Below are 54,235 nucleotides of genomic sequence, written 5' to 3'. Positions count from 1 at the left end.
AGCACAGGCTCAGTGAAATTGAATTCCCCGTGAAGATGCGGGGTTCCCGCGGTCAGACGGAAAGACCCTATGAACCTTTACTATAGCTTCGCCTTGGCGTTAGCGACCGTATGTGTAGGATAGGTGGGAGGCTATGAAACCGGGGCGCCAGCTCTGGTGGAGCCATCCTTGAAATACCACCCTTACTGTCGTTGACGTCTAACCGAGGGCCGTTATCCGGTCCCGGGACATGGCGTGGTGGGTAGTTTGACTGGGGCGGTCGCCTCCTAAAGTGTAACGGAGGCGCGCGATGGTGGGCTCAGACCGGTCGGAAATCGGTCGTCGAGTGCAATGGCATAAGCCCGCCTGACTGCGAGACTGACAAGTCGAGCAGAGACGAAAGTCGGCCATAGTGATCCGGTGGTCCCGCGTGGAAGGGCCATCGCTCAACGGATAAAAGGTACTCTAGGGATAACAGGCTGATTTTGCCCAAGAGTCCATATCGACGGCAAAGTTTGGCACCTCGATGTCGGCTCATCACATCCTGGGGCTGGAGCAGGTCCCAAGGGTATGGCTGTTCGCCATTTAAAGTGGTACGTGAGCTGGGTTCAGAACGTCGTGAGACAGTTTGGTCCCTATCTGCCGTGGGTGTTCGAAGCTTGAGAGGATCTGTCCCTAGTACGAGAGGACCGGGATGGACATACCTCTGGTGGACCTGTCGTGGCGCCAGCCGCGCAGCAGGGTAGCTATGTATGGAATAGATAACCGCTGAAAGCATCTAAGCGGGAAACTAACCTCAAAACAAGGCTTCGCTGAGGATCGTGGAAGACTACCACGTTGATAGGCCAGGTGTGGAAGCGCGGTGACGCGTGAAGCTTACTGGTACTAATAATCCGATCGGCTTGATCGTTTCTCAGCAAAACTCATTCGGTTCTACTTGCCGATAAATATCGCGACGATGTCTTCTCATTCTTATGTATCCGGTTGACCTGGTGGCTATGTCGGAGGTTCCCCACCCGATCCCATTTCGAACTCGGTCGTTAAGCCCTCCAGAGCCAATGGTACTTCGTCTCAAGGCGCGGGAGAGTAGGTCGCCGCCGGGTCTACCAGATACATAAGAATGTCTCCCTCGAACCCTCTTCCTTCACTTACTACCGTTTGCCGCGGGATGGAGCAGCCCGGTAGCTCGTCAGGCTCATAACCTGAAGGTCGCAGGTTCAAATCCTGCTCCCGCACCCACTATTCCCTCACACCCACCGGACGTGAGGACCAAAGATCTCAAAGCCCCGTCGCCACTGGCCTCGGGGCTTTGTGCTGTCTGGGCGTCGCCCAGGCGCAGAAGGGTGGCCGAGAAGGTGCCAAGGCCAATGGGACGGGCCTGATCGTGGGCTCCCGCAGACGGGCAGCTTGGGTCTCTCGCTTCAGCGACCGGGCAAACCGGCCGCGCGATAGTCTCGATGTCTGGATCAACAGCGCCGGACTCATGGTGCCGCCGCAGTTTGCTGAAATCGAGGATGAGCTTTCTGTTTCAGTCCGCCGATCGCGGCACCTTGCCGACCCAGGTCGCCGCGATGGCATCGAACGCGCGGCCCGGGGGCTACTATGGGCCGACGGCATGGGCGAGCTGCGGGACCGGCCTGGGCCGGCCCGCATTCCGCCCGCAGCCGAAGACCGGAAGACGGCCCGGCGTCTCTGGGAGGTGTCCGGGCAGTTGACGGGCCTCCGGATCGGCTAGGACGCCGACCGGCACCGCGCTGGCGGTGCTGATGGCCCGGCGCGACCGCTAGGCCGCGCTGACCCGCGCGCCGCCGAAGACCACGTGCTGGCGCATCTGATCGCTGAAGAGCCCGTAGAGCATGGGCAGGGCTGGTGTGGTCGCGGCGTCCAGTCTGGCCAACTGGTCATCCGTCAGCCGCAGATCGATAGCGGCGATGTTTTCCTGCAGCTGGGAAACACGGCTCACGCCGGTCAGGGTGGTGCAGACGGCCGGCCGCCCCAGTACCCAGGCGAGGGCGACCTTCGCGGGGGGTTCGCCGATCTCTGCAGCAAGGGCCTTCACGGCCTCGACGATCGACCAGTTGCGCTCGGTGAAGAGCATGTCGCCGAAGGGGTTGGCCCCGTCGAGGCGGTCGCCGCGCTCACCATCGTCGCCAGCGGCCTGATTGGGGAGACCACCGGCGCGGCTCGGCCCGGCCTCGACCGTTGCTCGGTCGTACTTGCCGCTCAGCAGGCCGTAGGCGAGCGGGCTCCATGGCACGACTCCAAGCCCGGTATCGAGCGCCAGCGGCACGTGCTCGGCCTCGATGTCGCGACTGGCCAGAGAGTAGAAGTTCTGCAGCGCGACCGGGCCCGGCAGGCCGCGCGCGGCCGCCAGAGTGACCACTCGGGCGGCATACCAGGCTGGTGTGTTCGACAGGCCCCAGTACCTGATCTTGCCCGACCTCACGAGGCCGGACATCGTTTCCAGCATCTCCTCAGGTGGTGTCACACTGTCCCAGACATGGGCCCAGTACAGGTCGATATGGTCGGTCCGCAGACGACGCAGCGATCCCTCGACGGCGTTATGCATCGCCTTGGCGCCGTTGCCGCCGGAGGATGGCCCCCGGCCCATGGCGAAGCCGGACTTGGTGGACACGACCCACCGATCCCGGTCGCCGCGCGTCGTCAGGATGTCGCCGATCATCCGCTCGCACTCACCCGAGGCGTAGACGTCGGCGGTATCGATGACGTTTCCGCCGGCCTGTGCATAGGCATCGACCACGGCCTCGGCCTCCGGCTGCGCTATACCCCAGCGCGCGACGCCAAAGGTCATGGTCCCCAGCGACAGCGGACTGACGAGCAGGCCTGAGCGGCCAAGGGGGCGGTAATGATCGAGCGGCATGACAGATCCTTTCGGGCAGATGTGCGACGAAGATGGACCAAAGCCGGGCTTCCAAGTATCGGGCTCGGCATCAGAGGCTATTGAGCAGGGCTCAACAATGGACCGGGAAACCTGGGCCGATATCGCGATCTTCGCAGGGATCGCAGAAGCAGGCAGCTTCACGCGGGCCGGCGTGCGCTTCGGGGTCTCCGCCTCGGCGCTGAGCCACAGGATGCGGGGAATGGAAGCGCGGCTCGGCGTTCGTCTGCTGAATCGCACGACGCGTAGCGTCAAGCCGACCGAGGCGGGGGAACGTCTGCTGGCCAGCCTTCGACCGGCGATCCGCGAGGTCGATGAGGCGATGACGGCCTTGGGCGCGGAGCGGGACCGACCGGCCGGGCGGGTGCGGATCACCACCCATCGCTCTGCGGCCTTCGACCTCATCCTGCCCCGGCTGGACGGTTTTGCCAGAGACTATCCCGACATCCGGGTCGAGGTGGTCGTCGACGACGGCCTGGCGGACATCGTGGCCCAGGGGTTCGACGCGGGCATCCGGCGCCGACCGTCCCTGGAGCAGGACATGATCTCGGTGCGGCTGGACGATGGCGTGCCGCTTCGGCTGGTGGCGTCGCCGGGCTACCTCGCGGCATTCGGAACGCCGCATAGGCCGCAGGACATACTCGCCCACCGCTGCCTCAGCTATCGTAGGCCGACGGCCGGGTCTCTGTACCCTTGGACCTTCGAGCGTGACGGCGAGACGTTCAGCCTGGAGCCGCCGCAGTCCTTCCTGACCAACGATATCGAGGTTCTATGCGACATGGCCCGCGCCGGTCTGGGGTTGGCCTGGATCACCGCCATCCAGGCCGCACCGCATCTGGCGTCCGGAAGTCTGGTCAGCGTGCTCGAGGACTGGGCTCCGCATCTGCCGCCGAACTACCTCTACTATGCCGGCCGGAGACACCTGCCTCCGGCTTTGCGTGTGTTTATCGACGCCATGAAAACGGCCTAGCCCCCCAAGGACATTTGGCGCGATGGCCCCAGTTTGAGTCTTGACTCTCGGCACCCTGAAAGCGGCATATAGGGGAACAGAACAGGAACATTTTGTGCCTTCGACCCCTCAGATCGCGCAGTTGAAAGCCCAGCTGGCCAGTCTGTCTCGTCCCGAGGCGGGGGGCGGGCCCGGGCGGTTCACGCTGGGATTGGACCGGGTCGATGCGTATCTGGACCCCGGACCTTGCCTCTTTTGCCTGCACGACATTCATGCCGAGACAACCGCCGATGCTGTGGTGGCCAATGCCTTTGCCTTGGGGTTGGCAAGCCGGGCGACGCGGGACAGACCGATGGCCTGGGTCGTTCAGAATCTGGGCAGCCAAGAAGCGGGGGCCCTGCATGGCCCAGGGCTTCACGAATGGGGCCTGTGCCCGGAACGCATTCTGATCGTGCGCGTCCGCGACGCCGCAGCCCTGCTGGCAGCGGGCGAGGAGGCCTTGAAGAGCGGTGCGTTGGGTGCGGTTCTGATGAGCGGATGGGGCGAGGCCAAGGCCATGACCCTGACCGCCAGCCGACGTCTGGCGCTGGCGGCACAGGCGGGGCGCAGCACAGCCTTTCTGGTTCGTGCGGCGGCAGCGGCAATGCCCAGCGCCGCCGAAACCCGCTGGTCGGTGCGCGCGGCAGTATCGAACGGGCTGGAAGCCGGTGCGCCAGGGCGACCGGCCTTCGTCGCCACCCTGACACGCAGTCGACAGGGCGCGGCACCGACCGAGTGGACGCTGGAGTGGGACCGTGAAACCCGCGCCTTCTGCGAGCCCGCGCCGGTATCTGGCCGTCTGGTTTCCGTTCCTGTCCGCCGACCGGGTCAAGAGGGAGGAGGCCAGGCAGAACTTCGCCGGGCCGGATGAGGATGAGGCCTCAAACCCCGGCATCGTGTTTGTCGAAAAGGTGCGAGGGGCCCTGAGGCTTGCGCCGATGAACGCCGAAGCCTGCGCCCTGGGGCTGACACGCGGCATGACACTGGCCGATGCCCAGGCGCGGACTTCCGGCCTGCGCACTCTGGTGCATCGCCCCGACGCCGACGCGGCGCTTCTGATCCAGGTGCTGGAGGATTTCGGGCGGTTCACCCCGATGGCCGCGACGGACGGGAACGATGGCGTGATCCTGGATGTCACAGGCTGTACCCATCTGTTCGGAGAAGAGGCGGGGATGATCCGGGCGGTAGAGGCGCGCGCGCGCCGCATCGGCCTGAACGTCCGCACCGCCTTGGCAGGCACGCCTCAGGCCGCACGCGCCGTGGTGCGCTTCGGGCGTGGTGGCGTCATCCCGACCGGGCAGGACCGCCAGGTCGTGCGGGCCCTTCCGATCGCGGCGCTTGAACGGGATGAAAAGGATCACCAGGCCCTGACGCGGGCGGGCCTGCGGACTCTGGGTGACCTGGACGACCGGCCGACCGCTCCCCTAGCCGCACGTTTCGGCACCGACCTGCCGGTCCAGCTGATGCGGATTCTGGGGCAGGAGGATGTGCGGATCACCCCCCTGCGCCCGCCCGCACCCTGTATCGTCGACCGCATCCTGTTCGAGCCCATCACCGAGACCACGGATGTTGAGGCCGTGATCAGCGACCTGCTGGCCGAGGCCGTGGTCTGGCTGGAACAGCGAAGCCTGGGCGGCCGGGCGTTCGAGGTGGCCTTTTTTCGTATCGACGGCGCGACGCGGCGGATCACGGTCCGAACGGGGCGGGCGACCCGTGATGCGTGCGCCGTGATCCGGCTGTTCAAGGAACGACTGGCGGCCCTGGCCACTCCGCTGGATCCCGGCTTCGGGTTCGATCAGCTGCGTCTGTCTGTGCCGGTGACCCAGGTCATCGCTCCGATTCAGTCGGGGTTCGAGGCCAAGCCCATCGGCAATGACGATCTCGATCGCCTGATCGACCGCCTGACCGCAAGGCTGGGTCCTGAGGCCGTGGGCCGGTTCGAGCCGGTGGAGTCGCATCTGCCCGAGCGTGCCACACGTCTGGTCTGGGCGGGGCGGCGTCGGGGGGAGGCGGCCTGGCCACCGCGGGACCCTGAGTCCCCTCCCTTGCGTCCGTTGCAGATGTTCAACCCGCCCCAACCCATCGAGACCGTCTCTCTGGCACCCGACGGCCCGCCCGCACGGTTTCGCTGGCGACGCGTCACGCACTCGATCGTGCGTGCCGAAGGGCCTGAACGGATCGGTGCCGAATGGTGGCGCAGTCCCGGTCACCGCGCCCGGGACTACTATCGCGTCGAGGACAACAAGGGGCACCGTTTCTGGGTCTTTCGCGCCGGCTTCTATGGCGAGGAGCCCGAGCCGCGGTGGTACATCCATGGCCTGTTCGCATGAGCGACATGGCCTATGCGGAGCTGGCGACAGCGAGCAATTTTTCGTTTCTGCGTGGTGCCTCGCATCCCAAGTCGCTGGTGTTGAGCGCGATCCTGCGCGGGCACACCGGTCTGGGCCTGGCGGACAGAAATACGGTGGCGGGTGTCGTTCGGGCCTGGAGTGCGCTGAAAACCCTGAGAGAAGAAGGATTGTCGCCACCGGAGAAAGTCCGCGACGGTGGTGGGCCAGGCGAGACCAGCTTCGTCGAGGATCCCATGAATGACCCGGCCTTGTCAGACATGGTCAAGGCCCGGGCACAGGGCTTTCGTCTGCTGACGGGAGCACGATTGGCCTTCAACGACGGGGCACCCGACATCATCGCCTATCCCGAAGACCGGGAGGGGTGGGGGCGGCTGACGCGGCTGCTGACCTTGGGCAACCGCAGGGCCGTGAAAGGCCAGTGCGAGATCGGCTTGGCGGACCTTCTGGCGGATCCGAAAGGGTTGCTGCTGATCGTCATGCCCGAGCGCCGGCTGGAGGATTTGCCGCCAGTCCTGAAGCGGCTGGAGGCGGCATCGCCCGGTTCGATCTGGCTGGCTGCGGCGATGTTGCGACAGGGCGATGATCGACGTCGTCTGGCGCGGTTGAGGACGATGGCCCAGGCCGCCGACGTCCCTCTGCTGGCGGTCAACGACGTGCTCTATCACGACCCGTCGGAGCGCGATCTTCAGGACTTGCTGACCTGTATCCGAGAGGGGGTGACGGTCGAGACAGCGGGGCGACGGCTGCTGGCCAATGCGGAACGGCACCTTAAAGACCCTGCCGAGATGGCCCGGCTGTTTGCGGACGCGCCCGAGGCCCTGGAACAGACGCAGATGCTGCTGGCCCGCGCCCGGTTCGACCTGAAGGACCTGAGCTACAACTATCCGCAGGAACCGACGCCGCCGGGATGGTCGTCGCAGGCCTGGCTTGAAGACCTGACCTGGCGGCACGCCCGCATCCGCTATCCCAACGGGGTGCCGGAAAAAGTCGAAGGGCTGCTGACCAAGGAGCTGGCCTTCATCGAGACCCAGAATTTCGCCCCCTATTTTCTGACCATCCACGACATCGTTCGTGTGGCGAACTCGAAGGGAATCCTGTGTCAGGGGCGGGGGTCAGCGGCCAATTCAGCCGTCTGCTATGTTCTGGGCATCACCTGCGTGGACCCGGCTGAAAACGACCTCTTGTTCGAACGCTTCCTGTCCGATCACCGGGGCGAGCCGCCCGACATCGACGTGGATTTCGAACACGAGCGGCGCGAGGAGATCATCCAGCACATCTACGCTCGCTATGGCCGTCATCGCGCCGGGATCGCCGCCACCGTAATCCGCTATCGCCCCAAGAGCGCCATCCGCGAGGTGGGCAAGGTGCTGGGTCTGACCGAGGACGTCACCGCCCGTCTTGCGGCCAGCCAATGGGGCAGCTGGGGTAGCGAAATCGGAGACAGACATGTCGAACAGGCCGGGTTGGACCCTGCCAATCCCATGATCGGGCGGGCGGTTGCGATGGCGACGCGACTACTGGGCTTTCCCCGGCACCTGTCCCAGCACGTCGGGGGTTTCATCCTGACCCAGGACCGACTGGACGAACTGGTCCCTATCGGAAATGCCGCCATGCCGGATCGGACGTTCATCGAATGGGACAAGGACGATATCGACGACCTGCGGCTGATGAAGGTCGATGTGCTGGCGCTGGGGATGCTGACCTGCATCCGAAAGGCGCTGGACCTGATGCGCGATCACGACGACGCGGACTATGAACTGCACACCATCCCGACCGAGCAGGCCGACGTGTACGACATGCTTTGCCGGGGCGACTCGATCGGCGTGTTCCAGGTCGAGAGCCGGGCACAGATCAATATGCTGCCCCGGCTGAAGCCGCGCACATTCTACGATCTGGTGATCCAGGTGGCGATTGTGCGGCCGGGCCCCATTCAGGGAGACATGGTCCATCCCTATCTGCGCCGCCGCGCGGGGGTCGAGCAGCCGGAGTATTCCAAGCCAAGCCCCGGCTATAACCAGAACGAACTACGCGAGGTCCTGCACAAGACCCTGGGCGTACCCCTTTTTCAGGAACAGGCGATGAAGGTCGCCATGGTCGCTGCCGAATTCACGCCCCGGGAAGCCAACGGTCTGCGCAAAGCCATGGGCACCTTCCGGGGCGATGGCACACTGTGGAAATACGAGGGGCGGATGGTCAACCGCATGGTCGAGCGCGGCTATGACCGCGACTTTGCCCAGCGGTGCTTCGACCAGATCAAGGGTTTTGGATCTTACGGCTTTCCCGAGAGCCATGCGGCCAGCTTCGGCAAGCTGGTCTACATCTCCTCCTTCATCAAGTGCCGCTATCCAGCCGCTTTCGCCTGCGCCCTGCTGAACTCCCAGCCGATGGGCTTCTATGCCCCGGCCCAGATCGTCAGAGACGCCCAGGAACACGGGGTCGAGATCCGGCCGATCGACGTGAATCTCAGCGACTGGGACAACACATTGGAGGGGGCTCCGGGGTCGCTGGCATTGCGGCTGGGATTTCGTCAGATCGACGGCTTTCGCGAAGACTGGGCCAGGGCCCTGATGGTCGGACGAGACAGGCCATTCGAGGGGGTCGAAACCCTGGCCCGGCGCGCGACCCTGCCTGGAGCGGCGATGCGCAAGCTGGCGGACGCGGATGCCTTCCGTTCCATCGGTCTGGAACGGCGCGAGGCCCTGTGGGCCGTGCGGCGACTGCCCGACGATGCACCCTTGCCCCTGTTTGCCGCCGCCGACGCGCGCGAACTGGGCGAGGAGGCCGATGCGCGCCTGCCCCGGATGCGACTGGGCGAACACGTCGCCGCCGATTACCAGACCACTCGCCTGTCGTTGAAGGCACACCCCATGGCGATCCTGCGGCCCATCTTTGCGGCGGAGGGGGTGCTGACCTGCGCCGAACTGGAAACCAAACGCAGCGGCACCCGGGTGCGGACAGCGGGCGTGGTTCTGGTCCGCCAGCGACCGGGCAAGGGCAATGCCATCTTCATTACCCTGGAGGACGAAACCGGTGTCACCAACCTGGTTCTGTGGGCGCGGATGTTCGAAGAGTATCGCGGCGTCGTCATGGCCGCCCGGTTGATGGGCGTCGAAGGCGTGGTCGAGAAAAGCCCGGAGGGCGTCGTGCATCTGATGGCGCACCGGGTCTTTGACCGATCGGCCGAGCTGGACCGGCTGTCCGACGGCCATAGTCCGGCAATCACGCTCAGCCGTGCCGACGAGATTCTTCGCCCCCAGTATCCCCGCCACCAGGGGCACACCCATCCCCGCAACGCCCGGATACTGCCGGGCTCGCGCGACTTCCATTGACTGGCGAACAGACGTCGCCCTCGCCGGTCATCCCTGAGTGGTCGGGATTGTGATGCCGTCCCGGCCGAAGCCGCGTCCGACGGATGCGGGACGGGCTGATCCTGCGCCAGACGAAAGCGCAACAGATGCCTGAATAATCGGATGGGAGCCGAAGATGGTGCGGGCGGTCGGAATCGAACCGACACTCCTTTCGGAACCGGATTTTGAGTCCGGCGCGTCTACCAGTTCCACCACGCCCGCACAGGCCTGTCGGCAGGGGCGCTAGGTAGCGTGGGGGTTGAGGGCAGGTCAATGCGGATTGTCCGCCCCTGCCTCTTGCGTTTCATCGCGGTGTAACGCATCTGCCAGCGGCATGACTGACCAGACTCTGCCCGACCTCGCCATCGTCTATGAACACCCGGAGTGGTTCGAACCGCTGTTCGCGGCCCTGGACCGGCACGGGGTGTCCTATGTGAAGGTGCCGCTGGCTGGGCACGGCTTCGATCCGGCGGCCAGTGCGGCACCGGCCCGGGTGGTGTTCAGCCGGGTCGCCATGTCGTCCTTCCTGCGCGATCCGGAACACCCGATCTTCTATGCCCAGAGCCTGTTCGAACACTGGCAGGGGCAGGGGACGCGGGTGGTCAATGCGTCGGCCCTGAACATCGACACCTCCAAGGCGCGGCAGATGTCGCTGATTGCGCGCCTGGGCCTGAAGGGACCGGCGACGCGGGTCGCCCACCGCCAGGCCGACATTCCGGCGGCGGCGCAGGGCCTGCGGTTCCCTGTGCTGGTCAAGGCCGACATCGGCGGGGCCGGCGCGGGCATCACCCGCTACGAGACACCCGAAAGCCTGGCCGAGGCGGCGGGCGAGAAATGGTGCCCGGTCGGCGTCAACGGCATCTCGCTGATCCAGGAGTACGCCCCGCGCCTGGGTGGAAAGATCACCCGGGTCGAGACGCTGAACGGCCGATACCTCTATGCCATCGATATCGAGAGTCCCGGCGACGCCTTCGACCTGTGCCCGGCCGATGCCTGTCTGGTGCGGCCCGGTGCGCCAACCCTGACGATGACACGGACCACGCCGTCCGATGAGATCATTGCCGCGGTCGAGCGTCTGGCCGTGGCAGCCCAGATCGAGGTCGGAGGGGTCGAATATCTGATCGACGATCGGGACGGCTCGGTGCTGTTCTACGATATCAACGGCCTGTCCAATTTCGTGGCCAATCCGGTGGCGGTCCTGGGCTTTGATCCGCACGACAACCTGGTGGAATGGCTGAAAGCCATAGTGGCTCAACAGAAGGCGAACCCGGCATGAGATACGGATACTGGGCCCCGGTCTTCGGCGGCTGGCTGCGCAATGTGCCGGACGAGCGCGAGGCGTCGTGGGAAAACATGTCGCGCCTGGTCCGCCGCTCCGAGCAGATCGGCTATGATCTGACGCTGATCGCTGAGCTGAACCTGAACGACATCAAGGGGATCGAGGCCCCGGCCCTGGACGCCTGGTCCACCACGGCGGCGCTGGCGGCGGTGACCGAGCGGATCGAGCTGATGACGGCGGTGCGGCCGAACTTTCATCAGCCCGCCCTGTTCGCCAAGGCGGCGGCCAATATCGACCGGATCTCGAACGGGCGGCTGGCGCTGAATGTCGTCTCGTCCTGGTGGGCCAAGGAGGCCGAAAGCTATGGCCTGCAGTTCGATCAGCACGACGACCGCTATGGCCGGACGCAGGAATGGCTGCAGGTTCTGTCGCGCCTGTGGACCGAGCCGCGCGTCGACTTCGAGGGGCGATACTATGCGTTGAAGGACGCTATCGTCGAACCCAAGCCGACCTCGACGCCCCAGCGCCCCCGCCCGGTCATCTATGCCGGGGGCGAGTCGGAGGCGGCCAAGACCCTGATCGCCCGCTACTGCGATGCCTATGTCATGCATGGCGATGAACCCGAGCACATTGCCGCCAAGGTCGCTGACATGAAGGCCCGGCGCGAGGCCTTTGGCCTGCCGCCCATGCAGTTCGGCATGGCAGGCTATGCCATCGTGCGCGACACCGAGAAGGAAGCGAAGGCCGAGCTGGAGCGGATTACCACCATCCCCGGCCTCGCCGACGGCAAGCCGCCTGCGGGCTTTGCCAATTTCGACCAGTGGCTGTCGGGCACCCAGCTGGAGCGGGAACTGAAGATCCGCGAATACAGCGTCTCCAACCGCGGCCTGCGCCCCGGCTTCGTCGGTACGCCCGAGACCGTCCGTGAACGGATCGAGGAATTCGAGGCGGCAGGCCTGGACCTGCTCCTGCTGCAGATGTCGCCCCAGGAGGAGGAGATGGAGCGGTTCTCGGCCCAGGTGATCCGGCCGAGCTGAGGCGCTCGGTCTAGACCGCCGCCACCGTCTGCTCGATCGCCCCGAAGATGGAGTGGTGTTTGTCGTCCAGCATCTCGATGCGGACGGTGTCACCGTGCTTCAGGAAGGGAGTCTTGGCGGCCCCGCCCAGGAGGGTCTCGACCGTGCGGATCTCGGCAATGCAGGAATAGCCCAGGCCGCCGTCGGCGACGGGCTTGCCCGGTCCTCCATCGGCATCACGGTTGGAGACGGTGCCCGAGCCGATGATGGTGCCGGCCCCCAATGGCCGGGTCTTGGCCAGATGGGCGATCAGGGTGCCGAAATCGAAGGTCATGTCGACACCGGCGTCGGCACGGCCGAAATCGGCCCCGTTCAACTGCACCGACAATGTGCCGCTCAGCTTGCCGTCCTTGAACCGGTCGCCCAGGGCGCGGGGCGTCACGAAGACGGGGGACAGAGCGCTGGATGGCTTGGACTGGACGAAGCCGAACCCCTTGGCCAGTTCGGCGGGGATCAGGTTGCGCAGGGACACGTCATTGACCAGGCCGACCAGGCGGATGTGATCCAGCGCCTCGGTCGCCGAGACGCCCTGGGGCACGTCTCCGGTCACGACCACCACCTCGGCCTCCAGGTCACAGCCCCAGGCCTCGTCGGCCAGAGGAATGGGGTCACGGGGGGCCAGGAAGCTGTCGGAGCCCCCCTGATACATCAGGGGATCGGTCCAGAAACTGGCAGGCATCTCAGCCCCGCGCGCCTTACGCACCAGTTCGACATGGTTCACATAGGCCGAGCCGTCCGCCCACTGATAGGCGCGGGGCAGGGGGCTGGCAGCCTCCCGCTCGTGGAAGCGTCCGCGGGGAACGGCACCATGTTCCAGGCTCTCCGACAGGGCCCTCAGATGCGGCTCGCATCGCTCCCAGTCGTCCAGGGCGGCCTGCAGCGTCGGGGCGATCAGGAAGGCGTCGGTGAACCAGTGCAGATCGGCCGACACGACGACCAGGCGACCGTCACGGCCATGTTTCAATGAGGCGAGTTTCATGCCGCTAGGCTAGCCCTTTCGCGGGCTGGTGCAACAGGGTGTCGGGGATCAGGGATTCCAGCCGGGCACATAGCCGGCCATGCGGAACATCATCTGGTCCAGCAGCAGCGGCAGGTCCGAGCCCGGTCCGCCGGTATTGGCCAGGGCCGCAAAGCAGAAGCCGCTTCGTGTTCGGCACATGAAGGCCGAGGTGCCGGGCAGGATGCCGGTGTGCCACCAGTTGTCGCGGTTGTTGACGGTCCAGCCATGGCCGAAGTCGGCGACGGGGAAGGGCCGGGTGGCCATGAACCGGCTGCTGTCGACCCGCAGGATGTCGGCCGTGGACTGATAGCCGTCGACCTTGACCAGAAAACGCACCAGCTCGGTCGGGCTGGCGATCCAGCCGCCGTTGGCGTCCAGCATGGGCATGTCGACGCCGTATGGGTCGCCGCCACTGGCGGCAATATAGGCGACTTCGCGGTTGCCCCGCTGGCCTGAGCCGATCCGCATGGCCTCGGCTCCACAGGGGCGCAGCACCTCGCGGCGGACCCAGGTTTCGTAGCTCTCGCCGGTCACCTGCTCGATCACCCGGCCCAGCAGGCAATAGCCGAAGTTGGAATACATCTGCCGACTGCCGGGGGCCGCGACCAGCGGGGCATAGGCCAGGGTGCGGGCAATCATCTCGTCCTGACTGACGCCGAAGTGGATCATCGTCGGATCGTTGCCGTCATTGATCCAGCCGCCACCGGTGTGGCTCATCAGATGGGCGACGGTGATGCCGTGCAGGGCCGGATACGTCGGGCCATAGCGACCTTCCAGCAATCCGCTGGGTCCGAACAGGCGCTGGCCGACGGACAACTGCCCACGATCAACCAGTCGCATGATGGCGGTGGCGGTGATCGGCTTGGACAGGCTGGCGATGCGGAACTGATGATCGGTCGTCATCCGCTGTCCGGTCAGATCAGAGATGCCGAAGGCCCCGGCATATTCCAGTCGACCGTCGCGGGCGATCGCCACCGACACGCCGGGCGCGCCGGTATTGCGCAGGAAGGCCAGCGCCTCCTGTTCGATCACATAGCGAGCGTGAGCGGGCACCTCGGCGACGGCAGCGCTGCCGGATCCCACCAGCCCCAGGGCCGTCCCGCCTCCGATCAAGGCGCGCCGGGTCGGGCTGGACACCATCAGTGGTGAGCCCCGCCGCCGTGGCTCAGATCGGGAGCACCATGTCCCTTGGGGCCCGCGGGAAGGCGCGACAGGGCGGCGCGGGCCGCCTTCAACTCCTCGATCCGCTTTCTGGGTTCCGGTGCCCAGTGGTCGTGGAAGGCGCGGACCGCCTTGGCCAGGGCCTGGGTCTGCTCATCCGCATCCATCTTGCGGGTCTTGGGGGCCTCGGGCGTGGGGGCAGGGGCGGGCGGCGTCGGGGTCGGCTGCGGAGCGGGCGACAGGCCGATCACCGTGACATGATTGAAGGCCAGGGCATTGGCCGCCGTGGCACCAGCGCTGCCTCCACAGATGCATTCGCCCGGGCGGCCTTCGTGGCCGCAAGAGCAGGCGGCCGGCGGTGCGACCGGCGCAGCAGTCGGCTTGGCGGGTGCGGGCTTGGCTTCCTCCTTGACCTCGCCCTTGATCGCCTCCTTCAGGCCCTTGACCGATCCGCCAAGGCCCGTGCCGACGATCAGGACCGGGCCCAGCAGGTCCTCGATCCGGTTCAACAAGGCCACCGCCTTGGATTTCAGTGTGTTGCTGTCGGCGCTCATGGCCGCCTGGGAGGCCGCCAGCAGGGCCTTGTGAATGGCCGCAGGCGCATCGTCGCCGTTCTGGGCGCGCCCTGCACGACGACCCTGCATATATCCGAGCGCGGCCACAGCCAGCAGTGCCAGCAGGAAGAGGACGATCAACAGGGGTTCGACGCCCAGGAAAACCGGCGGGTCGACCATTTCAAAGGCGGCCTCCGGGGCCTGAAAGTCCGATGGATAGTTGGCCACGCCCGGCTCCCCCCGAATGACAGGTCCCCATGATGGCCCAGCCGGGGGCCGGGGCCAATCAAAAGGTTAACGTCGATCGTCGAACGATAGGCTACAGCGGCGCACAGAGCACGGCGCGGGCCTCCGCCCCCTCGCGCGCTGCCGGGTCGCGAACCTCGATCTCGACCAGAATTCCGCCCGCTGGCTCATGTGCCCACAGATAGCGGCGCTCGATCTCGACCTGGCGACCGGACGGGGCGAACCCCTCGAAGGTGTCGCCCCAGGGCGTGATCCGCTTCATCTCGACCCAGGTCAGGGCGCAGGCGGCGTCCAACTCTTCGATCGCGAGGGCCGACAGCTCATCGCGCACGGATTCGGGCTTGGGGTCGGGGGTCACAGCCAACGCCGCACCCGCTGGCGATAGTCGGCATAGGCCGCTCCGAAACGGGCGGCCAGATAGCGTTCCTCGCGCGCGATCACCAGCCGGTCGACCACAAGGATGCAGGGGATCAGCAGGGCCAGGGCGAACAGGCTGTCCATGGCGACGGCAAAGCCGACATAGGCCAGGGCGAAGCCGAGATAGATCGGATTGCGGCTGAACCGGTAAAGGCCGTCGGTCGCCAGCACGGTCGACGGATGCCACGGCTCGACCCGCGTGCCCAGACGCCGGAAATGACCGGCCGCCGCACCGTCGATGACCAATCCGGCCACGATCAGCACCACCGCCACCCCTCGCCGCCACAGCGTCTCAAGCCCCAGGCCAGGATCAGGCAGCACCTGTCCCAGGCCCCAGCCGAGCAGCAGGAAGCCGAGATAGATCAGGGGAGGCGGGGCGATGACGCCGGGGACGTCCTTGGTCTGGGTCATGAGGCCGATCGCGAAAAAAGACGTGTGGTCCGGTCCTGCGGCGGGCGCAACATCACCGATGATGCGCCCGCTTCCACAGGCGATAGACGATGATCGGGGTGAAGCCGATGAACAGGGCGGCGATCAGCGACGGCCAGAAGCCGCCGCCGAGCAGATACCGCCCGGCCAGACCGGCGGCCACGCCCGCCAGTGGCGGGCCCAGCCAAGGCAGCCAGGCGGGGGGAGGCCGCCGGGACTGTCCCTCCGGTGCCTCAGGCATCGACCGTGATCACGCCGCGACGGATCTGGTCCAGTTCGATGGAATCGAACAGGGCCTGGAAGTTTCCTTCGCCGAACGCCTGGTTGCCCTTGCGCTGAATGATCTCGAAGAAGATCGGACCGAAGGTGTCCTGGGTGAAGATCTGCAGCAGCAGGCCGTCGGTGTCGGAGCCGTCGATCAGGATGCGGTTCTTGCGCATCCGCTCCACGTCGTGACCATGGCCAGGCAGGCGCTTGTCGATCAGTTCGAAATAGGTCTCGATCGTGTCCTGGAACGGAATGCCGCGACGACGCAGCTCTTCCACGGTCTCGAAGATGTCGTCGGTAGCCAGGGCGATGTGCTGGATGCCTTCGCCGTTGTACCGCTTGAGGAACTCTTCGATCTGGGAATTCTCGTCCTGGCTTTCGTTCAGCGGGATGCGGATGGCGCGGTCGGGGGCGATCATCGCCTGGCTGAACAGGCCGGTCGCCTTGCCCTTGATGTCGAAATACTTCTGTTCCTCAAAGGCGAAGACGTCGCCATAGAAGCCGGACCAGGTCCGCATCTGGCCCCGGCGGACGTTGTGGGTCAGGTGATCCAGGCAATACAGGCCGACGGCATTGGTGCGCTCGGCTTCTTCCCAGCCCTCGATCTCGTCCCAGGCCTCGTACAGCGACCCGGCCTCGCCATAGCGATCGACCAGATACAGCAGTGAGCCGCCGATCCCTTGCAGGATATAGGGATGGTCGCCCAGGGCCCCGCCATTGGCATCGCTTGCGGGACGGGCACCGCGCGCCACCGCCCCCTCGTAGGCCGCCTTGGCATCAGAGACGCGGAAGGCCATGCCATTGGCCGACGGACCGTGGTCGCGTGCGAAATCGGCGGCCTGTCCCTGCGGTGTGCGGTTGACCAGCAGGGTGATGTCTCCCTGCTTCAGGCGCACGGCGCCGGTCGTCGGATGCACATGGGTCTGGGTGAAGCCCATCAGCTCCAGTCGGCTCACCATGGCGACGGGATCCGGGCCGGTGAATTCGACGAACTCGAAGCCGTCGACGCCGAGGGGATTGTCTCGGTCCAGCTGTTGGGCGGCGGTGGGGTGGGTCGCGTCATCCATGGTCGCGTCTCCTGGAACGTGGGTGGCGGCCTGACGCCGCGCTGTGGCCCTTTACCTAGTCGGACGGCCCGCTTTCGCCAAGTCGTGGCACGGGAACGTGCATGGGCCGACGATGGAAGGCCTCGCCAAGACGGCTGGATTTGGCTAACGGCGGGGGGCCCTCCCGACGAGATGATCCATGACCACCGACCTGCACACTGACGACCATCGCCAGGGGTTCATCGCCCTGGTGGTCAGCCTGGCCGAGGCGGCGGGCCCGGACGGCATGACGCTGCGCGAAATCCGCGACCGGTTGGACGAGCGGGCCTTTGGTCTGATGATCCTGATCCTGGCCATCCCCTGCCTGGTGCCGGCGCTTTATGGCGTGCCTCAAATCGTCGGCATTCCTATCCTGTTGCTGGCGGGTCAGATGCTGGTGGGCCGCGAGGAGCCCTGGCTGCCCGAGGCGGTGCTGAAGCGCTCCGTCTCCAAGGCGTGGCTGGACCGGATGGCCGAATTCGCCGTCAAGCGCATGGGCTGGTTCGAGCGGCTGTCGCGTCCCCGGCTGGCCTTCTTTGCCCAGGGGTGGGCCGAGCGGGCGGCGGCGGCCTTCATGATCCTGGCCACCCTGACCATCGTCCTGCCCATGACCAATACGGTGCCGTCGGTGGCTCTGACTCTGCTTTCGGTCGGGCTGATCCAGCGCGACGGCCTGTTCGTGGCAGGCGGCGCCGCTGTCGCCGTCGGTTGGGCTGCGGCCTTGGCCACCGTAGCGATCGGGGTCTTCCTGGGCGCAGGATGGGCTGCGGGACTGCTGACGCACTTCACCGGTTGAGACGCATCGACGCCGGTCGCCGCGGCGGCTATGAAAGTCGTCCGATGAAACAGACCTATCGCCTCCTGACCCGCTGGTGGACCGCCTTTGCGCTGGCGATATCGCTGGCCATGCTGGGCGCGGCGCATGCCTTCGAGCGTTTTGGCGATCTGGCTCCCTGCAATCTGTGCCTCAAGCAGCGCGAGGTTTACTGGGGGGCGGTTGTCATCGCCCTGGCCGCCACGCTCTGGGCCCTGCTGAGCCGGGCCAGCCGGGGCACGCCCCGCATCGCCGCCTTCCTGCTGGCCGCCGTCTTCACCACCGGCACGATCACCGCTGTCTTCCATATGGGCGGGGAGCTGAAGTGGTGGGAACTGCCCGCGACCTGCATGGGTGGGGGCGACGTCAGCCTGGAGAGCCTGACCGCCCTGGCTTTCGGCACGGCCCCGGCAGCCAAGCCGGTCATGTGCGACGCGGTGACATGGCAATTTCTGGGGCTGTCCATGGCAGGATGGAATGCGCTGATCTCGGCTGGACTGGCCGTTTTCAGCCTGCTCGCCGCCAAACGCCCCAAGGATGCCCGTGCCCCCCGAAGCTGAGACTGCCCAAGACCATAACGACCGCGACATTCCCCTGCCGCGTCCGGGACGCGGTTCGGGACGGGCACGGCTGGCCGAGATTCTGCGCGTCGATCACGCGGGCGAGTATGGCGCGGTTCAGATCTATCGCGCCCAGGCTGCTGTCTTCAACGCCCGCAAGGGGCGCGAAACGATCACTGCCGACCTGACGGAAATGCAGGGGCAGGAGGCGGCTCACCTGGCGCGGTTCGAAGCCTTGCTGAACCGCCATCGCGTGCGGCCGACGCTGTTGCTGCCTGCCTGGCGACTGGCGGCCCAGGCCCTGGGTGCCGGCACGGCTCTGATGGGCGAGAAGGCCGCCCACGCCTGCACCGAGGCGGTCGAGAGCGTGATCGAGAAACACTATGCCGATCAGATCGCCGAACTGGCCGAGCGCGACCCGGAACTGGCCGCCGAGCTGAAACAGTTCCGCGACGAGGAACTGGCCCATCACGACCACGCCATCGACCACGGCAGCCGTGAGGCCCCCGGTTACCGCCTGCTGAGCGCCGTCATCAAGGCGGGCTGCAAGGCGGCCATCAAGGTCAGCGAGCGAGTTTAAGTCTTCTCCCGCTCATCGGCGTTGCCGACAGGGAGGAGACGGTATCAAGCTGCCCGGCGACGACGGCCTTCGACCTTCTTGGGGGCGGCGTCGAACAGGTCGGCGAGGTTTTCGATCATCGCTCCGGCCAGCTGCTCGACATCGACCAGGGTGACGGCACGGCGGTACCAGCGCGTCACGTCGTGGCCGATGCCGATGGCGATCAACTCGACCGGCGACCGTTCCTCGATCTCAGCGATGACCTGGCGCAGGTGTTTGTCCAGATAGAGGGCCGCATTGGCAGACTGGGTTGAATCATCAACCGGTGAGCCGTCCGAGATGACCATCAGGATCTGGCGCGCCTCGGGCCGGGCCCGCAGCCGCTCGTGCGCCCAGGTCAGGGCTTCGCCGTCGATGTTTTCCTTCAACAGGCCTTCGCGCATCATCAGGCCCAGATTCTTCTTGGCCCGGCGCCATGGGGCGTCGGCAGACTTGTAGATGATGTGCCGCAGGTCGTTCAGGCGGCCGGGCATGGCGGGCTTGCCGGCGGTGATCCAGGCCTCGCGCGACTGGCCGCCCTTCCAGGCGCGGGTGGTGAAGCCCAGGATCTCGACCTTGACGCCGCACCGTTCCAGGGTGCGCGCCAGGATGTCCGCACAGACGGCGGCCACCATGATCGGCCGCCCGCGCATGGAGCCGGAATTGTCCAGCAACAGGGTCACCACCGTGTCGCGGAAAGGGCTTTCGCTTTCGGCCTTGAACGACAGGGGGCTGGTCGGATCGGTGATGATCCGGGTCAGGCGCGCCGTGTCCAGAACCCCTTCTTCCAGGTCGAAATGCCAGGAACGGTTCTGCTGGGCCATCAGGCGGCGTTGCAGCTTGTTGGCCAGGCGCGCGACGACGGAGGATAGCAGGCTGAGCTGCTGGTCCAGCAGGGCGCGCAGGCGATCCAGCTCCATCGGATCGCACAGATCCGCTGCGTCCACGACCTCGTCGAAGGCGGTGGTGAAGACGCGGTAGGCATCCACCGCCCGGCCGTCGTCCTGGGTCGCCTGGCGGTTTGGCAGAGCCCCTTCGTTCAGGTCGGGACCGTCGTCCGCCGCTTCGCCGTCGCGCTCGGCAGGCTGGCCGTCGGGGCGGCTTTCACGTTCCTGCTCGGCCGCGGAATCCTCTGACGAGCCTTCCATGGACTGGCCGCCTTCGCCGCCGGCGTCGTCCTCCTGCTCGTCCTGGTCTTCGCTGGGGTCGGGTTCCTGAGGGTCGGGCTCGTCCTGTCCCTCGTCCTCGGAGGTATCGTCGCCCCGCCCGTCGCCGGGGTCCAGGTCCAGCGCGCGCAACACCTCGCGCAGCCGTTCGGCAAACAGGGCTTGATCGCCCGCCACCTGCGCCAGGGCGTCCAGGCGGGCACCGGCCTTGCCCTCGATCCCGGCCCGGACCAGATCGACCATGGGCCGCGCGGCCTCGGGCACCGGTTCGCCCGTGACACGCTCGGCCAGCAGCAGGGCCACGGCCTCGGCCACAGGGACGCGGTCGGGCTCCAGATTGCGCAGGGCTCCCGAGCGCTCCAGCCGGGTGACGAGGGCCGCGTTCATATTGGCGCGCACGCCCGCCAGGGACGCCGAGCCGACAGCCTCGATCCGGGCCTGTTCGACAGCCTCGAACACCTCGGCAGCGCGGGTATCAGCGGGCTTCAGCCGGGCATGAACCGCTGTGTCGTGGTTGGCCAGGCGCAAGGCCAGCCGGTCGGCCTGACCGCGCAGGATCGCATGGTCGGACCCCGTCGCATTGCGAAGCGGATGCGGCAGGGTCAGCACGCCGTTGGACAGCTTGGGCCCGTCGGCGGCAAACACCACTTCCAGCTCGGCCTGTTCGGCCAATGCCCGTGCGGCGTGCGACAGCGCGCGCTTTAAGACGTCTGCGGGAGTTTCAGGGGCGGACATGGCCCCTCGATATCCGGTCTTGGTGCTCGCGAGAAGCGGCGATCAGAGCGGCAGATAGTTCCGCTGGCGGCTATAGCTCATGGTGCCGACATTGGCCCCCAGCCGCAGACCGACGCCAGTGCGGATCGGAGCCAGGATGATGCCGTCCGCCTGCTGGTAGTTCACGCCCACGCCGCCGACGAAATAGGCCGTGCCCTCGACGCCCGGGAAGCGGCGATAGATCATGTCGGGGTGGTTCAGCCCATAGACCAGGGTGAAGACCCGGCTGCCGTTGCCGCCCACGTCCCAGCCGATCGAGATCCCCTGCCAGAAGACTTCCTTGGAGGCGGAGAAGTCCTTCATGTGCAGGGCACCCACGCCGTAACGCAGGCCGACGCCGACCGCGCCGGATGCCTCTTCACCCGCAATATAGGCGGTCGGTCGGTCGCCGTTGTCGGCAAAGATTCGCTCGATCGCGCCGCCGATGGCCTCTGCGGCGATGCCCAGTTCGCGCGAACCGGCCGCGATCAGCTCGTCGGCCGTATAGGCCGGGGCCGTGTTGTCGGACGATATCGGATAGTTGGGGTCGGCAGGGGCGCGCGGCCCGCTGGCGCAGGCCGTCAGGGCCGAGCCTGCCGTCGTGGCGGCAATGCCGGACAGAATGAGTTGGCGGCGATGCATGTGTGGGCTCCGGACGGAACGATTCGACGGGACCCGGCAAGCGCGGGCGGATGGTTCAGCGTCGCCGGGCTTTGCGTCAGACTTGGGGCGACGAAGTTAACGACCCCTTACCGTCCGCCAATTCAGTCGCAGACCGTGTTCAGATTTGAGGGCACGATCGACGGCGACATATAGACGAAGCTGCTTGTCTCGCCCGGCTGAAGGTAGAAGCTGGATTCAAGACCCGTGCTCCAGGTCAGTGTCGCGCTCATCGCGGTGTCGGCGTAGTTGCGCAGGCGGGCATAGGTCTGATTGTTGACGCGGCCGAACTCCATCAGGCCAGGGCAATAGTCGGTGCCGATCGACTCCTGGTGATGCTCGTCGTCCCACCAGCTGCCGTTTTCCAGCTCCATGCTGTCGGACAGCATGACGAGGCCGGACGTCAGTTCTACACAGCCGCACAGCAAGGTCGCGACTGCCAAGGCCCCCATCGTCTTCAGTCGCACGGCCTTCTCCCCTTCGCCTTTTGACGAAGTTGATCTGAGCCAAGCGTGACCGTCAATCCAGGGACCGGTGGTATCAGGTCCGGTCAGGTTCGCAGCTGGCCACCGGCCTTGGCGGCCGCCGCAACGATACGGGCCGACAGGGCCTCGATTTCGGCCTCGGTCAGGGTGGCCTCTCGCGGCTGGATGACGACTTCCAGCGCGATCGACTTGAACCCGTCGGCTATGCCCGTGCCGCGATAGACGTCGAAGACGCGGACATCGGCGATCAGGGCCTTGTCCGCACCGGCCACAGCCTTGACCAGATCGCCCGCCGCCCGGCCATCCTCGACCACAAAGGCGAAGTCCCGGGTCAGGGGCATCAGATTGGGCAGGGTGGCGGGGCCGCGGGTCTTGGTCTTCTGGCCGCGCGGCTCGGGCACGGCGTCCAGCACGATCTCGAAGGCGAGCATCGGTCCGTCGACGTCGAGTGCCTTCAGCACACGAGGATGCAGGGAGCCGAACTCGGCCACCACGGTCTTGGGCCCCAGTTGCAGCCGGGCGGAGCGACCCGGGTGCCACCAATCGCGATTGGACCCCTGGACCAGTTGCAGCGAGGCGACCGGTGCACCGATTTCGGTCAGCAGGGCCATCAGGTCCGACTTCAGACCCGAAAGGGTGTCCTCAGCCTTGCCGCTCCAGTGACGCGCAGCATGGGGGGCGATCAAGCCCGCGATGACGGTGCGCTGGTCGCCCGGTCCGTCTCCCAGATAGATCGGACCGATCTCGAACAGGGCCACGTCCGGGTGGCCCCGTGCCGCATTGCGGCCCGCCGCCTGGATCAGGTTGGGCAGGACCGAAGGCCGCATGCAGTCCAGGTCCGAAGCGATCGGGTTCTGAAGCACCAGCCGCTGGTCCCCGCCGCCGAAAAGGGCAGCGATCGCTTGGCGGGTGAAGGACCAGGTGACGGCTTCGGCATAGCCCAGGGCCGCCAAGGCCCGCCGGGCCGTCCGAACACGGCTTTGACGCGGGTTCAGCACGCCGCGCGACGGGGCCCCCAGATCGGGCAGGGGCGTGGTCGGCAGGGCGTCGAACCCTTCGATCCGGGCCACTTCCTCAACCAGGTCGGCGGCCCCCTCGACATCGCGTCGCCACGACGGCGGGGTGACGGTCCAGGGGCTGCCGAGCTCGATCGCGAAACCCAGGGCCGTCAGGATATCGGCGATCCTGTCCTCGCTCAGGTTCAGGCCCGTCAGGCGCGCCACTTGCGTGGGGTCGAAGGCCACGGAGGCGGGCAGGGCCGGGGCCTGCCCGGCCAGGACGATCTCGGAAGGTTGGCCGCCGCACAGGTCAAGGATCAGCCGCGTGGCCAATTCCAGGCCGGGCACGACCGAGGCTGTGTCCACGCCGCGCGCAAAACGATACTGGGCGTCCGAGTTGATCGTCAGCGCCCGGCCCGTCTGAGCTGTGGCGATCGGGTCGAACCAGGCGCTTTCAAGAAAGACATCGGTGGTGGCGTCGGAACAGCCGGTGCTCTCGCCTCCCATGACGCCGCCCAGGCCAATCGGCCGCTCACCGCCCGCATCGGCGATGACCGCCATCTCGGGACCGACCGCATAGGTCTTGCCGTCCAGGGCGATCAGGTGTTCCGGCTCTCCGGTCTCTGCCGAGGCCTGACCGCCGCGCACCACGATCTCTGTCCCCACCAGGGTGTTGGCGTCATAGACGTGCAGGGGACGAGCGCGGTCATAGGCGATCAGATTGGTCACATCGACCAGCCGGTTGATCGAGCGCAGGCCGATGGAGGCCAGGCGGGTCTGCAGCCAGGCCGGCGACGGGCCGTTGCTGACCCCGCGGATCAGGCGACCGGCAAAGATCGGGCACAGGTCCGGCGCCTCGATCCGCACCTGGATCGGGCAGTCGAACGCCCCGTGCACCTTCGCGATCTCATAATCCTTGAAGGTGCCGAGACCGGTGGCAGCCAGATCGCGAGCAATCCCGGTGACGCCCAGCCAATCGGGCCGGTTCGGTGTGACCTCGAAATCGATCACCGGATCGGCCCCAAAGACCTGCGCGGCCGGGGTGCCGACCGGAATGGCGTCCGGCAGGTCCAGGATGCCATCGCTCTCGCCAGGCAGCTCCAGTTCGGAGGCCGAGCAGAGCATGCCGTTGGACACGATCCCGCGGACGGGCTTCTCGACCAGCGTCACGCCCAGGCCCGGCACATAGGCTCCGATGGGGGCATAGATGGTGACCAGACCGGCGCGGGCATTGGGTGCGCCGCAGACGATCTCCTTCATCCCGTCGACGGTCTCGACCTGACAGACGCGCAGGCGGTCTGCGTTCGGATGCTGGACGGCCTCCACGATACGGGCGACCGAAAACGGGGCCAGGGCCACGGTGGGGTCGGTGACGTGCTCGACCTCCAGCCCGGCCATCGTCATGGCATCGGCCACGGCAGCCGCATCGGCCGTCGTGTCGAGGTGGTTCTTCAGCCAGGAAAGCGTGAACTTCACGCGGCGCCTCCCCGCGAGCGGACGTCGCGCTGGAAACTGGTCAGGAATTCGTCGTTGCCGGTGAATCCGATCGCATAGAACCGGCAGCCGATGAATCGGCAGTCCTTCAGCGGGATGGCTCCGACGACCTTTTGCGGTCCGACAGGCTTGAGCAGCAGGTTGCGGACGTCGCCCCCCGACGGGCCCATGTCGCAGTCGTCAAACAGCACGCCGCCGGCAGCCAGAAGCACGGCGGGGCCTTGCAGCACGCAGCGGTTGAAGGTGCGGCCCTCAATGATCGTCGTGCCCTTGGCCGCCAGCACCATGAACAGGTCGTGGATTGAGATGACCTGTTCGAAATAGGTCGGGCTGTCGGCCGGTATGGCGGGCAGGGCATTGGTCATGGGTAGGGACTCAGCTCAGGCCGGACGCCGGATTGGGCGCGGCAAAGGGGGAAAATCCGTAGTGGGCCAGCCAGCGGCTGTCGGCCTCGAACATCGGACGAAGATCGGAAATGCCGTACTTCAGCATGGCCAGGCGATCGACACCCATGCCGAAGGCAAAGCCCTGAAACTCGTCCGGGTCGATGCCGCAGCTTCTCAGCACATTGGGGTGGACCATTCCGCAGCCCAGAATTTCCATCCAGCTGTCGCCCTGGTTCAGCTTCAGTTCGCCACCGGAGCGGTCACAGCGGATGTCCATTTCCGCCGACGGCTCGGTGAAGGGAAAATGGTGCGGGCGGAAACGGGCATCGATCCCGTCCAGCTCGAAGAACCGGGCGATGAAGGTCTCCAGCGTCCACTTCAGATGGCCCATGTGGATGTTCCGGTCGATCACCAGGCCCTCGACCTGATGGAACATCGGCGTGTGGGTGGCGTCCGAATCCTTACGGAAGGTCCGGCCCGGCGCGATGATCCGGATCGGCGGCGTCTGGCTCATCATCGTGCGGACCTGCACCGGGCTGGTGTGGGTCCGCAGCACCTTGCGCTCGCCCGTCTCGGGATCAGGCGTCAGGAAGAAGGTGTCGTGCATTTCCCGCGCCGGATGTTTGGGCGGGAAATTCAGGGCCGTGAAGTTGTGGAAGTCGTCTTCGATGTCCGGGCCTTCGGCAACAGCAAAGCCCATCTCGGCGAACAGGGCGACCATCTCGTCCATCACCTGCATGGTCGGATGCACCCCGCCGCGGCGACGCGGACGCGGCGGCAGACTCAGGTCGATCCGCTCGGCCAGCAGGCGGGCGTCCAGTTCGGCGGCCTCCAACTCGGCCTTGCGGGCGGCCAGGGCCGACTGCACGCGGTCGCGCAGGCCGTTGACGATGGGCCCCTGTTCACGCCGCTGATCGGGCGTCAGCGCCCCCATGCCCTTCAGCAGGCCCGAGATCGTGCCGGTCTTGCCAAGGGCAGCGACGCGCAGCTCCTCTACCGCCGCGGCGGTCTCGGCGGAGCCGATGGCGTTGATCAGGTCGAGTTCGAGTTGGGCGAGATCGGTCATGGTGAGCCGTCGTCTAGCGGGCCGCGCGCGGTTCGTCACGCCCGGCCTTGCGCCAGGATCAGTTCAGACCGGCATAGGCGTCGCGAATCCACTGCGGCGGCTCGGGTTCCCACTGGATCCGACCACCCGAACTGGCCGTCCAGCGATGCAGCCAGGACACCCCGTTCGGCCGCGAATAGGTGTCGGGCAGGGCATAGATCGGATCGGCCAGGGCCGTCTCCAGCGACACGAAACGATAGCCTCGCGCCAGGAACAGGGCATGGATCGCAGGATACCAGTCCCGGTTCAGGGTACTGGCATGCAGCAACAGAACCTGGGCCGGCTCACGCCCCCCGGCCAGGCCAGCGCTATAGGGCTCCCAGTGATCCAGGGCCGTAGCCATATAGGCGACGTAGGCTTCGCCCACCCGCTGCATCGCTACCGTGTCACCGTCACGCTCGGCCCGGCGGTAGAGGGCCGCGAACATCCAGTCGTCGTTGTTTAAGGTGACCGGGGCGATCACATAGCCCCGCTGCGCCAGGCCCGCGTCCGCGGTGGCCTTCTTCTCCGGCGTTTCGCCTGCGTTCAAGAACGGATGACGAAACCAGCGCAGGCTCATGCCGCGCGCTTCCAGCAGAGGCCGTGTGATTTCCGCGCCGCGATCGACATCGGCCAGCCACGCCTCGGCCGTTGTCCCGTGCAGGCTGGGATGGCTGAAGCTGTGATTGCCCAGGTCCAGGCCGGCGTCCAGCCAGACCGTCAGCAGGGTGGGCAGGAGGTCGGCGCGGTTCGCATCGCAGACCTGGCCCTCGTTGACGAAGCCGGTGGCGTGCGTGTCGAGTGGCCCCAGCATGTCGACGAAATCGCGCGTCAGCAGCAGGGCCGCCTCTGGATCGCAGAGTTCCGGCCCCGTCGCCTGATAGGGCAGGTCGTCGAAGGTGACGGCGACGCTGCGCGTCTGGGCCAGGACGGGTCCGCCGATCAGGCAGGCTGTGAGGGCGATCAGGAGGGCGCGACGGATCATGCATCCTGTCTATCCGACCTCTGGCGCAAACGAAAACGCCCGCCCCGGCGGACCGGAACGGGCGTATTCTGTCGAGAAATCCGAAAAAGGCTTAGGCCGCTTTCAGGGCGTCACGGACCTTGTCGGCGACGGCTTTGAAGGCGCCCTCATCGGCAGCCATGGCGGCCAGAACCTTGCGGTCCAGTTCGATGCCGGCCTTGGCCAGGCCGCCCATGAACTGCGAATAGGTCATGCCTTCGATGCGGGCGGCGGCGTTGATGCGCTGGATCCACAGGGCGCGGAAGTTGCGCTTCTTGGTGCGGCGGTCGCGATAGGCATACTGCCCGGCGCGGTCCACGGCGGCCTTGGCCGCGCGGATGGTGTTCTTGCGGCGGCCGTAGAAGCCCTTGGCCTGCTTAAGGACCTTCTTGTGCTTGGCGTGGGACGTAACGCCCCGAGTGACGCGAGCCATGATTATTTCCCTTCGGGAGGATTCCTATCGTCCGCGCGCCGGGCGCGCTGCTTGAGGAACCTTTTTGTTCAAATTCAATGCGGTGAAGATGTCGGTCTGCTCAGCGCCTTTTAGGCGTAGGGCATGTAGGACTTGATCTTCTTGGCGTCGGCGTCGGCCATGACCGAGGTGCCGCGGTTCTGGCGGATGTACTTGCTGTTGTGGCTGATCAAGCGGTGCCGCTTGCCCGCCACGCCGGCCTTGACCTTGCCAGTGGCCGTGAACTTGAAGCGCTTCTTGGCGCCCGATTTCGTCTTTAGTTTCGGCATTTTTTGGGTCCCATAAATTTGGGGGCTACCGCTCTTGGGGCTGTTTGAGCCCGTTTGAATGGTCGCCCTTGCGGGTCGTTTCGCGAGCGTTTCCGCCCCCGATCGACCCTTGAAAACAAACCGCCAAGGCAATGCCTGTCGCCCGACGGTTCTCACGCGAAGGCGCGGCTTCTACGGGAAAGGCTCCGATTAGGCAAGCGGAGTCGCCGCCCCGGCAGATGCAATAAATCCAATCGATTGTTTTTGCTTCGACGATAGGGATCACCTATTTAAGCGGCCATGCTCCCATCCCTTCGCCAGCTCCAATACCTGAAACTGCTCGCCGAGCATGGCTCCTTCAGCCGCGCGGCCGAGGCGGCCCATGTCAGCCAGCCCGCCCTCTCGTCCGGCGTGCAGGAACTGGAGAGGGTGCTCGGCGCGCCAGTCGTCGAACGCACGCGCGGCAATGTCCAGCTTACGGCCGTCGGAGCGGAGGCGGTCAAGCGGGCCGAGGACATCCTGGCGCGCACCGAGGATCTGGTGGAGGCCGCGCGCAATGCGGGCAAACCGCTGTCGGGCCGCTTTCGCATCGGCGTCATCCCGACCATTGCCCCCTTCCTGCTGCCCGCAAAACTACCGGGGGTGAAGGCCGCCTACCCGGCGCTGAAACTGTTCATCCGCGAGGATCTGACGCCTCGCCTGATCGCCGCCCTGAAGGCGGGACAGCTGGATGCCGCCGTTATCGCTCTTCCCTATGCCGCCTCGGGCATCGACCATGCCCGGATCGGGGACGACGAAATTCTGGCCGCCGCACCCATCGGCCACCGACTGGCGGTGCCCGGGGCAATCCAGCCCGGCAGCCTGAAGTCCGAGGACCTGATTCTGCTGGAAGACGGCCACTGCCTGCGCGATCAGGCCCTGGCCGCTTTCGATATCGAGGCACCAAAGGGAGACGATGTCTTCGCCGCCACCAGCCTGCACACCCTGGTGCAGATGGTGTCCTCCGGCCTGGGCATCAGCTTCCTGCCGCAGATGGCGGTGCGCGCAGGGCTGGCGGACGACCCCGGAGTCGTCATCCGTCCCCTCTCGGCGGTCGCGCCGCGCCGGGAAATCGTGGTCGCCTGGCGCACCGGCTCCAGCCGCGCCGGGGAGGCGAGGCTTCTGGCAGCGGCGATGCAACTGGATGGACCGACCGCCGCCTAGAGAATGAACCGGCTGAGGTCGGCGTTGCGGGCCAGGTCGCCGATCTTTTCACGAACGGCGTCGCCGTCGAAGGTGATGGTCTGGCCCGACAGGTCAGACGCCCGGTAGCTGGTGTCTTCCAGAACCCGCTCGATCACGGTGACGAGGCGCCGGGCCCCGATGTTCTCGACTGCACCATTGGCGGCCACGGCGGCATCGGCCAGGGCCTCGATCGCATCGTCTGTGAAGACCAGGGTCACATCTTCGGTCGCCATCAGGGCCTGGTTCTGGCGGATCAGATTGGCCTCGGGCTCTGTCAGGATCCGGCGGAAGTCGTCACGGGTCAGGGCCTTCAGCTCGACCCGGATCGGCAGACGCCCCTGAAGCTCGGGCAGCAGGTCGCTGGGCTTGGCCACGTGGAAGGCCCCCGAGGCGATGAACAGGACATGGTCCGACTTGACAGGCCCGTACTTGGTCGAAACCGTGGTGCCTTCTATCAGGGGCAGCAGGTCGCGCTGGACGCCCTCTCGGCTGACATCGGCCCCGCTGCGGTCCTGGCGGCCGGCGACCTTGTCGATCTCATCGAGAAAGACGATGCCTTCGTTCTCGGCCAGGCGCACAGCCTCCTGGGTCAGGCTGTCCTGATCCAGCAGCTTGTCGCTTTCCTCGGTGACCAGGGGGGCAACGGCATCGCGCACGGTCATGCGAACCGTCTTGGTGCGCCCGCCGGCCATCTTTCCGAACATCTCCGACAGGTTCAGCAGGCCGACATTGCCGCCGCCGGGCATATCCAGGCCCTGCAACGGCGAGGTGGTATCGGCCAGGGCGATCTCGATCTCCTTGTCGTCCATCTCTCCGGCACGCAGCTTCTTGCGGAAGCTGTCGCGCGTGGCGGGCTGTGACCCCGGCCCGACCAGAGCGTCCAGAATGCGTTCTTCGGCGGCGGCCTCGGCCTTGGCCTTCACCCCGCTGCGGCGCTTGTCGCGCACCATGATCAGGGCCGCCTCGACGAGGTCGCGCAGGATCTGATCCACGTCCCGGCCGACATAGCCGACCTCGGTGAACTTGGTCGCCTCGACCTTCAGGAAGGGCGAGCCGGACAGCTTGGCCAGGCGCCGGGCGATCTCGGTCTTGCCGACGCCGGTGGGGCCGATCATCAGGATATTCTTGGGCGTGACCTCGTCGCGCAGTCCCTCCGGCACGCGGCGGCGGCGCCAGCGATTGCGCAGTGCCACGGCCACCGCGCGCTTGGCGTCATGCTGGCCGACGATGAAGCGGTCGAGTTCGGAGACGATTTCGCGAGGAGATAGGTCGGTCATGACTGGCAAATAGGACGCGTCGGGCTGGGTACAACGGAGGCTGCGGGACTATCCCAGGGTCTCCACGGTCAGATTCCCGTTGGTGTAAACGCAGATGTCGGCCGCGATCGCCATGGCCTTGCGGGCCACCTGTTCGGCGTCCAGCTCGGTGTGGTCGATCAGGGCGCGTGCAGCAGACAGGGCGAAATTTCCCCCCGAGCCCACGGCGGCCACGCCGTGTTCCGGCTCCAGCACGTCGCCGACACCGGTCACGGTAAAGATGGAAGCCTCGTCCGCGACCAGCAGCATGGCCTCAAGCCGACGGAGGTAGCGATCCGTCCGCCAGTCCTTGGCCAGATCGACGCAGGCCCGGGCCAGTTGGTCCGGATACTGTTCCAGCTTGGCCTCCAGCCGTTCGATCAGGGTGAAGGCGTCGGCCGTAGCGCCGGCAAAGCCTGCCAGCACGCGCCCGCCCGCCAGGACGCGGACCTTGCGCGCCGCGCCCTTCACGATGGTCGGCCCCATCGAAACCTGGCCGTCTCCGGCAATGACCGTCCGGCCGTTCTTTCGCACGGCCAGGATGGTCGTGCCGTGCCAGTCGGGAAAGGTGGAGGTCGTGGTCTGCATCGAAATTTCGGGCCCGTCGCTGTGCCTTATGAGCCATCGGAAATGGCGACCGAAATGGGGCGACGCAAGCGGTAGCTGAATGAATTCAACCCTCAGGCTAAGACATATTATAGCCCATGTAACGGTTTACATTAAAATTCAATTCCTCATTTATGGTGATTCTGGAGGCGGTCGTTGCTGTATCGCGTCATCTATGCCGCCGAAACGCTTGGCGCGACCGGCACGTCCCTTTTGTCGCTGGCCCAGATCCTGGGCGTCTCAGAGCGGAACAACGCTCGCGACGAGATCACCAGCCGGATGCTGATCCACGACGGTCAGGTTCTGCAGGCGGCGGAAGGGCGACGCGCGGACCTCGATCGGCTGAAAAAGCGCCTGACGGCCGACCCGCGCCTCGGCGAACTTAGGACGATCTCCGAGCGACCGATCAGCGCCCGATCCTTCACGGAAACCATGGGCCTGCGGCGTCTTCCGCAGGATTTCGCTCAGGAGGTTCTGGCTGGCCGGCCGCTCTGGGCTCTCACGCCTTCAGAGGCGGAGCAGTTGCTGGGCGAGGAGAGCGAGGTGCTGAGCGCGGTGGCCTAGGGGTTGGTCGCATTTCGTTAACCCCGCCACTGTACGGCTGACATTGTTGTCAGTAACCGCCATTTCTGGCGTTTTTCAGAGTTCTCAATGTCTCTGCACCGCGTGATCTACGTCAGCGACGCGGCCGAGATAGCGGCGACATCCCTCCTGACGCTGGTCGATATTCTCGGGGCGTCTGAGCGCAACAATCGCCGCGACCACATTACCGGCGTCCTGATCCTGCACAGCGGCAAGTTTCTTCAGTGGGTCGAAGGCGCACGGTTGGATCTTGACCGGCTGATGGCGCGGATCAGTCGGGATCCCCGGCACAAGAATCTTGTCGTGCTTTCAGACCTGCCGATCACCGAGCGCACTTTTCCAGACTGGTTCATGGCACAGGTCCAGGCCGATCCACCCATCGTCGGCAAATTGTCCGCGACCCTGACGCCGAAGGACGCCGACGAGGTAGAGCAGTTGATGCGATCAGCCGCGCTTGCGCACGCTGCGCACTGAGGATCGGGTGACGCCGGGCCACGCAGCGGATAAACCCGCTTCGTGACCTTTTCCGACGACGAGATCGACCGTTACGCGCGACACCTGGTGCTGGCTGAGGTCGGCGGGCCGGGGCAGCAAGCGCTGAAGCGCGCCCGCATCGCCATCATCGGGCTAGGCGGCGTCGGCGGCCCGGCCGCGTTGTACTTGGCTGCGGCCGGCGTCGGCACACTGGTTCTGATCGACGATGACACGGTCGCGGCCTCGAACCTTCAACGGCAGGTTCTTTTTCAGACCCCGGATATTGGTCAGGGCAAGGTTGCGGCCGGGGCAGATCATCTGGCTGCTCTCAATCCGCATGTCGATATCCGGTCGGTGCCTGTTCGATTGTCGCGTGAGAACGCGGGCGAGATCCTGGCGGGCTGCGACGTCGTCATCGACGGCACCGACGATTTCGAGACGCGGTTTACAGTCAATGAGGCCTGCCTGGACGCCGGTCTCCCCCTCGTCTCTGGGGCCCTGGGGCGATGGAGCGGACAGGTCGCGGTGTTCCGGGGCCGCCCCTGTTATCGGTGCCTGGTTCCCGAAGCCCCGCCACAGGCCGAGACCTGCGCTCGCGTCGGTGTCGTCGGCGCCTTGGCGGGCGTTGTCGGCACCCTGTCGGCCTTGGAGGCGGTCAAATTGGTCACCGGGGCAGGGCAGCCCCTGGTGGGCCGGCTGATGCTGTATGACGGACTGGCGGGAACCAGCCGGGTCGTGGCCGTCCCTCCAGACCCCCACTGTCCCAGTTGTTCGACTAGAGCATGGCCGGAATGACACGGTCCGGCGGGCGGTGGCCGTTCTGGACCGTCATGATGTTGGCGATGACGCGGTCGCCCATGTCCTGACGGGCCTCAAGGGTGGCCGAGCCCAGATGCGGCAACAGCACGACATTGGCCTGGCCCAGCAGTCCGGGATGGATAACCGGCTCGTTCTCATAGACATCCAGGCCGACGCCCGCGATGGCGCGCCGCTGCACCGCCAAAGCCAGCGCCGCTTCGTCGATCAGTTCGCCGCGTGCGGTATTGATCAGGATGGCATGCGGCTGCAGCCGGGCCAGCCGTTCGGCCGACAGCAGGTGGTGGGTGTCCTTGGTCGCCGGGCAGTTCAGCGAAATCACATCCATCCGGGCCAGCATCTGGTCCAGATCTTCCCACCAGGTGGCCCCCAGTTCCTCGGCCACCAGATCGGGCACGGGTTTGCGGTTGTGATAGTGGACCTGCATGCCAAAGGCGCGGGCCCGGCGCGCGAGGGCCTGGCCGATCCGGCCCATGCCGACGATGCCAAGCCGTTTGCCCCACAGTTTGCGTCCGCACATCCAGGTGGGCGTCCAACCTTCGAACCGGCCCTCGGCGATGACCTGGGCCCCTTCGACGATGCGGCGCGACACCGCCAGGATCAGGCTCATGGCCAGGTCCGCTGTGTCCTCCGTCAGAACGCCGGGCGTATTGGTGACCAGAATGCCGCGCGCCACAGCCGCATCGATGTCGATATGGTCGACGCCCGCCCCGAAATTGGCGATCAGTTTCAGCTGGTCCCCTGCCTTTGCAATCAGGGCGGCGTCGATGGTGTCGGTGATGGTCGGCACCAGGACCTCTGCCCTGGCCACCGCCGCCTCCAGTGCCGCCCGATCCATCGGGCGGTCGGTCAGGTTCAGTTCCGCATCGAACAGCTCGCGCATGCGGGTCTCGACCGCATCGGGAAGGCGGCGGGTTAAGACGACCTTAAGTCTGCGGGCCGACATTCGATGCCTTGGGTTGTCAGTGAGCGCCCCGCCGCGGCGGGACGATCAACCGGGGTTGAACGACGAAGTCCGTGTCTAGCAAGGCTGATCCATCTCGCCAAAGATTCAGGCGCGCCGGCGTGGCCGCCATGGTCATCGTGGCTGGTCTCATGGCCGGCGCGGTCGGGACCATGCCGGATGGCCGTCCTACGCCGACCGAGCTCGATGTGCCGCGCTGGATCAGCCTGAAATCGGACGAAGTCAGCGCGCGCGCTGGCCCTGGCAGGGATTATCGCATCCTGTGGCGCTATCAGGTGGCCAACCTGCCGATACAGGTGATCGCCGAAACGCGTGAGTGGCGGAAGGTCTGCGATCCCGAGGGCTCCATCGTCTGGATCCACCGCTCGGTGGCCAAGGGCAGCCGCAGCGTCTTCAACGGGTCCTCGAACGAGGTTCCGATTCGCACCGGGCGGGATGCCGACGCCCCACTGCGCGCTCGCCTGTCGCCCCGCAGCCTCGTTTCGCTGGAAGACTGCAAAGAGGGCTGGTGCCGGGTTCGCGCCGGCAAGATCAAAGGCTGGGTCCAGGCCGACAGTGTCTTTGGCACCCAGACCACGGCCCTGTGCGACGCCGCCCTGCCGGCAGGGCCCCGCCGCCGCTGACACGGACCACTACGGCACGCCGGTCGACGGCCAAGGGTCGTGGAACGCTGTCATTCCCTTGTGACGCGAGACCGGCACGGTGCTTGCCGCTTGCAGGGCGAGCCGTTTCGTTTCGGGACGGTCGACCATCAAGGGGAATGGGGCCATGGCCACCGACATCGATCTTCACCTGGGCCGCCGCCTGCGGCGTCGCCGGCGTCTGCTGGGCCTGACGCAACAACAGCTGGCGCAACAGGTCGGCATTCGCTTTCAACAGATCCAGAAATATGAGTGCGGTGCCAACCGCATCTCGGCTGCCCGCCTGTGGCAGTTGTCCGAAGCGCTGGAGTCGCCCGTCAGCTATTTCTACGACGGCCTGACCGAGGCCCTGGAGCGCAAGGAGGCCGGCGGCGGACACGGCGGTGAGATGTTTTCCAGAAAGGAAACTCTCGATCTGATCCAGGCCTATTATCAGCTGGGCGAGCGTCCGCGCCGCCGCCTTCTGGACCTGGCCAAGTCTCTGCACGCCGAAGGTGATCCGGTCGCCTGAGGTGGAGGGGCGAGAGGCGTGACCCCGCAAGGGTCTGTCCCGCGGTGTGAGTGACCGCTGAACGCGCCTTGACTCCTTCCGCGTCACTCGCCACTCGCCAGTCCCATGACCGAGTACGAAGCCTTTGCCGTCGAACTGGCCCGCGAGGCCGCGCAGGTGACCCTGCCCTTCTTTCGCGGTGAGTATGAGCAGGACGACAAGGGCGGTGCCGCAGGCTTCGACCCTGTCACCGAAGCGGATCGCGCCGCCGAGGTGGCCATCCGTCGCCGGATCAGCGAACGCTATCCGGACCATGGCGTCATCGGCGAGGAATATGGCGAGGATCGTCCGGAGGCGGAGCATGTCTGGGTCCTCGACCCGATCGACGGCACGCGGGCCTTCATCGCCGGGCTGCCGCTCTGGACCAGTCTGATCGGCCTTCGCGTGGCCCAGCGCCCGTCGGTCGGTGTGATTGCCCAGCCCTATCTGGATGAGATCTTTCTGGGTGGGCCGTCCGGGGCGCGTCTGATCCGCAGCGCAGGCGAGACCCCGCTGAAAACGCGCGCGATCGAAAGCCTGAATCAGGCCGTCATCGCCACGACCGATCCGGACATCTTTACCGGCGCGGAGTTGGGGGCCTGGACCCAGGTTCGGGCGGCGGCGAAACTGGCCCGGCTGGGCTGCGACGCCTATGCCTATGCCATGCTGGCGGCGGGCCGGATCGATCTGGTCGCCGAAAGCGGGCTGAAACTTTGGGACTGGTCCGCGCTGGTGCCGGTGATCGAGGCAGCGGGCGGCGAGGTGACCGACTGGCGCGGTGGAGCCCCGAACGGCAATGGCCAGATCCTGGCCGTCGGCGACGTCCGCATTCGCGAGCAGGCGCTGATCACCCTGCGTCGCGCCGCGCTCTGATCGATCGACAGGGCACAAAAAAACGCCCGGCGGGGATGTGCCGGGCGTTTGAAGGTCGTCTGTCTCGCCGCGGGGAGGGGGATAAAGTCCGTCGCGGTCGGTCCAGCCCTTGGCTGTCCTGTGCTCAAAGTGTCACGATCCGCCAAAAAGGTCAAATCGTCACATTCAGCCATTGCCTGTGCCTCAGCGAACACGGGCCGATGAAAAGAATCGATCAGTTCCGGCCCGGACGACGGGTTGGATCTGACAGGCGGAACAGGCTGGCCGACAGATTCGAGGCGGGCGTCAGACTGGTCAGCTGGGTCCGGGTGCGGGTTCCCTGGGCGTCCGTGATCGTCCATTCCTGCAACCGCATCGGGCTGCCGGCAAAGGCCAGGATGACCGAGCCGTCATTGGGCCGGCGGTTGTCACGGGCGGTGATGGCAAAGGCCCCCGACTGCATCCGCGTGACACGATCGATACGCACACCCTGGTCCAGCCTGACGTTGCGCGCCAGGAACGTCGACAGCGGCGTGGCCGACAGCGGAACCTGTCGGAAGACGTTCAGGCGCGGATCATAGCGTTTGACGTTCGAACCGTCCGATACGACCAGCAGACCGGCGGGATTGGTGTATTCGAACCGCATCCGCCCGGGGCGCTGCAGATAGAAGCGGCCTTCCCGCCGCTGGCCGCCGGGTCCGGTCTCGACGAAATTGCCCTGGGCCGACGTCAGGCCCTGCAGATAGGTCTGGGCGCGGGCCAGGACGGCGCGATCCTCAGCTGACAGATTGGCCTGGGCCGAAACGGGCAGGGCGGCCAGGCTGGCCAGGGCGGCGGCTCCGAAACCAAAGGCGCGGCGTGAAACGGTCATGTCAGTCTTCTCCCATGCGGGACGATTATCGAGAATGCCGTTGTGACGGCCCGGCGCGGCAAGGGCATGACGCAAGCCTGACCATATTCCGGCGGTGGAATGAAGGCTTGTTCAGCCAGAGGGTTCCCAAAGGCTTCTCCCTCCCCTTCATAGGGAGGGATGATCGCGCGGCATCGGGGTGGAGATGTCCGAACTGCCCCACCCTGGCTCGCCAGAGGCTCGCCGTCCCTCCCCATGAAGGGGAGGGAGAGACAGTGGCGCTCAAGCGGCGAGAGACCGCGTCGCGAGCATAGCGCCCGTTGATCACATAGGCGGCGGTCCGGCCAGGATGTCGCGCTTGCCGGCGTGGTTGGCGGGGCTGACCACGCCTTCCTGTTCCATCCGCTCGATCAGCGAGGCGGCGCGGTTGTAGCCGATTTGCAGACGGCGCTGGATATAGCTGGTTGACGCCTTGCGATCGCGAGTGACCACGGCCACGGCCCGGTCATACAGGTCATCGCCCGAGCTGCCGCCCTCGTCGCCGAAGGCTGCGTCCCCGTCACCATCCGGGTCGTCGGTGATCAGGTCGATGTAGTCCGGCTCGGCCTGGCTGCGCAGATGGGCACAGACGGTCTCGACTTCCTGATCCGTCACGAACGGTCCGTGCAGGCGCGTGATCCGCCCGCCACCGGCCATATAGAGCATGTCGCCCTGACCCAGCAGCTGCTCGCCGCCCTGCTCGCCCAGGATGGTGCGGCTGTCGATCTTGGACGTAACCTGGAAGCTGATCCGGGTCGGGAAGTTGGCCTTGATGGTGCCGGTGATGACGTCGACCGACGGACGCTGGGTCGCCATGATCAGGTGGATGCCGGCGGCGCGTGCCATCTGGGCCAGGCGCTGGACCGCGCCCTCGACGTCCTTGCCGGCGACCAGCATCAGGTCCGCCATCTCGTCCATCACCACGACCAGATAGGGCATGGCCTCGGGGCGGATCTTCTCGCTCTCATAGACGGGGCGGCCCTGATCGTCGAAGCCGGTCTGGACCGTGCGTTCGAAATGCTCGCCCTTTTCCTGGGCGGCGCGGGCGCGCTCGTTATAGCTGGCGATGTTGCGGACCCCCAGTTTGGACATCCGCCGATAGCGGTCCTCCATCTCGCGCACGGTCCATTTCAGGGCGACGACCGCCTTCTTGGGATCGGTGACGACGGGGCTCAGCAGGTGCGGGATGCCGTCATAGACCGACAGTTCCAGCATCTTGGGGTCGATCATGATGAACCGGCACTCGGCCGGGCTCAGCCGGTACAGGATCGACAGGATCATGGCATTGACCCCGACCGACTTGCCCGAGCCGGTGGTGCCCGCGATCAGCAGGTGCGGCATGCGCGCCAGGTCGGCGACATAGGGCTCGCCGCCGATGGTCTCGCCCAGCGCCAGGGGCAGCAGATGGGCGGGCTTGTCATATTCGCTCGAGGCCAGGAGATCGCGCAGATAGACGGTCTCGCGCTTCAGATTGGGCAGTTCGATGCCGATGGCGTTGCGGCCCTGGACCACGCTGATGCGACAGGCGCGGGCGCTCATGGAGCGCGCGATGTCGTCGGACAGGGCCACGACGCGCCCGTGCTTCACGCCAGGGGCCGGGGCCAGTTCGTAGAGGGTGACCACCGGGCCGGGGCGGATCTGGTCGATCACGCCGCGCACGCCGAATTCCTGAAGCACGCCCTCCAGCAACTTGGCGTTCTGTTTCAGCGCTTCTTCATCCACCGAGGCCACGCGCTGGCCGGGCTTGGACAACATGCCCAGGGGCGGCAGGGAAAAGCCGCTGCGGTCACCCCCGAAGTCGAAGGCCTGCTGGCTGACGTCCACGTCACGTTTTGAGGGGCGCGGGGCCTTAGCGGCCGCGACGCGGGGCTCCGGCGCAGCCTGGGCGGAAGGTCGCGTTGCGGGCGGCGGCGGGGCGACCGGGGCAGTGGGCGCGCTCCAGGGCGGGGTCTGATCGTCCTCGGCCAAGGCCTCGGGCATCGGCTCCGGCTCAGGGGCCGGGCGGGGACGAGGGCGCGGTGCGCGGGGCGCAGGGGTCGGCGCGGGCGGGACACGCAGAGACCGGCCCCAGGCCAGTCCCTCCTGAATGTCCGACACCCTCAGGCCAATGGCATAGCCGATGCCCCACAGGCCCAGCGGCAGAAAGATCAAGGCCGACAGTAGGGCACCACCCGGAATGCCCAGGCTCTTGCAGCCCAGAACAATCAGGCCGGTCAGGCCGGTGCCCCAGAGGCCCCCCAGACCCGAGGCCAGGGGCCATTCGGCCGGCTGGGGCGCGGCCGACAGCGCCGCCGACAGCGCCAGCACGCCCCCGGTCGCGGCCAGAGACTTCAGCGGGGTGGGCTTCAGCCGGTGTTGCAAGGAATCGCCGATCGCCGTGGCCAGTCCGAACGCCAGGATCAGCAGGGCCGCAGGCCAGGCCGCCAGCCCCAGCGACTGCATGAAGATATCGGCGAACAGGGCTCCGTTCAGGCCCAGCCAATTGGTCGGGGCCGCGCCCGACACGGCGTTCAGGCTGGGATCCGCCGGGTTCCAGGAGAGCAGGGCCACGACCAGCAGGGCGGCCAGCAGGGCCTGAAACATGCCGCGAAAGCGGACGACGATCGGGGCGGACCAGACGATGCGGGCGCTGGACCAGACGCGGTGACCGATGGCGAGGGCGGCGGACATGGGCGCATTCCTTGCGGGACCGCCCCTGCCGGACGCTTGTCGTCCTTTGCGGCCCTGCGAACGAGGGGACCGCCCGTTGTGGCCGGATGAGGGTTAAGACCCTGTTTACCCCGTCTGTCCCGCCATGGCTTTTCCCCTGGACCGCGACGGGTTAGGCAGGGCCATGACCCAGGGCCCTTTGACCGGTGTGCGTGTTCTCGACCTGTCGCGAGTGCTGGCCGGACCATGGGCGACCCAGACCCTGGCCGACCTGGGGGCCGAGGTCATCAAGATCGAACGGCCCGGAACCGGTGACGACACCCGCGCCTGGGGCCCGCCCTTCACGACGCTTGCCGACGGCTCGCCCGGCGATGCCGCCTACTTTCTGTGCGCCAACCGGGGTAAGAAGTCGGTCGAACTGGACATTGCGACGGCCGAAGGCGCTGAGATCGTCCGTAAACTGATCGTCGACTGCGATGTTCTGGTCGAAAACTTCAAGACAGGGGGGCTGGCGAAGTACGGTCTGGACTTTGCGACCCTGTCGGTGATCAACCCGCGCCTGGTTTATTGCTCCATCACCGGCTTCGGTCAGGACGGGCCGGACGCGCACCGGGCCGGATACGATTACATGATCCAGGCTATGGGCGGCCTGATGTCCATCACCGGCCAACCGGACGGCACCCCCGGGGCCGAGCCGATGAAGGTCGGGGTCGCGGTGGTCGATCTGTTCACCGGCCTCTATGCGTCCAACGCCATCATGGCCGGGCTGTTGCATGCCCGAGCGACAGGGCAGGGTCAGCATATCGACATCGCCCTGTTCGACGTTCAGGCGGCGATGCTGGCCAATCAGGCGACCAACTATTTCGTTTCGGGCACGGCTCCGACCCGCATGGGCAATGCGCACCCTAACCTGGCCCCCTATCAGCCCTTTCCGTGCGCGGACGGTATGGTGGTGATCGCGGTCGGCAATGACGGACAGTTCCGAGCCCTGGCCCGCGCCTTGGGGGCCGAAGAGCTGGGTACGGACGCCCGCTTCGCGACCAATGCCCTGCGGATCAGCTATCGCAGCGAACTGACGGCCACGCTGTCAGCCTTGACGGCCGGACACTCTATGACGGGCCTGATGGCCGTTTTGGAAACAGCGGGCGTGCCTTGCGGCCCGGTCAATACGGTCGATCAGGTCTTTGCCGAGCCCCAGGCCCTGCATCGCGGGCTGGAGGTGACCCAGCGCCGCCCCGATCTGTCGGCCCCCGTCCGCACGGTGGCCAGCCCGATCCGCATGTCGAAGACGCCCGTGACCTATGACCGCCCGCCACCGGCGCTGGGGGCGGATACTGAGGCGGTGTTGGCGGGGCTGAGGCGTCAGGACTGACCCAGCGTCAATCGAAATTCGCCGTCATTCCGGGGCGCTCGCAGAGCGAACCCGGAACCCAGGAGGACATCTCCGACGGCAAGTGCATCCGGAGTGAGTGGCAGACCCCTGGGTTCCGGGTTCTTGGCTACGCCAAGCCCCGGAATGACGGATCAGGGGTAGATGTCGATTGATCTAGTCCAGCACTCCGGTGTGCTGCCAGGCCATCACCGCTGCGACCGCAAGGGTGTAGAGGCCGAACGCATGCAGGGTCTGGCGACGACCCTGGGCGGCGTCCTCGGTCAGCGGCCGATACCAGCGCTGGGCCCAGGTCAGGTATCCGGCCTGGACCGCCCAGGCGGTCAGGAAGGCCGGCACCGACCAGTGGCTGAGCCCTGCCAGCGCCACCCCCGACACCAGCACCGTCACGGCCCCGATCGCCAGGATGGCGTCGGCAGCGCGTTCGGCGGGCGGAGCCGGAAACAGCGCACCAAAGGTCCGCTCGAACCGCCAGTTGAAGACGGCCTGCTTCAGGGCCATCAGCCCCGCAAAGATGTAGAAGGCCCCCAGGAGCCGCGCCGCCCAGTCCATGCGGTCGGCTTAGCGTTCGCCGACGATCCGTGCGTCTGACGAAACCTGTCGTCAGTAACCGCCCATGGGGATGAGCAGGCAACTGGCCATCGACAGCAAGAGGAAGGCCAAGATCACGAACACCCCAGCCTTTTTTGACGTGCCCAGAACGCCGCGAATATCCTGTTCGTCCAGTTCACCGACCTTCCCGGCCACAGCGTCGATCTGCCAGTCACCGGTCTCATCGTCAGCATCCTCGAAGGCGCCGCTGCGGGCCTGGGCGATGATCTGGCGGGCCTCGACGATCTGATGATCGGGCGCAACGACGCGAACCCCACCGATCGCGATCAGCAGGTCGGGGTTCACGGTCGCCATGTCGCGATCGGGCAGCCGGGCGTCGATGCCGTGGCGCTTTAGCAGGGCCACGGCCAGTTCGCCTTCGGGCAGGGTGGAAAAGCGCGCGACTTCAAAAATGGCCACCGCGCGCCGCCTCTCTTACAGGTCCAGCAGCGCCCGCGCCGGGTCTTCCAGCAGTTCCTTGACCCGCACGAGGAAGGTGACGGCTTCCTTGCCGTCGACCAGGCGGTGGTCATAGCTGAGGGCGATGTACATCATCGGGCGGATCTTGACCTCGCCGTTGATGGCCATCGGGCGCTGGACGATGTTGTGCATGCCCAGGATGCCCGACTGCGGCGCATTCAGGATCGGCGTCGACATCAGCGACCCATAGGTGCCGCCGTTGGTGATGGTGAAGGTGCCGCCCTGCAACTGGTCCAGGGTCAGGTTGCCGTCGCGGGCCGCCTTGCCCAGTTCGCCGATGCCCTTTTCGATCCCGGCCAGGGACAGGGTGTCGGCATCGCGCAGGACCGGCACGACCAGGCCTTTGTCGGTGCCGACGGCGACGCCGATGTCATAGTGGTTCTTGTAGATGATGTCGGTGCCGTCGATCTCGGCATTAACCGCCGGGATTTCCTTCAGGGCGGCGACGACCGCCTTGGTGAAGAAGGACATGAAGCCCAGCTTCACGCCATGGCGCTTTTCGAACACCTCTTTGTATTGAGCGCGCAGGGCCATGACGTTGGTCATGTCCACCTCGTTGAAGGTGGTCAGCTGGGCGGCGGTGTTCTGGGATTCCTTCAGGCGGCGCGCGATCGTCTGGCGCAGACGGGTCATCTTGACCCGCTCCTCACGCGGCTGATCGGCGCGGGGCTGCGCCACCGGAGCGGCAGCGGCGGCAGCGGGGGCCGGCGCTGCGGCCGGGGCCGCTGCCGCCGTGCCGATGGCCGACAGGGCATCACCCTTCAGGATGCGTCCATCCTTGCCCGAGCCCTGGATGGCCTTCGGGTCCAGGTTGTTCTCGGTCACGATCCGCTTCACCGACGGCGACAGCGGGGTGTCCGAAGCCGGGGCCGAATACTGGGCCGAGCCCGAATTGGCCGAGCCGCTGTTGGCGGAGGGGGCGGCAGCGGTGCCGGAGGCCGAGACCCGGCCGATCACCTGGCCGGGCGTCACGGTTGCGCCGTCTGCAGCCACGATCTCGCTCAGCACGCCGTCGGCGGGCGAGGACACCTCGACGGCCACCTTGTCGGTCTCGATCTCGACCAGCAGTTCGTCCTTCTTCACCGCATCACCGGCCTTCTTCAGCCAGGTGCCGATGGTGCCCTCGGCCACGCTCTCACCCATGGTCGGCACCGCGATGTCGATGGCACCGGCCGCCGGGGCGGACGCGGCGGGGGCAGCCGCCTTCGGGGTTTCAGCAGCCGCCGGAGCCGCAGCGGGGGCAGCGGCCTTGGCGGTCGGGGCAGCGTCACTGGCCCCTTCGGTGACGACGCCCAGAACAGTGCCGGGGGTGACGGTCTCGCCGTCAGCGGCCTTGATGTCGCTCAGCACACCGTCGGCCGGGGCGACGACTTCGAGCGAAACCTTGTCCGTTTCCAGCTCGACCAGGATTTCGTCCTTCCGCACGGCGTCGCCGACCTTCTTGCTCCATTTGGCAATGGTCGCCTCGGTGACGGATTCACCCAGGGTGGGGGTAAGGATGTCGGCCATGGGTCGGTTCCGGTCTTTGATCTGTGGCGGTTAGGCGAGGGCTTCGGCGGTGAAGGCTTCGAGTTCTTTGAGGTGGCGGCTCATCTGGCCGGCGGCGGTCGAGGCGGAGGCCGGCCGTCCGACATAGCGGGGCCGTTTCGCCTTGACGTTCAGCTTGTCCAGGGTCAGCTCCAGCCACGGCTCGACGAAGGTCCAGCCGCCCATGTTCTTGGGCTCTTCCTGACACCAGACCAGTTCCGCGTTCGGGAATCGGGCCAGCTCAGTGGACAGCGACTTGATCGGCCACGGATAGAACTGTTCCAGCCGCAGCAGATAGATGTCCGTCACCCCGGCCTTCTCGCGCGCGTCGAGCAGGTCGTAATAGACCTTGCCCGAGCAAAGGATCACGCGGCGGATCGCGTTGTCGGCGGCGATGGTGATGCCCGACACCTCGGGCCGCGTCTGGGCATCGTCGTGCAGCACGCGGTGGAAGGAACTGCCCTCGGCCATGTCGGCCAGGGTGGACACCGCCTTCTTGTGCCGCAGCAGCGACTTGGGCGTCATGATGATCAGCGGCTTGCGGAACGGCCGGTGCATCTGGCGGCGCAGGATGTGGAAATAGTTGGCCGGGGTGGTGCAGTTGGCCACCTGGATATTGTCCTCGGCGCACTGTTGCAGGAACCGCTCCAGCCGGGCCGAAGAATGTTCCGGGCCCTGTCCTTCATAGCCGTGCGGCAACAGCATCGTCAGGCCGCACATCCGCAGCCATTTGCGCTCGCCCGAGGTGATGAACTGGTCGATGACGACCTGGGCCCCGTTCACGAAGTCGCCGAACTGCGCCTCCCACAGCACGAGGCTGTTCGGATCGGCCAGGGCATAGCCGTACTCAAAGCCCAGAACCGCTTCTTCGGACAGGGCCGAATCGATCACTTCGAACTGCGACTGCCTTTCGCCCAGGTTGTTTAGCGGGACGTAGCGGTCTTCGGTGGTCTGGTCGACGATGCCGGAGTGGCGCTGGCTGAAGGTACCGCGCACCGAATCCTGACCGGACAGGCGCACCGGGAAGCCTTCGTCCAACAGGCTGGCGAAGGCCAGGCTCTCGGCCGTCGCCCAATCGATGTTGGCACCGCTGTCGATGGTTTCGCGGCGGGCCTCCATGACGCGCTTCAGCGTCTTGTGGATGTCCACCTGGTTCGGAATCGTCGTCAGGCGGCGGCCCAGGTCGTGCAGCTTTTCGCGCGCGACGGCGGTCGAGCCGCGTCGCTCGTCGCCCTCGGGCAGGCCGATGCCCTGCCATTGACCGTCCAGCCAGTCGGCCTTGTCGGCCACGAAGGTTTTGCCGGCCTCGAACTGTTCATCCAGAAACTGTTCGAACCGCGCGATCTCGGCATCGACCGTGGCCTGGTCGATCACGCCCTCTTCGATCAGACGCCGCGAATAGATTTCGCGCGTGGACGGCTGCGCCTTGATCTTGGCGTACATCAGCGGCTGGGTGAAGGTCGGGTCGTCGCCCTCGTTGTGGCCGAAGCGGCGGTAGCAGAACATGTCCACCACCACGTCCTTGTTGAACTTCTGGCGGTATTCGGTGGCCACCTTGGCGGCAAAGACGACAGCCTCGGGATCGTCGCCGTTGACGTGGAAGATCGGGGCCTGAACCATCAGGGCCACGTCCGACGGATAGGGGCTGGACCGGCTGTTCCGCGGGCTGGTCGTGAAACCGATCTGGTTGTTGATCACGAAATGCATCGTGCCGCCGGTGCGGTAACCCTTCAGCCCCATCAGGGCGAAGCATTCGGCCACAACGCCCTGACCGGCAAAGGCCGCGTCGCCGTGGATCAGCACGGGCATGACCTTGGAGCGGTCCAGCACCCATTCGGCCTCGGGCTTGCCCGCATTGGCCTCACGGATGTCAAAGGCCTGTTTGGCGCGCGCCTTGCCCAGCACGACCGGATTGACGATTTCCAGGTGCGACGGATTGGCGGTCAGCGACAGATGGACGGTATTGCCGTCGAACTGCCGGTCCGAACTGGCCCCCATGTGGTATTTGACGTCGCCCGAACCCTCGATGTCGCTGGGTACGGTCGAGCCGCCCTGGAACTCGTGGAAGATGGCGCGATAGGGCTTGCCCATCACCGCGGCCAGCATGTTCAGACGACCACGGTGGGCCATGCCGAACACCATTTCGTCGACGCCCAGGTTGCCGCCGCGCTTGATGACCTGCTCCATGGCCGGAACCATGGCCTCGCCCCCGTCCAGGCCGAAACGCTTGGTGCCGGGGAACCGCTTGTGCAGGAACCGCTCGAAGCCCTCGGCTTCGATCAGCTTGTTCAGGATGGCGATCTTGCCTTCCTTGGTGAAGGCATTCTGTTCGAACTTGTCCGGGCCCTCGATCCGGGCCTGAAGCCAGGCCTTCTCCTCCGGCTCGGCGATATGCATGTACTGCACGCCGATGTTGCCGCAGTAGGTACGCTCCAGAAGGGCCAGAACCTCGCGGATCGTGCCGTACTCCAGGCCTAGAACTCCATCCAGGAAGATCGGACGGTCCAGGTCCTGCGGGCCGAAGCCATAGAATTCGGGTGTCAGCTCTGCATTTTCGACCGGCTTCTCGATGCCCAGCGGGTCCAGCTTGGCGTGCAGATGGCCACGCACCCGGTAGGTGCGAATCAGCATCAGGGCGCGGATGGAATCATGGGCCGCCGCACGGATGGCTTCCGCGCTGACCGGAACGGCTTCGGGGGCCGCAACCGGCGCAGCCGCCGCAGGCTTGCTGCCCGGCTTGGGCTTGGGCTCGGGCCAGCGGCCATCGAAGACACCGGTTTCCTCGGTGGGCTCGGTCACGCGCGACCGGCCCCATCCGCCGGCACCGGCCGATGCCTTCACCGTCGCGGCATTGTCGCGCAGCTGGTCGAAAAAGGCGCGCCATTCGCCGGGGACCGAGCCAGGATCGGCAGCCCAGGCTTCGTGCAGCCCCTCGATATAGGCGGCATTCGCCCCGTACAGAAAACTGGTCTCGGCAAAGACCTGATTCAGCCGACCGGCATCGTCCGCCATCGTTTCGTCCTTATGGGCCCCACGGTCACAACCGCGTGAAGCCTGCGGGCTTCATATAGGCGGTGTTTCCTTATCGGTCATGACCGAATGGGGGCAGAGAGGCGAGAAATTGGTCGAGTCCGACCCAAAAATGCAGCTGCGCTGATCGACCTGACGAAAATGCGTCATTCGACCGCATCCGTCGGTTCGGGAAGCCATGTGCTCATGGTGATGGAAACGCCAGAGAACCGCGTCTCGGCGACATAGGGGCTGCCGTCGGGAATGAAGCCGACGTGGATTTCGCCAGTGCCGGGATAGAGGGCGTGCACGTTCCAGGTGCCCGCCTGAATCTGACCCGGAAGGTCGACCGTCTGCACAGGCTCGGCACCGACCCAGGCCGTGACCGCCTCGGCGTTCACAGCTGCATCCGCCTCGAAGTCCCAAAGGCCGCAGCCCATCAGGGAGAGGACGTCGCGCTCTTCCCATTCCTGCAGAATACCGTCGCCGTCCGTGTCCTCGGCCTCGGCAAGGACGGCAGTCAGGCGGTTGAGCACGACGTAATACCGCCGCCCGTCCACGGTTCGGCCCCAGACGCTGAAGACGTTCTCCATCTGAAGGTCGGGGTCGACGGCCACGGCGCGCGCGCGGGCCAGGGTGCCGCTCAACTCGGCATGGTCGTCTTCGGCGACGGCATCCCACCCGTCACGGGCCAGGGCCTGGGCGGCAGCGGCCATGTCCTGACGATGCGGCAGACAGGCCTGGCGAAACAGGTCCAGCCGGGGGTCTGCCCCGTCCTGATGGGCGGAGGCCAGCGCCAGGGCCGCAATCATCTCCATCATCGCGGGGTCTCCTGATCTCGAAAGATCAGACGCTATCGCGACCTTAGCCTCCGCCGGACTGACAATATCCGACGGAGGCCTCGGCGGCAGTTAGCCCTTCAGCACTTCGACCAGGGTCTTGCCCAGGCGGGCGGGCGAGGGGGAGACCGCAATGCCGGCCGCCTCCATGGCTGCGATCTTGGATTCCGCATCGCCCTTGCCGCCGCTGACCACAGCACCGGCGTGGCCCATGGTGCGACCCTTGGGGGCGGTGCGGCCGGCGATAAAGCCCGCCATCGGCTTCTTGCGGCCCTTCTTGGCTTCGTCGATCAGGAACTGGGCGGCGTCTTCTTCGGCCCCGCCGCCGATTTCGCCGATCATGATGATGGAGTGGGTTTCCGGATCGGCCAGGAACAGTTCCAGCACGTCGATGAACTCGGTGCCCTTGACCGGGTCGCCCCCGATGCCAACCGCCGTGGTCTGGCCCAGACCCTCGTTCGTGGTCTGGAACACCGCTTCATAGGTCAGGGTGCCCGAGCGCGAGACGATGCCGACGTTGCCCTTCTTGAAGATGGAGCCGGGCATGATGCCGATCTTGCACTCGTCCGGCGTCATGATGCCCGGGCAGTTGGGGCCCAGCAGGCGGGACTTGGAGCCCTCCAGCCGACGCTTGACGCGCACCATGTCCAGCACCGGAATGCCCTCGGTGATGCAGGTGATGAAGGGGATTTCCGCTTCGATCGCCTCAATGATGGCATCGGCCGCGCCCGCCGGCGGCACATAGATGACCGAGGCGTCAGCACCGGTGGCGTCCTTGGCCTCGGCGACCGAAGCATAGATGGGCAGGGTTTCGCCGTGCGAGCCGGTCCAGGTCTGGCCGCCCTTGGCCGGGTGGACGCCGCCGACCATCTGGGTGCCGTGATAGGCCAGGGCCTGTTCGGTGTGGAAGCCGCCGGTCTTGCCGGTCAGGCCCTGGACGATGATCTTGGTGTTGCGGTCGACGAGAATGGACATAACGGTTCGCTTCTTTTGCTACGCGGGAAGGAAGGGGTTTTCGACGCGGACCGACCCATAGGTCTGCCCGTGGTTGAGGTTTTCGGAATAGACGACCTTGGCGCCCAGGCGTTCAGCGGCCGCGATGATGGCCGCATCCCAATAGGAGATCCGGTAGCGTTCCGACAGCGCGACGGCGGCGAGCACAAGGGGCGGATCGATTGACTGGCAGGGCTTCTTGGCCAGTGTCCTGACCCAGCGGGCCGCGGTTTCCATCGACAGGGGACGGACGCCCTTTTGCGTCGCGAGGCTGAAGAACTCAGCCAGCACCTGGCCGGACGTGCCGTAGCGTCCTTGAAGGATGATGTTGCGGGCAATCTCCCGCTTTTCTGGTGCGACGCGGCGACCCTGAGCGGCATAGATCAGGATGTGGGTGTCGAGGAAAACTTCAGCCCCTGCGATCAAACCGAGGCCCCGCTGTAGGTCTCTTCGCGATCGAACGTCCAGTCGCCCATGTCGCCGTCGGAGTCGTCGATCAGTTTGAGCAGTTCCTGGGTTGCTTCATCGTGTTCAACTTCCTGCTCAACCAGTCGCGTCAGGAAGCCTCGCACCATCTCATTAACGCTGGTGCGCTTCATGGCCGCCAGGACGCGCACCTTGTCGAGCAGGTCGTCGTCGATCGCCAGGGTCAGGTTGCGGGTCATGGCCGGAGTCCACGGGTTACGTGGAGCACATAACCCGTGTGACCCGCCGCGGCAATGCGCGGTTTAGAAGGCGGGGCGCATGTACATGATCATGGTGGCCCCTTCGAGCAGCTGCTCATCGTTCATCATGACGATGTGCAGGTCGCCGTTCAGCGCCGCCTGGGTCATGGCCGCCTCGGTCGGCCGGATGGCGGTCAGGCGGGTGCCGTCGCGATTGAAGGCATAGCCCATCATGCCTTGGTCGTTCAGCGAGGGATGGGTGTCCATGTTCAGCCAGCGTTGAACGAACGGGCGCGGGTCGGGCTTCACCGCCGTATTGGTCTCGAAGTTCCCGCCCATGACGGCACAGACGGTCATGTCCATCTCGCTGGCACCGGGGCCGACGCTTTCGGACATGGAGCCGACCATCAGGATGCTGAGGTCGCCGTTGTCCTCGGCATTCATCATAGCCGTGACGTTTTCAAAGGGATTCTGGGGGTCGCTGGTGAACAGCTCGGACGGAATCTTGGCCCAGCCTGCGGCCTCGGCCTGAACCAGGGCGCGCTGGCTGTCGCCTGCACCGTCGCCGCACAGCGTCTTGAAATGGCCGAACAGAACCGAGGTCTCCTGCGCCTGGGCCGGAACCGCCAGCAGGGAGACCGCGACCGCCGGGATCGCCAGAAACTTGAACATGCTACACCCCATCGTCGGCGGACATGCCGACCATGCAACTGTTCTATCAGGCGTTCCCGGAGCTCGCTACCTTGGCCGGAGCGTGATTAGCCCACCGCCTTCACGATCTTCTGCGCGGCGTCGTCCAGGTCGTCGGCGGAGGTGATGGCCAGGCCGCTTTCGTTCAAAATCTTCTTGCCCAGCTCGACATTGGTGCCTTCCAGGCGGACGACCAGCGGCACCTTCAGGCCCACTTCCTTCACGGCGGCGACGACGCCTTCGGCGATCACGTCGCACTTCATGATGCCGCCGAAGATGTTGACCAGGATGCCCCGGACGTTCGGGTCGGCCGTAATGATCTTGAAGGCCGCCGCGACCTTCTCCTTGCCGGCACCGCCGCCGACGTCACAGAAGTTGGCGGGTTCCTTGCCGTACAGCTTGATGATGTCCATCGTCGCCATGGCCAGGCCCGCGCCGTTGACCATGCAGCCGATGTTGCCGTCCAGGGCGACATAGGCCAGGTCCCACTCAGACGCTTCGATCTCCTTGGCGTCTTCCTCGGTTTCGTCGCGCAGCGCCTTGATGTCCTCGTGGCGGAACAGGGCGTTGCCGTCGAAGCTGACCTTGGCGTCCAGGACGCGCAGGTGGCCGTTCTTCATGACGATCAGAGGGTTCACCTCCAGCATCGCCATGTCCTTCTCGACAAAGGCTTTGTACAGGATGGGGAACAGCGACTTGCCGTCCTCGGCCGCCGCGCCGGTCAGGCCGTAGGCGGCGTTGATGGCGGCGACATCGGCGTCGGTCACGCCCGTTTCCGGGTCGATGACGATGGTCTGGATCTTCTCGGGCGTGTCGTGGGCGACGGCCTCGATATCCATGCCGCCTTCGGTCGAAATCACATAGGCGATGCGGCCGTGGGCGCGGTCGACCAGCAGCGAGCAGTAAAGTTCGCGGTCAATATCGGCCCCGTCCTCGATGTAGAGCCGGTTGACCTGCTTGCCCTGTTCGCCCGTCTGGGCGGTCACCAGGGTGTTGCCCAGCATTTCCTTGGCATGCTTGACCACGTCCTCGATCGAGAAGGCCAGGCGCACGCCGCCCTTGGCCTCGGGCGTCAGCTCCTTGAAGAAGCCCTTGCCGCGGCCGCCCGCGTGGATCTGGGATTTCACGACATAGAGCGGTCCCGGCAGCTGGCGGGCCGCAGCCTCGGCCTGATCGACCGAGGTGATGGCGACCCCTTCGGCAACCGGCGCGCCGAAGCTCTTCAGAACCTGCTTGGCCTGGTATTCGTGGATGTTCATGGGAAGGGCCCGCCGCTACGAGTGAAAAATCGTGGGTGGCTTATAGGCGCGCCCTCTTCGCAGGTGCAACCGTCTGCGGTGTCGTCAGGCGACTTCGGAAACGGAAGTGGCCACCGGCGACAGGTCCTGTTGCGGCGAGATGTAGTCGGCCATGGCGTCGAACTCTTCCAGGAAGACGGCGCGCATGTCGTCGGCCTCCATGATGACTTCGTGGCGGGCACCGGCCACCTCGACATAGCGGCCGCGTCCCAGGCGGCGGGCCGCCCATTTGGCCGACTGCTTCCAGACCCGGTCGTCCTCTGCCGACTGCACGATCGAGACCGGAATCCGCACGGATTTCAGGGCCTTGGGCTTCAGCGCCCGTTCGCCAGCGTCGATGGCAAAGGCCAGCCAGCCCCAGGTCGGCCCACCGACCGCAAGGTGCGGACAGGCATAGAGCTGCTGCCGCCACAGCTCATAGCGAGTTTCGTCCGACGTCAGGGCGTCCTTCTCGAAGGTGTGGTCGAAGGGATCGTCTGGATCGTCCAGCACATAGTCGCCGCCCTTGCCGTGACGCAGGTTCCAGCGCACGGCCAGCTTGACCGACCACATCGACCGCTTGCCGGTCTTGACCCGCAGCATCGGGCTGGAGAGCAGGGCTCCGGCGATCCGGCTTTCTCCGGCTTCCAGCGACAGCAGATTCAGCACCCCGCCCATGGAATGGCCGACCGAAATCCACGGCTTGGGGGCGCGGGACTCGAAGGCGTCGAGCAGGCGGGCGTGGTCGTCGAGAAACTCTTCCACCGCCCGGGCATGGCCTTTCAGGCGGTCGGGCAGCAGCCGGGCCGACAGGCCCTGGCCGCGCCAGTCGTGGGCCAGGACGCAGAAGCCGCGCGCCAGGAAATTGCCGATCACCTCGAAATATTTCTCGATCGGCTCGGTCCGTCCCGGGCTGACGATCACGGTGCCGCGGGGCTTGGCGGCAACCAGGGCCGAGGGCGTCCAGAAGGCGGCGCGCAGGCGCAGGCCCCCGGCGCCACGGAACCATTCCCCCTGACCTCCGGGAGGCGCAGCGGCGCCCGGAACGCCCATCAAGGGCGCATTGGCGGCATAGGCGGCGGCTCGTGTCACTCGGGCTTCCTGAACTTCAACGTCATACGGTCACTTTCGCCGATCGCATCCAGAGCTGCCCGTTCCTCGGGCGTCAGAACGCGGTCCGGCCCCTGCGACCGACGGGTAGGCGGCAGGGAGTCCACGCCGAACGGATGATCGCGGGTATCCGTTTCATTCGCGTTGATTTCCGATGCCGCGACGAAGATGAAGCCGGCCTCGGCCCCCAGCTGCTTGACGAACGCCTCCTGCACATAGCCGTTGGCCGCGGCCGGATCCTGATCGGCCTCGGGCGACAGGCGGTGCTGCTCGATTCCCAGAATGCCGCCGGGCCGCAGGGCCGCATAGGCGTCGGCAAAGGCCTTTTCGGCGATCCCGGCCGCCATCCAGGCGTGGATGTTGCGCATGAACAGCACCAGATCGGCCGTTCCGGCAGGGGCCACAGGGCCGCTGGTCGGGCCAAAGGCGGTGAACTCGATCTCGCCATACAGGCGCCGGTCCGCATCGAAGCGCTGCTGAAACGCATTCATCAGCGCGGTCTGGGCCGGATCGGACCCGGGGCCCGTCTCGAAGCCGGCCGCATAATACTTGCCCTCGCCCTCGTGCAGGTAGGGGGCCAGGATCTCGGTGTACCAGCCGCTGCCCGGCCAGAAGTCGACGACCGTCATCCGAGGCTGCAGGCCGAAGAACCGCAGGGTTTCCATCGGATGGCGGGCCTCGTCGCGGATCCGATCCTGGGCGCGCCAAGGGCCCTGGACAGCCCACTCCAGCGAACCCTTCGGCGGGCCGACCGGGGCATCGGGGTCCGCCGGCTCGGCAGCATTGCGATTGCAGCCGGACAAGGTGGCCAGCGCCGCCGCCGACACGCCCAGCAGCACCGATCGCCGATCCGGGCGGAAGGCGGTGCCGATGCGAGGTTTGGTCGCCGATGGATCACCCATGCCCATTCCTCATACCGTGACCCCGACCCGACCGGATCGAACCGGCCGAGGCTGGCTTAACCACGTTCACGGGCGTCGTCAAAACCCCAGGCCCAACCACCGCCTTATTCCGGCTTGCGGAACCGCAGGGTCATCCGGTCGCTCTCGCCGATGGCGTCATAGGTGGCGCGTTCCTCGGGCGTGAGGGTGCGGCCATCCTGGCTGTCGCGCCGAACCGGCGGCAGGGTCCATACGCCGAACGGGTGGTCGCGGTCGTCAGCGGGGTTGGCGTTCAGCTCGCTGCGGCCGTCCAGGACGAAGCCTGCGGCCTGGGCCGCCTTGATGACATAGCTCTCGGGCACATAGCCGGTCGGCGCCGTGTCCGCGACATTCAGTCCGTCGACGGAGCGATGCTGCTCGACGGCCAGGATGCCGCCGGGCTTCAGGGCCGCAAAGAAGGCCGCCAGATAGGCCTCGGTCCGTCCGCCGCGTGCCCAGTTGTGAAAGCCCCGGGCCGTCAGGACCATGTCCGCCGTACCCGGCTCGACGCCCATGCTCTCCAGCGGGCGATTGACCGCGACATAGGTGCCGCCCGTCGCGGCGGCATAGGGTTGAAGGATACCGGTCCACCAGCCCCCGCGGCCAGGCTCGATCTCCACCACGGTCAGACCGGGCCGCAGACCCCAGAACGTCAGGCTCTCATAGGGGTGACGATAGACGTCGCGCGCGCGGTCGGCCTCGGAGCGGGTGGTCGAGGCGATGGCGGCGGTGAGGGCGGCGTCCTCGGAGGGGCTGGGCGGCTGCATGGCCAGGCCTTCGCGGGCCCCGTGACCGGCGTGCGGGTCCTGGGCCAGGGCGGCCGGGGCGGCAACGGCGCCGCAGAGGGCGAGGGCAGTGGCGAGGGCGATCCGGCGCATGGGTGTCTCCGAAGGTCGATCCGATTGAGGCCGAGACCCTAATGGGGTTCGCGCCGAGGGCAAGTGACGTTACCGACGCGCCCCCTTGACGTCCCGGGATGGCTTCCCAAATCAGCGCTCGAGGGCGCCGATGTCGGGCCCTTGCAGACCGACGGGGCCGCATGACGGGCCGCCGGGCTGACCTCCCACCGCCGTCCGGGGCGAAAAACGCCGGGCGGCTCAACCTTGCTGATCCCTCAGGAGGATGACCATGCGTACTTATGATTTCACCCCGCTGTACCGTTCCGCCGTCGGCTTCGACCGTCTGGCCGGATTGCTGGAAAGCGCCGCGCGCACCAGCCAGGAGAATGGCTGGCCGCCCTACAACATCGAGACGACGGGCGAGAACGCCTATCGGATCGAGATTGCGGTCGCCGGGTTCAAGCCCGAGGAACTGAACCTCGAGGTCAAGGAAAACCTGCTGACCGTCACCGGGCGGAAAACCGCCAACGACGATGGTGCCGAGCGGACCTATCTGCATCGCGGACTGGCCGAGCGCGACTTTGA

At 66.2% G+C, this 54,235-nt stretch carries 53 protein-coding genes, 2 tRNA genes and 2 rRNA genes (2 of these 57 only partly in view); 21 read left to right on the top strand and 36 right to left on the bottom strand.

Annotation, left to right across the window (positions count from 1 at the left end; translation table 11 throughout):
• The 3 genes from JIP62_RS07645 to JIP62_RS07635 form a co-directional block, all read left to right on the top strand.
• Positions 1–889 (top strand): 23S ribosomal RNA (locus JIP62_RS07645); it begins 1,899 nt to the left of the window's first position.
• Positions 890–967: 78 nt separating this feature from the next.
• Positions 968–1,082 (top strand): 5S ribosomal RNA (rrf, locus tag JIP62_RS07640).
• 59 nt (positions 1,083–1,141) lie between these two features.
• Positions 1,142–1,218 (top strand) — tRNA-Met (locus tag JIP62_RS07635).
• 544 nt (positions 1,219–1,762) lie between these two features.
• On the opposite strand, the gene JIP62_RS07630 is transcribed toward JIP62_RS07635, so the two are convergent.
• Positions 1,763–2,860: an aldo/keto reductase gene (locus tag JIP62_RS07630; RefSeq protein ID WP_201101434.1), complete on the bottom strand. Its 1,098-nt coding sequence runs from the start codon at positions 2,858–2,860 to the stop codon at positions 1,763–1,765.
• Positions 2,861–2,957: 97 nt separating this feature from the next.
• Between JIP62_RS07630 and JIP62_RS07625 the strand changes: the two genes are divergently transcribed.
• The 4 genes from JIP62_RS07625 (at position 2,958) to JIP62_RS07610 (ending at position 9,546) form a co-directional block, all read left to right on the top strand.
• Positions 2,958–3,848, top strand: a complete 891-nt coding sequence (locus JIP62_RS07625; protein WP_201101432.1) for a LysR family transcriptional regulator — start codon at positions 2,958–2,960, stop codon at positions 3,846–3,848.
• Positions 3,849–3,942: 94 nt separating this feature from the next.
• Positions 3,943–4,737 carry an ImuA family protein gene (locus JIP62_RS07620; protein WP_201101431.1) on the top strand — a complete coding sequence of 265 codons (795 nt, stop codon included), beginning with the start codon at positions 3,943–3,945 and terminating at the stop codon, positions 4,735–4,737.
• Entirely contained in the window at positions 4,622–6,196 is a 1,575-nt protein-coding gene (locus JIP62_RS07615) for a Y-family DNA polymerase (RefSeq protein ID WP_230974685.1), read from the top strand. Before JIP62_RS07620 ends, JIP62_RS07615 begins: the two co-directional genes overlap by 116 nt.
• Positions 6,193–9,546 carry an error-prone DNA polymerase gene (locus JIP62_RS07610; protein ID WP_201101429.1) on the top strand — a complete coding sequence of 1,118 codons (3,354 nt, stop codon included), beginning with the start codon at positions 6,193–6,195 and terminating at the stop codon, positions 9,544–9,546. Before JIP62_RS07615 ends, JIP62_RS07610 begins: the two co-directional genes overlap by 4 nt.
• Before the next feature lie 155 nt (positions 9,547–9,701).
• Here JIP62_RS07610 and JIP62_RS07605 read toward each other — a convergent pair.
• Positions 9,702–9,786 (bottom strand) — tRNA-Leu (locus JIP62_RS07605).
• 112 nt (positions 9,787–9,898) lie between these two features.
• Between JIP62_RS07605 and JIP62_RS07600 the strand changes: the two genes are divergently transcribed.
• Both JIP62_RS07600 and JIP62_RS07595 read left to right on the top strand, forming a co-directional pair.
• Positions 9,899–10,840: an ATP-grasp domain-containing protein gene (locus JIP62_RS07600; protein ID WP_201101427.1), complete on the top strand. Its 942-nt coding sequence runs from the start codon at positions 9,899–9,901 to the stop codon at positions 10,838–10,840.
• Positions 10,837–11,880, top strand: coding sequence for an LLM class flavin-dependent oxidoreductase (locus JIP62_RS07595; RefSeq protein ID WP_201101425.1), 1,044 nt, complete (start codon positions 10,837–10,839; stop codon positions 11,878–11,880). Before JIP62_RS07600 ends, JIP62_RS07595 begins: the two co-directional genes overlap by 4 nt.
• A gap of 10 nt (positions 11,881–11,890) precedes the next feature.
• Here JIP62_RS07595 and JIP62_RS07590 read toward each other — a convergent pair whose 3' ends face one another.
• The 7 genes from JIP62_RS07590 to hppD all read right to left on the bottom strand — a co-directional run bounded on the left by JIP62_RS07590 (position 11,891) and on the right by hppD (position 17,060).
• Entirely contained in the window at positions 11,891–12,898 is a 1,008-nt protein-coding gene (locus JIP62_RS07590; protein ID WP_201101423.1) for a fumarylacetoacetate hydrolase family protein, read from the bottom strand.
• A 48-nt stretch (positions 12,899–12,946) separates the two neighbouring features.
• A complete protein-coding gene (locus JIP62_RS07585) occupies positions 12,947–14,059 on the bottom strand; it encodes a serine hydrolase domain-containing protein (RefSeq protein ID WP_201101421.1) in 1,113 nt (370 codons plus the stop codon).
• Positions 14,059–14,862 (bottom strand): hypothetical protein, encoded by an 804-nt coding sequence (locus JIP62_RS07580; protein WP_201101420.1) that lies wholly within the window; start codon positions 14,860–14,862, stop codon positions 14,059–14,061. The genes JIP62_RS07585 and JIP62_RS07580 overlap by 1 nt, the downstream gene beginning before the upstream one ends.
• Before the next feature lie 91 nt (positions 14,863–14,953).
• A complete protein-coding gene (locus JIP62_RS07575; protein WP_330999967.1) occupies positions 14,954–15,238 on the bottom strand; it encodes a hypothetical protein in 285 nt (94 codons plus the stop codon).
• Positions 15,235–15,708 (bottom strand): methyltransferase family protein, encoded by a 474-nt coding sequence (locus JIP62_RS07570; RefSeq protein ID WP_201101416.1) that lies wholly within the window; start codon positions 15,706–15,708, stop codon positions 15,235–15,237. The genes JIP62_RS07575 and JIP62_RS07570 overlap by 4 nt, the downstream gene beginning before the upstream one ends.
• A gap of 52 nt (positions 15,709–15,760) precedes the next feature.
• The gene (locus JIP62_RS07565; RefSeq protein ID WP_201101414.1) at positions 15,761–15,967 is read right to left on the bottom strand and encodes a hypothetical protein; all 207 of its coding nucleotides are present in this window, start codon (positions 15,965–15,967) and stop codon (positions 15,761–15,763) included.
• Positions 15,960–17,060, bottom strand: coding sequence for a 4-hydroxyphenylpyruvate dioxygenase (hppD, locus tag JIP62_RS07560; protein ID WP_201101412.1), 1,101 nt, complete (start codon positions 17,058–17,060; stop codon positions 15,960–15,962). The genes JIP62_RS07565 and hppD overlap by 8 nt, the downstream gene beginning before the upstream one ends.
• Before the next feature lie 178 nt (positions 17,061–17,238).
• Between hppD and JIP62_RS07555 the strand changes: the two genes are divergently transcribed.
• The 3 genes from JIP62_RS07555 to JIP62_RS07545 are packed head-to-tail and all read left to right on the top strand — an operon-like array spanning position 17,239 to position 19,032.
• On the top strand, positions 17,239–17,874 hold the full coding sequence (locus tag JIP62_RS07555; protein WP_201101410.1) for an exopolysaccharide biosynthesis protein: 636 nt from the start codon (positions 17,239–17,241) through the stop codon (positions 17,872–17,874).
• Between the two features lie 44 nt (positions 17,875–17,918).
• A complete protein-coding gene (locus JIP62_RS07550) occupies positions 17,919–18,452 on the top strand; it encodes a disulfide bond formation protein B (RefSeq protein WP_201101408.1) in 534 nt (177 codons plus the stop codon).
• Positions 18,430–19,032 (top strand): demethoxyubiquinone hydroxylase family protein, encoded by a 603-nt coding sequence (locus JIP62_RS07545; RefSeq protein ID WP_201101406.1) that lies wholly within the window; start codon positions 18,430–18,432, stop codon positions 19,030–19,032. Before JIP62_RS07550 ends, JIP62_RS07545 begins: the two co-directional genes overlap by 23 nt.
• 44 nt (positions 19,033–19,076) lie before the next feature.
• Here JIP62_RS07545 and cobT read toward each other — a convergent pair whose 3' ends face one another.
• The 9 genes from cobT to rpmI form a co-directional block, all read right to left on the bottom strand.
• Positions 19,077–20,951 (bottom strand): cobaltochelatase subunit CobT, encoded by a 1,875-nt coding sequence (gene cobT / locus JIP62_RS07540; protein WP_201104427.1) that lies wholly within the window; start codon positions 20,949–20,951, stop codon positions 19,077–19,079.
• Positions 20,952–20,993: 42 nt separating this feature from the next.
• On the bottom strand, positions 20,994–21,611 hold the full coding sequence (locus tag JIP62_RS07535; RefSeq protein WP_201104426.1) for a DUF1134 domain-containing protein: 618 nt from the start codon (positions 21,609–21,611) through the stop codon (positions 20,994–20,996).
• A 122-nt stretch (positions 21,612–21,733) separates the two neighbouring features.
• On the bottom strand, positions 21,734–22,096 hold the full coding sequence (locus JIP62_RS07530; RefSeq protein ID WP_201104425.1) for a hypothetical protein: 363 nt from the start codon (positions 22,094–22,096) through the stop codon (positions 21,734–21,736).
• Positions 22,097–22,179: 83 nt separating this feature from the next.
• Positions 22,180–24,588: a phenylalanine--tRNA ligase subunit beta gene (gene pheT, locus JIP62_RS07525; protein ID WP_201104424.1), complete on the bottom strand. Its 2,409-nt coding sequence runs from the start codon at positions 24,586–24,588 to the stop codon at positions 22,180–22,182.
• Positions 24,585–24,971, bottom strand: coding sequence for a hypothetical protein (locus JIP62_RS07520; protein ID WP_201104423.1), 387 nt, complete (start codon positions 24,969–24,971; stop codon positions 24,585–24,587). The genes pheT and JIP62_RS07520 overlap by 4 nt, the downstream gene beginning before the upstream one ends.
• Positions 24,972–24,981: 10 nt before the next feature.
• The gene (gene pheS, locus JIP62_RS07515; protein WP_201104421.1) at positions 24,982–26,058 is read right to left on the bottom strand and encodes a phenylalanine--tRNA ligase subunit alpha; all 1,077 of its coding nucleotides are present in this window, start codon (positions 26,056–26,058) and stop codon (positions 24,982–24,984) included.
• Positions 26,059–26,116: 58 nt separating this feature from the next.
• Positions 26,117–27,061 carry a polysaccharide deacetylase family protein gene (locus JIP62_RS07510; RefSeq protein WP_201104419.1) on the bottom strand — a complete coding sequence of 315 codons (945 nt, stop codon included), beginning with the start codon at positions 27,059–27,061 and terminating at the stop codon, positions 26,117–26,119.
• A gap of 91 nt (positions 27,062–27,152) precedes the next feature.
• Positions 27,153–27,512 carry a 50S ribosomal protein L20 gene (gene rplT / locus JIP62_RS07505; protein ID WP_201104417.1) on the bottom strand — a complete coding sequence of 120 codons (360 nt, stop codon included), beginning with the start codon at positions 27,510–27,512 and terminating at the stop codon, positions 27,153–27,155.
• 110 nt (positions 27,513–27,622) lie between these two features.
• The gene (gene rpmI / locus JIP62_RS07500; protein WP_003166435.1) at positions 27,623–27,820 is read right to left on the bottom strand and encodes a 50S ribosomal protein L35; all 198 of its coding nucleotides are present in this window, start codon (positions 27,818–27,820) and stop codon (positions 27,623–27,625) included.
• 279 nt (positions 27,821–28,099) lie between these two features.
• Here rpmI and JIP62_RS07495 point away from each other — a divergent pair, with 279 nt between their 5' ends.
• Positions 28,100–29,002: a hydrogen peroxide-inducible genes activator gene (locus tag JIP62_RS07495; protein ID WP_201104415.1), complete on the top strand. Its 903-nt coding sequence runs from the start codon at positions 28,100–28,102 to the stop codon at positions 29,000–29,002.
• On the opposite strand, the gene hslU is transcribed toward JIP62_RS07495, so the two are convergent.
• The gene (gene hslU / locus JIP62_RS07490) at positions 28,999–30,300 is read right to left on the bottom strand and encodes an ATP-dependent protease ATPase subunit HslU (protein ID WP_201104413.1); all 1,302 of its coding nucleotides are present in this window, start codon (positions 30,298–30,300) and stop codon (positions 28,999–29,001) included. The two genes, JIP62_RS07495 and hslU, sit on opposite strands and share 4 nt — an antisense overlap.
• A 48-nt stretch (positions 30,301–30,348) precedes the next feature.
• Positions 30,349–30,906, bottom strand: a complete 558-nt coding sequence (gene hslV, locus JIP62_RS07485) for an ATP-dependent protease subunit HslV (protein ID WP_201104411.1) — start codon at positions 30,904–30,906, stop codon at positions 30,349–30,351.
• Positions 30,907–31,080: 174 nt separating this feature from the next.
• Here hslV and JIP62_RS07480 point away from each other — a divergent pair, with 174 nt between their 5' ends.
• The 3 genes from JIP62_RS07480 to JIP62_RS07470 all read left to right on the top strand — a co-directional run bounded on the left by JIP62_RS07480 (position 31,081) and on the right by JIP62_RS07470 (position 32,775).
• Entirely contained in the window at positions 31,081–31,488 is a 408-nt protein-coding gene (locus JIP62_RS07480) for a BLUF domain-containing protein (protein WP_201104409.1), read from the top strand.
• An 87-nt stretch (positions 31,489–31,575) separates the two neighbouring features.
• Positions 31,576–31,980, top strand: a complete 405-nt coding sequence (locus JIP62_RS07475) for a BLUF domain-containing protein (protein ID WP_201104407.1) — start codon at positions 31,576–31,578, stop codon at positions 31,978–31,980.
• A gap of 42 nt (positions 31,981–32,022) precedes the next feature.
• Positions 32,023–32,775: a HesA/MoeB/ThiF family protein gene (locus JIP62_RS07470; RefSeq protein ID WP_201104405.1), complete on the top strand. Its 753-nt coding sequence runs from the start codon at positions 32,023–32,025 to the stop codon at positions 32,773–32,775.
• Here JIP62_RS07470 and JIP62_RS07465 read toward each other — a convergent pair.
• Positions 32,756–33,742 carry a 2-hydroxyacid dehydrogenase gene (locus JIP62_RS07465; RefSeq protein ID WP_201104403.1) on the bottom strand — a complete coding sequence of 329 codons (987 nt, stop codon included), beginning with the start codon at positions 33,740–33,742 and terminating at the stop codon, positions 32,756–32,758. The two genes, JIP62_RS07470 and JIP62_RS07465, sit on opposite strands and share 20 nt — an antisense overlap.
• Before the next feature lie 128 nt (positions 33,743–33,870).
• Here JIP62_RS07465 and JIP62_RS07460 point away from each other — a divergent pair, with 128 nt between their 5' ends.
• From JIP62_RS07460 to hisN, 3 genes are all read left to right on the top strand, one after another.
• Complete coding sequence (locus JIP62_RS07460) at positions 33,871–34,383, top strand: SH3 domain-containing protein (protein ID WP_230974907.1); 513 nt, start codon at positions 33,871–33,873, stop codon at positions 34,381–34,383.
• A 145-nt stretch (positions 34,384–34,528) separates the two neighbouring features.
• A complete protein-coding gene (locus JIP62_RS07455) occupies positions 34,529–34,912 on the top strand; it encodes a helix-turn-helix domain-containing protein (RefSeq protein ID WP_201104401.1) in 384 nt (127 codons plus the stop codon).
• A gap of 105 nt (positions 34,913–35,017) precedes the next feature.
• On the top strand, positions 35,018–35,803 hold the full coding sequence (gene hisN / locus JIP62_RS07450) for a histidinol-phosphatase (RefSeq protein WP_201104399.1): 786 nt from the start codon (positions 35,018–35,020) through the stop codon (positions 35,801–35,803).
• A gap of 214 nt (positions 35,804–36,017) precedes the next feature.
• On the opposite strand, the gene JIP62_RS07445 is transcribed toward hisN, so the two are convergent.
• Both JIP62_RS07445 and JIP62_RS07440 read right to left on the bottom strand, forming a co-directional pair.
• A complete protein-coding gene (locus JIP62_RS07445; protein WP_201104397.1) occupies positions 36,018–36,653 on the bottom strand; it encodes a LolA family protein in 636 nt (211 codons plus the stop codon).
• 303 nt (positions 36,654–36,956) lie between these two features.
• A complete protein-coding gene (locus JIP62_RS07440; protein ID WP_201104395.1) occupies positions 36,957–39,341 on the bottom strand; it encodes an FtsK/SpoIIIE family DNA translocase in 2,385 nt (794 codons plus the stop codon).
• Positions 39,342–39,504: 163 nt separating this feature from the next.
• On the opposite strand from JIP62_RS07440, the gene JIP62_RS07435 reads away from it, so the two are divergent.
• Entirely contained in the window at positions 39,505–40,692 is a 1,188-nt protein-coding gene (locus JIP62_RS07435) for a CaiB/BaiF CoA transferase family protein (protein ID WP_201104394.1), read from the top strand.
• 174 nt (positions 40,693–40,866) lie between these two features.
• Here the strand turns inward: JIP62_RS07435 and JIP62_RS07430 are convergent, their stop codons facing one another.
• The 13 genes from JIP62_RS07430 to JIP62_RS07370 form a co-directional block, all read right to left on the bottom strand.
• A complete protein-coding gene (locus tag JIP62_RS07430) occupies positions 40,867–41,262 on the bottom strand; it encodes a hypothetical protein (RefSeq protein WP_201104393.1) in 396 nt (131 codons plus the stop codon).
• 51 nt (positions 41,263–41,313) lie between these two features.
• Positions 41,314–41,721: a hypothetical protein gene (locus JIP62_RS07425; RefSeq protein WP_201104392.1), complete on the bottom strand. Its 408-nt coding sequence runs from the start codon at positions 41,719–41,721 to the stop codon at positions 41,314–41,316.
• Positions 41,722–41,736: 15 nt separating this feature from the next.
• Positions 41,737–43,290 (bottom strand): 2-oxoglutarate dehydrogenase complex dihydrolipoyllysine-residue succinyltransferase, encoded by a 1,554-nt coding sequence (gene odhB, locus JIP62_RS07420; RefSeq protein WP_201104391.1) that lies wholly within the window; start codon positions 43,288–43,290, stop codon positions 41,737–41,739.
• Positions 43,291–43,320: 30 nt separating this feature from the next.
• Positions 43,321–46,320 (bottom strand): 2-oxoglutarate dehydrogenase E1 component, encoded by a 3,000-nt coding sequence (locus JIP62_RS07415; protein ID WP_201104390.1) that lies wholly within the window; start codon positions 46,318–46,320, stop codon positions 43,321–43,323.
• Positions 46,321–46,484: 164 nt separating this feature from the next.
• On the bottom strand, positions 46,485–47,138 hold the full coding sequence (locus tag JIP62_RS07410) for a hypothetical protein (RefSeq protein WP_201104389.1): 654 nt from the start codon (positions 47,136–47,138) through the stop codon (positions 46,485–46,487).
• A gap of 90 nt (positions 47,139–47,228) precedes the next feature.
• Positions 47,229–48,131, bottom strand: coding sequence for a succinate--CoA ligase subunit alpha (sucD, locus tag JIP62_RS07405; protein ID WP_201104388.1), 903 nt, complete (start codon positions 48,129–48,131; stop codon positions 47,229–47,231).
• A gap of 18 nt (positions 48,132–48,149) precedes the next feature.
• Positions 48,150–48,575 carry a PIN domain-containing protein gene (locus tag JIP62_RS07400; RefSeq protein ID WP_201104386.1) on the bottom strand — a complete coding sequence of 142 codons (426 nt, stop codon included), beginning with the start codon at positions 48,573–48,575 and terminating at the stop codon, positions 48,150–48,152.
• A complete protein-coding gene (locus JIP62_RS07395) occupies positions 48,572–48,814 on the bottom strand; it encodes a DUF6364 family protein (RefSeq protein WP_201104384.1) in 243 nt (80 codons plus the stop codon). Before JIP62_RS07395 ends, JIP62_RS07400 begins: the two co-directional genes overlap by 4 nt.
• A 63-nt stretch (positions 48,815–48,877) precedes the next feature.
• Positions 48,878–49,486: a hypothetical protein gene (locus JIP62_RS07390; RefSeq protein WP_201104382.1), complete on the bottom strand. Its 609-nt coding sequence runs from the start codon at positions 49,484–49,486 to the stop codon at positions 48,878–48,880.
• A gap of 86 nt (positions 49,487–49,572) precedes the next feature.
• Entirely contained in the window at positions 49,573–50,763 is a 1,191-nt protein-coding gene (gene sucC / locus JIP62_RS07385; protein WP_201104380.1) for an ADP-forming succinate--CoA ligase subunit beta, read from the bottom strand.
• 84 nt (positions 50,764–50,847) lie between these two features.
• On the bottom strand, positions 50,848–51,873 hold the full coding sequence (locus tag JIP62_RS07380) for an alpha/beta fold hydrolase (protein ID WP_201104378.1): 1,026 nt from the start codon (positions 51,871–51,873) through the stop codon (positions 50,848–50,850).
• A complete protein-coding gene (locus JIP62_RS07375; protein WP_201104376.1) occupies positions 51,870–52,793 on the bottom strand; it encodes a class I SAM-dependent methyltransferase in 924 nt (307 codons plus the stop codon). The genes JIP62_RS07380 and JIP62_RS07375 overlap by 4 nt, the downstream gene beginning before the upstream one ends.
• 104 nt (positions 52,794–52,897) lie before the next feature.
• Positions 52,898–53,689: a class I SAM-dependent methyltransferase gene (locus JIP62_RS07370; RefSeq protein WP_201104374.1), complete on the bottom strand. Its 792-nt coding sequence runs from the start codon at positions 53,687–53,689 to the stop codon at positions 52,898–52,900.
• 250 nt (positions 53,690–53,939) lie between these two features.
• Between JIP62_RS07370 and JIP62_RS07365 the strand changes: the two genes are divergently transcribed.
• Positions 53,940–54,235, top strand: the 5' portion of a protein-coding gene (locus JIP62_RS07365; protein WP_201104373.1) for an Hsp20 family protein. 172 nt of this gene lie beyond the right edge of the window; only the first 296 of its 468 coding nucleotides appear in the window; its start codon is at positions 53,940–53,942; the stop codon falls past the right edge of the window.

It is taken from the genome of Brevundimonas vitisensis, from assembly GCF_016656965.1.
Lineage (GTDB): Bacteria > Pseudomonadota > Alphaproteobacteria > Caulobacterales > Caulobacteraceae > Brevundimonas > Brevundimonas vitisensis.
This window is presented reverse-complemented; position numbering and strand designations above follow the sequence as displayed.

Excerpts from the sequence above, each read along its gene's own strand:
- rpmI (WP_003166435.1), bottom strand. The coding sequence starts at position 27,820 with ATGCCGAAACTAAAGACGAAATCGGGCGCCAAGAAGCGCTTCAAGTTC.
- JIP62_RS07475 (WP_201104407.1), top strand. The coding sequence starts at position 31,576 with ATGTCTCTGCACCGCGTGATCTACGTCAGCGACGCGGCCGAGATAGCG.
- JIP62_RS07550 (WP_201101408.1), top strand. The coding sequence starts at position 17,919 with ATGAAACAGACCTATCGCCTCCTGACCCGCTGGTGGACCGCCTTTGCG.
- JIP62_RS07600 (WP_201101427.1), top strand. The coding sequence starts at position 9,899 with ATGACTGACCAGACTCTGCCCGACCTCGCCATCGTCTATGAACACCCG.
- JIP62_RS07440 (WP_201104395.1), bottom strand. The coding sequence starts at position 39,341 with ATGTCCGCCGCCCTCGCCATCGGTCACCGCGTCTGGTCCAGCGCCCGC.
- JIP62_RS07455 (WP_201104401.1), top strand. The coding sequence starts at position 34,529 with ATGGCCACCGACATCGATCTTCACCTGGGCCGCCGCCTGCGGCGTCGC.
- JIP62_RS07415 (WP_201104390.1), bottom strand. The coding sequence starts at position 46,320 with ATGGCGGACGATGCCGGTCGGCTGAATCAGGTCTTTGCCGAGACCAGT.
- JIP62_RS07460 (WP_230974907.1), top strand. The coding sequence starts at position 33,871 with ATGGTCATCGTGGCTGGTCTCATGGCCGGCGCGGTCGGGACCATGCCG.
- JIP62_RS07585 (WP_201101421.1), bottom strand. The coding sequence starts at position 14,059 with ATGGTGTCCAGCCCGACCCGGCGCGCCTTGATCGGAGGCGGGACGGCC.
- hslV (WP_201104411.1), bottom strand. The coding sequence starts at position 30,906 with ATGCAGACCACGACCTCCACCTTTCCCGACTGGCACGGCACGACCATC.
- JIP62_RS07555 (WP_201101410.1), top strand. The coding sequence starts at position 17,239 with ATGACCACCGACCTGCACACTGACGACCATCGCCAGGGGTTCATCGCC.
- JIP62_RS07545 (WP_201101406.1), top strand. The coding sequence starts at position 18,430 with ATGCCCGTGCCCCCCGAAGCTGAGACTGCCCAAGACCATAACGACCGC.
- JIP62_RS07465 (WP_201104403.1), bottom strand. The coding sequence starts at position 33,742 with ATGTCGGCCCGCAGACTTAAGGTCGTCTTAACCCGCCGCCTTCCCGAT.
- JIP62_RS07445 (WP_201104397.1), bottom strand. The coding sequence starts at position 36,653 with ATGACCGTTTCACGCCGCGCCTTTGGTTTCGGAGCCGCCGCCCTGGCC.
- JIP62_RS07520 (WP_201104423.1), bottom strand. The coding sequence starts at position 24,971 with ATGACCAATGCCCTGCCCGCCATACCGGCCGACAGCCCGACCTATTTC.
- JIP62_RS07495 (WP_201104415.1), top strand. The coding sequence starts at position 28,100 with ATGCTCCCATCCCTTCGCCAGCTCCAATACCTGAAACTGCTCGCCGAG.
- sucC (WP_201104380.1), bottom strand. The coding sequence starts at position 50,763 with ATGAACATCCACGAATACCAGGCCAAGCAGGTTCTGAAGAGCTTCGGC.
- JIP62_RS07370 (WP_201104374.1), bottom strand. The coding sequence starts at position 53,689 with ATGCGCCGGATCGCCCTCGCCACTGCCCTCGCCCTCTGCGGCGCCGTT.
- JIP62_RS07590 (WP_201101423.1), bottom strand. The coding sequence starts at position 12,898 with ATGAAACTCGCCTCATTGAAACATGGCCGTGACGGTCGCCTGGTCGTC.
- rplT (WP_201104417.1), bottom strand. The coding sequence starts at position 27,512 with ATGGCTCGCGTCACTCGGGGCGTTACGTCCCACGCCAAGCACAAGAAG.
- JIP62_RS07565 (WP_201101414.1), bottom strand. The coding sequence starts at position 15,967 with ATGCCTGAGGCACCGGAGGGACAGTCCCGGCGGCCTCCCCCCGCCTGG.
- hslU (WP_201104413.1), bottom strand. The coding sequence starts at position 30,300 with ATGACCGACCTATCTCCTCGCGAAATCGTCTCCGAACTCGACCGCTTC.
- JIP62_RS07630 (WP_201101434.1), bottom strand. The coding sequence starts at position 2,860 with ATGCCGCTCGATCATTACCGCCCCCTTGGCCGCTCAGGCCTGCTCGTC.
- JIP62_RS07390 (WP_201104382.1), bottom strand. The coding sequence starts at position 49,486 with ATGTTCAAGTTTCTGGCGATCCCGGCGGTCGCGGTCTCCCTGCTGGCG.
- hppD (WP_201101412.1), bottom strand. The coding sequence starts at position 17,060 with ATGGATGACGCGACCCACCCCACCGCCGCCCAACAGCTGGACCGAGAC.
- JIP62_RS07395 (WP_201104384.1), bottom strand. The coding sequence starts at position 48,814 with ATGACCCGCAACCTGACCCTGGCGATCGACGACGACCTGCTCGACAAG.
- JIP62_RS07410 (WP_201104389.1), bottom strand. The coding sequence starts at position 47,138 with ATGATGGAGATGATTGCGGCCCTGGCGCTGGCCTCCGCCCATCAGGAC.
- JIP62_RS07570 (WP_201101416.1), bottom strand. The coding sequence starts at position 15,708 with ATGACCCAGACCAAGGACGTCCCCGGCGTCATCGCCCCGCCTCCCCTG.
- JIP62_RS07375 (WP_201104376.1), bottom strand. The coding sequence starts at position 52,793 with ATGGGTGATCCATCGGCGACCAAACCTCGCATCGGCACCGCCTTCCGC.
- JIP62_RS07610 (WP_201101429.1), top strand. The coding sequence starts at position 6,193 with ATGAGCGACATGGCCTATGCGGAGCTGGCGACAGCGAGCAATTTTTCG.
- JIP62_RS07535 (WP_201104426.1), bottom strand. The coding sequence starts at position 21,611 with ATGCATCGCCGCCAACTCATTCTGTCCGGCATTGCCGCCACGACGGCA.
- odhB (WP_201104391.1), bottom strand. The coding sequence starts at position 43,290 with ATGGCCGACATCCTTACCCCCACCCTGGGTGAATCCGTCACCGAGGCG.
- pheS (WP_201104421.1), bottom strand. The coding sequence starts at position 26,058 with ATGACCGATCTCGCCCAACTCGAACTCGACCTGATCAACGCCATCGGC.
- hisN (WP_201104399.1), top strand. The coding sequence starts at position 35,018 with ATGACCGAGTACGAAGCCTTTGCCGTCGAACTGGCCCGCGAGGCCGCG.
- sucD (WP_201104388.1), bottom strand. The coding sequence starts at position 48,131 with ATGTCCATTCTCGTCGACCGCAACACCAAGATCATCGTCCAGGGCCTG.
- JIP62_RS07435 (WP_201104394.1), top strand. The coding sequence starts at position 39,505 with ATGACCCAGGGCCCTTTGACCGGTGTGCGTGTTCTCGACCTGTCGCGA.
- JIP62_RS07510 (WP_201104419.1), bottom strand. The coding sequence starts at position 27,061 with ATGATCCGTCGCGCCCTCCTGATCGCCCTCACAGCCTGCCTGATCGGC.
- cobT (WP_201104427.1), bottom strand. The coding sequence starts at position 20,951 with ATGTCCGCCCCTGAAACTCCCGCAGACGTCTTAAAGCGCGCGCTGTCG.
- JIP62_RS07625 (WP_201101432.1), top strand. The coding sequence starts at position 2,958 with ATGGACCGGGAAACCTGGGCCGATATCGCGATCTTCGCAGGGATCGCA.
- JIP62_RS07430 (WP_201104393.1), bottom strand. The coding sequence starts at position 41,262 with ATGGACTGGGCGGCGCGGCTCCTGGGGGCCTTCTACATCTTTGCGGGG.
- JIP62_RS07595 (WP_201101425.1), top strand. The coding sequence starts at position 10,837 with ATGAGATACGGATACTGGGCCCCGGTCTTCGGCGGCTGGCTGCGCAAT.